The sequence below is a fragment of the Salmonella sp. SAL00653 genome (assembly GCF_046552515.1).
GTDB lineage: Bacteria > Pseudomonadota > Gammaproteobacteria > Enterobacterales > Enterobacteriaceae > Salmonella > Salmonella enterica.
In genome coordinates this window covers 56,699-114,369 of the sequence record NZ_JBGDTY010000018.1, presented here as the reverse complement: position 1 = coordinate 114,369, position 57,671 = coordinate 56,699, and the positions used below count along the sequence as shown (strand labels likewise).

51 protein-coding genes, 6 pseudogenes and 1 other annotated feature (2 of these 58 running past the window's edge) are annotated in these 57,671 nt (G+C 50.2%); of the genes and pseudogenes, 19 read left to right on the top strand and 38 right to left on the bottom strand.

The genetic code is table 11. From position 1 onward, the window contains the following. The 8 genes and pseudogenes from nhaR to ACLJRU_RS19535 all read right to left on the bottom strand — a co-directional run. Positions 1-418 carry the start of a transcriptional activator NhaR gene (gene nhaR / locus ACLJRU_RS19570; protein ID WP_000062872.1) on the bottom strand. It extends 482 nt beyond the left edge of the window, so only the first 418 of its 900 coding nucleotides appear in the window; its start codon is at positions 416-418; the stop codon falls past the left edge of the window. Between the two features lie 61 nt (positions 419-479). Next, the gene (nhaA, locus tag ACLJRU_RS19565) at positions 480-1,646 is read right to left on the bottom strand and encodes a Na+/H+ antiporter NhaA (RefSeq protein ID WP_000681340.1); all 1,167 of its coding nucleotides are present in this window, start codon (positions 1,644-1,646) and stop codon (positions 480-482) included. 162 nt (positions 1,647-1,808) lie between these two features. Further along, positions 1,809-2,036 (bottom strand): annotated as a pseudogene (locus ACLJRU_RS19560) (arylsulfatase); the annotation flags it as partial. Continuing rightward, positions 1,958-2,215: a hypothetical protein gene (locus ACLJRU_RS19555; RefSeq protein ID WP_023258307.1), complete on the bottom strand. Its 258-nt coding sequence runs from the start codon at positions 2,213-2,215 to the stop codon at positions 1,958-1,960. The gene ACLJRU_RS19555 and the pseudogene ACLJRU_RS19560, both read right to left, overlap by 79 nt. Before the next feature lie 118 nt (positions 2,216-2,333). Continuing rightward, positions 2,334-3,587, bottom strand: coding sequence for a hypothetical protein (locus tag ACLJRU_RS19550; RefSeq protein ID WP_001538900.1), 1,254 nt, complete (start codon positions 3,585-3,587; stop codon positions 2,334-2,336). A 17-nt stretch (positions 3,588-3,604) separates the two neighbouring features. Continuing rightward, positions 3,605-4,801: an anaerobic sulfatase maturase gene (locus ACLJRU_RS19545; protein ID WP_001189145.1), complete on the bottom strand. Its 1,197-nt coding sequence runs from the start codon at positions 4,799-4,801 to the stop codon at positions 3,605-3,607. Positions 4,802-4,904: 103 nt separating this feature from the next. Continuing rightward, positions 4,905-6,397, bottom strand: a pseudogene (locus ACLJRU_RS19540) (sulfatase). A gap of 20 nt (positions 6,398-6,417) precedes the next feature. Next, on the bottom strand, positions 6,418-7,182 hold the full coding sequence (locus ACLJRU_RS19535; protein WP_000052612.1) for an outer membrane protein OmpK: 765 nt from the start codon (positions 7,180-7,182) through the stop codon (positions 6,418-6,420). A gap of 440 nt (positions 7,183-7,622) precedes the next feature. Between ACLJRU_RS19535 and ACLJRU_RS19530 the strand changes: the two are divergent. Further along, positions 7,623-8,020, top strand: a pseudogene (locus ACLJRU_RS19530) (5'-nucleotidase C-terminal domain-containing protein); the annotation flags it as partial. Between the two features lie 117 nt (positions 8,021-8,137). Here the strand turns inward: ACLJRU_RS19530 and ACLJRU_RS19525 are convergent. Beyond that, positions 8,138-8,350 (bottom strand): hypothetical protein, encoded by a 213-nt coding sequence (locus tag ACLJRU_RS19525; protein ID WP_000289440.1) that lies wholly within the window; start codon positions 8,348-8,350, stop codon positions 8,138-8,140. A gap of 746 nt (positions 8,351-9,096) precedes the next feature. On the opposite strand from ACLJRU_RS19525, the gene ACLJRU_RS19520 reads away from it, so the two are divergent. Further along, entirely contained in the window at positions 9,097-9,546 is a 450-nt protein-coding gene (locus tag ACLJRU_RS19520) for a transcriptional regulator (RefSeq protein ID WP_001248821.1), read from the top strand. A gap of 99 nt (positions 9,547-9,645) precedes the next feature. On the opposite strand, the gene ACLJRU_RS19515 is transcribed toward ACLJRU_RS19520, so the two are convergent. The 12 genes and pseudogenes from ACLJRU_RS19515 to ACLJRU_RS19460 form a co-directional block, all read right to left on the bottom strand. Beyond that, positions 9,646-9,933, bottom strand: a complete 288-nt coding sequence (locus ACLJRU_RS19515; protein WP_000839833.1) for a hypothetical protein — start codon at positions 9,931-9,933, stop codon at positions 9,646-9,648. A 38-nt stretch (positions 9,934-9,971) separates the two neighbouring features. Continuing rightward, positions 9,972-10,817, bottom strand: coding sequence for a DsbA family protein (locus ACLJRU_RS19510; RefSeq protein WP_000291393.1), 846 nt, complete (start codon positions 10,815-10,817; stop codon positions 9,972-9,974). 63 nt (positions 10,818-10,880) lie between these two features. Next, positions 10,881-11,612: a fimbrial chaperone BcfG gene (gene bcfG / locus ACLJRU_RS19505; protein ID WP_001538897.1), complete on the bottom strand. Its 732-nt coding sequence runs from the start codon at positions 11,610-11,612 to the stop codon at positions 10,881-10,883. Next, positions 11,578-12,096 carry a fimbrial protein BcfF gene (locus ACLJRU_RS19500; protein ID WP_187790669.1) on the bottom strand — a complete coding sequence of 173 codons (519 nt, stop codon included), beginning with the start codon at positions 12,094-12,096 and terminating at the stop codon, positions 11,578-11,580. Before ACLJRU_RS19500 ends, bcfG begins: the two co-directional genes overlap by 35 nt. A gap of 15 nt (positions 12,097-12,111) precedes the next feature. Beyond that, positions 12,112-12,657, bottom strand: coding sequence for a fimbrial protein BcfE (locus ACLJRU_RS19495; RefSeq protein ID WP_001082038.1), 546 nt, complete (start codon positions 12,655-12,657; stop codon positions 12,112-12,114). Next, positions 12,658-13,665, bottom strand: coding sequence for a fimbrial protein BcfD (locus tag ACLJRU_RS19490; RefSeq protein WP_000701252.1), 1,008 nt, complete (start codon positions 13,663-13,665; stop codon positions 12,658-12,660). After that, positions 13,666-16,287: pseudogene (bcfC, locus tag ACLJRU_RS19485) on the bottom strand (fimbrial usher BcfC). 4 nt (positions 16,288-16,291) lie between these two features. Further along, positions 16,292-16,978: a fimbrial biogenesis chaperone BcfB gene (gene bcfB, locus ACLJRU_RS19480; RefSeq protein ID WP_000742551.1), complete on the bottom strand. Its 687-nt coding sequence runs from the start codon at positions 16,976-16,978 to the stop codon at positions 16,292-16,294. Positions 16,979-17,078: 100 nt separating this feature from the next. After that, complete coding sequence (locus tag ACLJRU_RS19475) at positions 17,079-17,621, bottom strand: fimbrial protein BcfA (protein WP_000743357.1); 543 nt, start codon at positions 17,619-17,621, stop codon at positions 17,079-17,081. A 429-nt stretch (positions 17,622-18,050) separates the two neighbouring features. Next, entirely contained in the window at positions 18,051-18,755 is a 705-nt protein-coding gene (locus ACLJRU_RS19470; RefSeq protein ID WP_000738617.1) for a winged helix-turn-helix transcriptional regulator, read from the bottom strand. A gap of 280 nt (positions 18,756-19,035) precedes the next feature. Beyond that, a complete protein-coding gene (locus tag ACLJRU_RS19465; RefSeq protein ID WP_023234705.1) occupies positions 19,036-22,032 on the bottom strand; it encodes a hypothetical protein in 2,997 nt (998 codons plus the stop codon). 91 nt (positions 22,033-22,123) lie between these two features. Next, a pseudogene (locus ACLJRU_RS19460) lies at positions 22,124-24,223 on the bottom strand (glycosyl hydrolase family 18 protein). A 380-nt stretch (positions 24,224-24,603) separates the two neighbouring features. On the opposite strand from ACLJRU_RS19460, the pseudogene ACLJRU_RS19455 reads away from it, so the two are divergent. Both ACLJRU_RS19455 and ACLJRU_RS19450 read left to right on the top strand, forming a co-directional pair. Further along, positions 24,604-25,048, top strand: a pseudogene (locus tag ACLJRU_RS19455) (winged helix-turn-helix domain-containing protein). A gap of 16 nt (positions 25,049-25,064) precedes the next feature. Further along, positions 25,065-25,598 (top strand): glycoside hydrolase family 108 protein, encoded by a 534-nt coding sequence (locus tag ACLJRU_RS19450; protein ID WP_001068132.1) that lies wholly within the window; start codon positions 25,065-25,067, stop codon positions 25,596-25,598. A gap of 60 nt (positions 25,599-25,658) precedes the next feature. Here the strand turns inward: ACLJRU_RS19450 and ACLJRU_RS19445 are convergent, their stop codons facing one another. The 4 genes from ACLJRU_RS19445 to dnaK form a co-directional block, all read right to left on the bottom strand. After that, positions 25,659-26,003, bottom strand: coding sequence for a phage holin family protein (locus tag ACLJRU_RS19445; RefSeq protein WP_001538892.1), 345 nt, complete (start codon positions 26,001-26,003; stop codon positions 25,659-25,661). A gap of 126 nt (positions 26,004-26,129) precedes the next feature. Beyond that, a complete protein-coding gene (locus tag ACLJRU_RS19440; RefSeq protein ID WP_001538891.1) occupies positions 26,130-27,077 on the bottom strand; it encodes a LysR family transcriptional regulator in 948 nt (315 codons plus the stop codon). Positions 27,078-27,356: 279 nt separating this feature from the next. Then, positions 27,357-28,496, bottom strand: a complete 1,140-nt coding sequence (gene dnaJ / locus ACLJRU_RS19435; RefSeq protein ID WP_001119009.1) for a molecular chaperone DnaJ — start codon at positions 28,494-28,496, stop codon at positions 27,357-27,359. 85 nt (positions 28,497-28,581) lie between these two features. After that, positions 28,582-30,498 carry a molecular chaperone DnaK gene (dnaK, locus tag ACLJRU_RS19430; protein WP_001538890.1) on the bottom strand — a complete coding sequence of 639 codons (1,917 nt, stop codon included), beginning with the start codon at positions 30,496-30,498 and terminating at the stop codon, positions 28,582-28,584. Positions 30,499-30,845: 347 nt separating this feature from the next. Here dnaK and ACLJRU_RS19425 point away from each other — a divergent pair, with 347 nt between their 5' ends. The 3 genes from ACLJRU_RS19425 (at position 30,846) to satP (ending at position 32,715) form a co-directional block, all read left to right on the top strand. After that, positions 30,846-31,250 carry a DUF2541 family protein gene (locus tag ACLJRU_RS19425; protein WP_001258090.1) on the top strand — a complete coding sequence of 135 codons (405 nt, stop codon included), beginning with the start codon at positions 30,846-30,848 and terminating at the stop codon, positions 31,248-31,250. Between the two features lie 35 nt (positions 31,251-31,285). Continuing rightward, a complete protein-coding gene (gene msyB, locus ACLJRU_RS19420) occupies positions 31,286-31,999 on the top strand; it encodes an acidic protein MsyB (protein ID WP_001538889.1) in 714 nt (237 codons plus the stop codon). 149 nt (positions 32,000-32,148) lie between these two features. Continuing rightward, a complete protein-coding gene (satP, locus tag ACLJRU_RS19415; protein WP_000528527.1) occupies positions 32,149-32,715 on the top strand; it encodes an acetate uptake transporter in 567 nt (188 codons plus the stop codon). Between the two features lie 56 nt (positions 32,716-32,771). Here the strand turns inward: satP and mog are convergent, their stop codons facing one another. Continuing rightward, on the bottom strand, positions 32,772-33,362 hold the full coding sequence (gene mog / locus ACLJRU_RS19410; RefSeq protein WP_000380373.1) for a molybdopterin adenylyltransferase: 591 nt from the start codon (positions 33,360-33,362) through the stop codon (positions 32,772-32,774). Between the two features lie 110 nt (positions 33,363-33,472). Continuing rightward, positions 33,473-34,426, bottom strand: coding sequence for a transaldolase (gene tal, locus ACLJRU_RS19405; protein WP_000130175.1), 954 nt, complete (start codon positions 34,424-34,426; stop codon positions 33,473-33,475). A gap of 268 nt (positions 34,427-34,694) precedes the next feature. Here tal and ACLJRU_RS19400 point away from each other — a divergent pair, with 268 nt between their 5' ends. Continuing rightward, a complete protein-coding gene (locus ACLJRU_RS19400; RefSeq protein WP_001113800.1) occupies positions 34,695-36,125 on the top strand; it encodes an alanine/glycine:cation symporter family protein in 1,431 nt (476 codons plus the stop codon). A gap of 78 nt (positions 36,126-36,203) precedes the next feature. Further along, positions 36,204-36,977, top strand: coding sequence for a peroxide stress protein YaaA (gene yaaA / locus ACLJRU_RS19395; RefSeq protein WP_000906175.1), 774 nt, complete (start codon positions 36,204-36,206; stop codon positions 36,975-36,977). Between the two features lie 93 nt (positions 36,978-37,070). Here the strand turns inward: yaaA and thrC are convergent, their stop codons facing one another. The 6 genes from thrC to yjjY form a co-directional block, all read right to left on the bottom strand. Beyond that, entirely contained in the window at positions 37,071-38,357 is a 1,287-nt protein-coding gene (thrC, locus tag ACLJRU_RS19390; protein WP_000781110.1) for a threonine synthase, read from the bottom strand. Between the two features lie 3 nt (positions 38,358-38,360). Beyond that, positions 38,361-39,290, bottom strand: a complete 930-nt coding sequence (thrB, locus tag ACLJRU_RS19385; protein WP_000241685.1) for a homoserine kinase — start codon at positions 39,288-39,290, stop codon at positions 38,361-38,363. Between the two features lies 1 nt (position 39,291). Then, positions 39,292-41,754: a bifunctional aspartate kinase/homoserine dehydrogenase I gene (thrA, locus tag ACLJRU_RS19380; RefSeq protein WP_001264678.1), complete on the bottom strand. Its 2,463-nt coding sequence runs from the start codon at positions 41,752-41,754 to the stop codon at positions 39,292-39,294. Between the two features lie 25 nt (positions 41,755-41,779). Further along, positions 41,780-41,900, bottom strand: a sequence feature (Thr leader region). After that, the gene (gene thrL / locus ACLJRU_RS19375; protein WP_001575544.1) at positions 41,836-41,901 is read right to left on the bottom strand and encodes a thr operon leader peptide; all 66 of its coding nucleotides are present in this window, start codon (positions 41,899-41,901) and stop codon (positions 41,836-41,838) included. Its footprint overlaps the feature before it by 65 nt. Before the next feature lie 213 nt (positions 41,902-42,114). Next, a complete protein-coding gene (locus ACLJRU_RS19370) occupies positions 42,115-42,801 on the bottom strand; it encodes a tRNA/rRNA methyltransferase (RefSeq protein ID WP_001266780.1) in 687 nt (228 codons plus the stop codon). 399 nt (positions 42,802-43,200) lie between these two features. Beyond that, positions 43,201-43,341, bottom strand: a complete 141-nt coding sequence (gene yjjY / locus ACLJRU_RS19365) for a protein YjjY (protein WP_001541509.1) — start codon at positions 43,339-43,341, stop codon at positions 43,201-43,203. Between the two features lie 95 nt (positions 43,342-43,436). Here yjjY and arcA point away from each other — a divergent pair, with 95 nt between their 5' ends. The 8 genes from arcA to sthE all read left to right on the top strand — a co-directional run bounded on the left by arcA (position 43,437) and on the right by sthE (position 51,712). Then, on the top strand, positions 43,437-44,153 hold the full coding sequence (gene arcA, locus ACLJRU_RS19360) for a two-component system response regulator ArcA (RefSeq protein ID WP_001194359.1): 717 nt from the start codon (positions 43,437-43,439) through the stop codon (positions 44,151-44,153). Positions 44,154-44,419: 266 nt separating this feature from the next. Next, positions 44,420-44,734: a hypothetical protein gene (locus tag ACLJRU_RS19355; RefSeq protein ID WP_000749515.1), complete on the top strand. Its 315-nt coding sequence runs from the start codon at positions 44,420-44,422 to the stop codon at positions 44,732-44,734. A 384-nt stretch (positions 44,735-45,118) separates the two neighbouring features. Further along, positions 45,119-45,790, top strand: a complete 672-nt coding sequence (locus tag ACLJRU_RS19350) for a winged helix-turn-helix transcriptional regulator (RefSeq protein ID WP_000811630.1) — start codon at positions 45,119-45,121, stop codon at positions 45,788-45,790. Positions 45,791-46,128: 338 nt separating this feature from the next. After that, positions 46,129-46,674: a fimbrial protein gene (locus ACLJRU_RS19345; RefSeq protein WP_000482239.1), complete on the top strand. Its 546-nt coding sequence runs from the start codon at positions 46,129-46,131 to the stop codon at positions 46,672-46,674. A gap of 70 nt (positions 46,675-46,744) precedes the next feature. Then, positions 46,745-47,428 carry a fimbrial biogenesis chaperone SthA gene (gene sthA / locus ACLJRU_RS19340; RefSeq protein ID WP_000680523.1) on the top strand — a complete coding sequence of 228 codons (684 nt, stop codon included), beginning with the start codon at positions 46,745-46,747 and terminating at the stop codon, positions 47,426-47,428. 45 nt (positions 47,429-47,473) lie between these two features. Next, positions 47,474-50,011, top strand: coding sequence for a fimbrial outer membrane usher protein (locus tag ACLJRU_RS19335; protein ID WP_023236242.1), 2,538 nt, complete (start codon positions 47,474-47,476; stop codon positions 50,009-50,011). Positions 50,012-50,028: 17 nt separating this feature from the next. Continuing rightward, positions 50,029-50,586, top strand: coding sequence for a fimbrial protein (locus ACLJRU_RS19330; protein WP_001056982.1), 558 nt, complete (start codon positions 50,029-50,031; stop codon positions 50,584-50,586). A 40-nt stretch (positions 50,587-50,626) separates the two neighbouring features. Continuing rightward, positions 50,627-51,712: a fimbrial major subunit SthE gene (gene sthE, locus ACLJRU_RS19325; protein ID WP_001253777.1), complete on the top strand. Its 1,086-nt coding sequence runs from the start codon at positions 50,627-50,629 to the stop codon at positions 51,710-51,712. A gap of 57 nt (positions 51,713-51,769) precedes the next feature. Here sthE and creD read toward each other — a convergent pair whose 3' ends face one another. From creD to creA, 4 genes are read right to left on the bottom strand one after another with little or no spacing between them, the layout of a single operon-like run. Next, complete coding sequence (gene creD / locus ACLJRU_RS19320; RefSeq protein WP_001541507.1) at positions 51,770-53,119, bottom strand: cell envelope integrity protein CreD; 1,350 nt, start codon at positions 53,117-53,119, stop codon at positions 51,770-51,772. Positions 53,120-53,176: 57 nt separating this feature from the next. Next, a complete protein-coding gene (creC, locus tag ACLJRU_RS19315) occupies positions 53,177-54,601 on the bottom strand; it encodes a two-component system sensor histidine kinase CreC (RefSeq protein WP_001541505.1) in 1,425 nt (474 codons plus the stop codon). Then, a complete protein-coding gene (gene creB, locus ACLJRU_RS19310; protein WP_001541504.1) occupies positions 54,601-55,290 on the bottom strand; it encodes a two-component system response regulator CreB in 690 nt (229 codons plus the stop codon). Before creB ends, creC begins: the two co-directional genes overlap by 1 nt. 12 nt (positions 55,291-55,302) lie before the next feature. Next, a complete protein-coding gene (gene creA / locus ACLJRU_RS19305) occupies positions 55,303-55,776 on the bottom strand; it encodes a protein CreA (protein WP_000875811.1) in 474 nt (157 codons plus the stop codon). Positions 55,777-55,987: 211 nt separating this feature from the next. Between creA and robA the strand changes: the two genes are divergently transcribed. Then, the gene (gene robA / locus ACLJRU_RS19300) at positions 55,988-56,857 is read left to right on the top strand and encodes an MDR efflux pump AcrAB transcriptional activator RobA (protein WP_000371685.1); all 870 of its coding nucleotides are present in this window, start codon (positions 55,988-55,990) and stop codon (positions 56,855-56,857) included. On the opposite strand, the gene gpmB is transcribed toward robA, so the two are convergent. Then, positions 56,854-57,501, bottom strand: a complete 648-nt coding sequence (gene gpmB, locus ACLJRU_RS19295; RefSeq protein ID WP_001541502.1) for a 2,3-diphosphoglycerate-dependent phosphoglycerate mutase GpmB — start codon at positions 57,499-57,501, stop codon at positions 56,854-56,856. The genes robA and gpmB overlap by 4 nt on opposite strands. A gap of 48 nt (positions 57,502-57,549) precedes the next feature. Here gpmB and yjjX point away from each other — a divergent pair, with 48 nt between their 5' ends. Then, a protein-coding gene (gene yjjX, locus ACLJRU_RS19290; RefSeq protein ID WP_000554305.1) for an inosine/xanthosine triphosphatase crosses the window boundary here: on the top strand, positions 57,550-57,671 show its beginning. It continues 394 nt past the right edge of the window; 122 of the gene's 516 nt are visible here — the first part of the coding sequence; its start codon is at positions 57,550-57,552; its stop codon lies off the right edge, out of view.

The following is a 57,671-nucleotide window of genomic DNA, read 5'->3' as shown; positions in this document are numbered from 1 at the left end:
GCTGTTCGAGCAACATTTCGTGCGTGGACTCGAAGCAACGCAGATGTATGGGTTCGTCTACCACCACCGCCGCATCCAGAACGCTGCTGACCAGACGCTTGGATAAAGCATCGGCGACGCCGACATCAAACAACAGGTTTGATTCTTTGCGGTAATTGACGATATCCAGCATCTCCTGGCTTAGCGTAAACATTTTGTCCGCATAGCGAAAAACCAGCTCGCCCAGTTCGCTGGGTTCAAGACCGCGTCCCTTACGTTTAAATAGCTTCCCCTGTAAACGCTCTTCCAGGGCTTTAATTTGACCAGTAATGGTTTGCGGCGTCAGAAAAAGCGCCTCTGCGGCACCCACGACAGAACCTTCTTTATAGACATGCCAGAAGTAATAAAGATGGTTGTAGTTAATATGAGACATGCTCATTCCTCTCCCTGTTCAATGTCGCAAGGGAGCGATACATCGCTCCCCCTTTCCTTCGTACTGGTTATGCCGGCGCGTTCAAACGCGCGCGCAACCAGCTATACCCCACCACTGCGGAGAGCAATGAACCAATCAAAATGCCCAATTTCGCCCAGTTAATAAGTTCCGGATCGACATTGCCAAATGCCAGGCTGGCGATAAAGATGGACATCGTAAAGCCAATGCCACACAAAATGCCGACCGCCATGATTTGCTGATAAGTGGTCCCTTGCGGCAGATGCGCCAGCTTGAAACGCAGCGCCAGCCAGCAAAACAGGCTAATCCCCAGCGGCTTACCAATCAGCAGACCGGCAATAATTCCCAACGGCAGCATGGAGGTCAGACCGTCAATCGTGACGCCCTGAAGAGAAACGCCGGCATTCGCAAAAGCGAAGAGCGGCAGGATCAGGTACGCAACCCACGGGTGCAGAACATGCTCCAGACGCTTGGCCGGCGAGCGTCCGTGTTTTTCTTTCAGCGGAATAAAGAAGCCGACAATGACGCCTGCCAGCGTCGCGTGAACGCCGGACTTCAGTACCGCCGTCCACAGCACTGCCCCGACCAGAATATATACCCCAGTCCGTCTGACGCCGCACAGGTTCAGCAGCGCCAGCACGGCAATCGCGAACGCCGCCACGCCCAGCGAGACGATAGAAAGATCGCTGGTATAAAACAGTGCGATAATAACGATGGCGCCGAGATCATCGATGATCGCCAGCGCCATCAGGAAAATTTTCAGCGCCAGCGGAACCCGGCTGCCCAACAGCGCCAGCACGCCCAGCGCAAAGGCGATATCCGTCGCGGCAGGAATAGCCCAGCCCTCGCGAGTGACTGGATCGGAGTAGTTAAAGGCCAGATAGAGCAATGCCGGTACAATCATCCCGCCGATGGCGGCAATCACCGGAAAAGCGGCCTGGCGCAGACTGGCTAACGAGCCTTGCATCAGTTCGCGCTTAACTTCCAGGCCAATCAACAGGAAAAACACGGCCATCAGCGCATCGTTGATCCACAACAGCATGTTTTTGTTGATCTCAAGCGCCCCAACCCGTAGCTGAACCGGCGTCTCCAGAAAATCATGATACCATCCACTGGTCGCGCCCATATTGGCCATCAGCATAGCCAGCGCAGCGGCGATGATGAGAATGATGCCCCCAGAGGCATCGCTGCTAAAAAATCGGTGCAGATGTTTCACTTTTTATTCTCTCAATCAGGTGAATTCTTCGGATCTACTATCTTACCTCGCCTGACTCATCGTTAAAATTAGATTATATATGATGAATAGCTCGTTTTTTACGAAATGAAGTCCGACTTACGCCGGACTTTTTTAGTGCAGTCAGTCATTGATGATAGACCGCTACGCGTACAGATCCATTTTATACACCCGGAAACTGGTAATATCGTAGCGATAGCCTTCCCCGTTCGTTTCCGCGTTTTTGTAGTAACCTGACGTCATGGTCGCTTCAAAAAGCACGGTTTTCTCCGTAGGCGCAATCTCCTGTAAAATTAGCAGCCCCATCGCCTCGCTGCCCGCCTGCGGATCGATAATATCGCTCTCGCCAGGCTGGCAAGAGATGGCGCGGCCATAAACGGATTAAGAATAATCAGCGCATTTTGTACTGTATTACTTTCTGTAATCTGGCTGAGGCTGTGCTCATAAATCGCCGTATGGTTGAGCACCATCGCATTTTGCTTATCAATCCTCTGATTGACGGCAAGACACGGGGTAGGAAGCGTATTCTTTTGATGTTTGAACGGCCCCATGATCTCTCCAGTATATCGTTGTCGTTCCTTGCTGGAACAACGAAATAGATACGCTGGAGAGGGTTGTACTGATAATCAAAAGCCATCGACTCAGCTCTATCACACGGCATGCGATGCGTTATCCGACCTTACGGGATTGATTATATTCATACTTCAGATAATCCAGCGTTGCCGTCACATTTGCCGGTGACAGACGATTAAGCTGCGCCAAAAAAGGATGCGCATACAGATAATTAATGAACGCCGTCGCGCCTTGTAACGTAGCATAGCGTTGCTGGGTAATTTTTTTATTACCGGTGAGATTACACACCGCCATAGCATAATCGCGGGTAGAAAAAGTACGCCAGACATTGTTACGGATACCGCCGCTTAAAAACAGGCGTGGCGGAATATCTTTTTGCAGCGGCGTCGTACCGCGTTCTTTGACAAATGAAATATGGCAACGGCCCTGATGGACATGCGGCATATTCGCCATCATGCATCCCCCCAGAATAAAGCATTCATGATCGAGGTAATGCTGAACGTTTAAGGAGCGTTCGTCCGTCAGCATCCGCACCAGTTCAAAATGGCGGTAGGCAGGCAACACCGGCTTTACGATCATTCCGGAGTCATTCTTATATAACGAGGCCGGACCGTAGTCGATATCAAATAAAGTTTCGCGGCGCGCTGTAATCGCTTCCTTACGTTGCACCATATGCGCCAGCGTACCCGGAGGTAGCCGTTCTTCATAATACGACTGATACTGCCAGGCTTTATCCAGCGGCTGTGCTGAATAATTTGACGAAATCGCCACCCCCCTTCCGCTTTGTTCTTCTGCCGTCACCAGAACATACAGGCTGCTGTCTCCACCGTTATAGTTCACCCTGAAAGCGCGGGTGCTGAGTGCGATATCGAAGGCCGGAAACTGCTGGCATCGCTCTGCAAGGTTTGCATTACGGGATAGTTTAAACAGCGCCCGGTTAAGACCTGTGCTGTCTAATTTCAGCTGTGAGCGGATCCCGGCAAGCGACGTCCCTTCCTCAATTAGGGTTGCCAGCTCGTCCTGTCGGCAATCGCTTTTTGCCTTTTCGGGGACGATGAACGTTTTCCGACACTGACTACACGCCATGCGGTGTTCGCCCTGAGTCGAGAAGCCGTATTTCTTTAATGAGGTGCTGCCGCAGGCAGGACACTGTTTGACCAGGCCTTTCCATCCCCGGTTTACCGTGTGGCGAAAAAGATTTAACGCCCCAGCGGAAATAACAGGAAACAGGAAACCACATTCCCGACAAAGAACATCTTTTCCCTGGCGGACATAATCCGGACTGTTCAACACGCCCAGATTTTTACATCCCGGCGTTTTACAGCAGTCCACATTAATATTGGCAAACATGCGTTCCTCCTTGAGCATTACTTAAAAAAAACAGACCGGATCTCCGCCGGTGACAGGTTATTTACGTAAAGGGTTTTCATCGCTTTCATCATTGGCGCGGTATGAGAGAAAAAGCACTGATAGCCGGCACAAAGATAGTTTTGCTTCATCGGTCCGCAAGCCGAAGGCAAAAAGCGGTGTTTAGGGCAACCGCCATAACAGGCGAATTGCCACGGGCAGGTATGGCATTCCTGCGCCATCGTGCGGCTTTTATCGAGACCAAACTGCTGGTTTTGCGCGCTATTATTCATCTGACGCAGCGGCGTGTCGTTAATATTGCCGAGCTTATATTGCGGGTAAACGAAATGATCGCAGTTATACACATCGCCATTCATTTCCATTGCAAAAGCGCTACCGCAAACGGGCGCAAAAACGCAAACCTGAGGGGGGAGTCCACACCATGCCGCCAGCGTTTGTTCAAAGAGTTGAATGCCGATATCACCAATATCTTCGCGGATCCAGATATCAAAAATGGCATTCAGGAACTTTCCAAACTGTAATCCGTCCACTGACCAGGGGGTTACTGCGGTTTGCTCGTCCTGCGGATGCGCCAGCATTCCGTCTTTATTTGCCGCTCTTTCCACTAGCGGAATAAACTGCATATAGCGGCTGCCGATAGATTTCAGATACGCATAAACCCGCTGCGGGTGCAGCATATTGCTCTGACTCACCACCGTGAGAGTATTAAATTCAACGCCATGACTCGCCAGGCATTTTATCGCCTGTTCAACTTTATGATGGGTAGGTTGCCCTGCGCGAGTTACTCGCCATTCGTCGTGCAGCGCCGCATCGCCATCAATCGAAATACCAACCAGAAAGTCATGCGCCCTGAAGAATCTCGCCCATTCATCATCAATCAGAATGCCATTGGTCTGAAAAGTATTAACGATGGCTTTTCCATTAGCATAACGTTGCTGGAGCGCTACAGCCTGGCGGTAAAATGGCAGCCCCATCAGCGTCGGTTCCCCACCCTGCCACGCAAAAATCACTTCATCCACGTCCTGCGCCGCAATATGCTGTTGCACAAACAACGCCAGCGTTTCTTCCGTCATCTTGTAATGGTTTTTTCTATCGGGATAGAGCATTTCCTTTTCCAGATAGAAGCAATATTTACAATCAAGATTACACACCGACCCGGTCGGTTTGATCATTACCTGACAGCTTTTCCGTTGCATATTTTCCGTATCCCTAAAATAAAAGAACCTGACTCAGCACGAGGGCGCTGAATCAGGCGGGCAGAGCCCTAAGTGACATACTTAATTTTTTATAATTATCCTTTTAGCCCCAGGTCACCGGCGTTGGTTTGTCGCCACGGGCTTTCATTAACGAGTCGTTATCGATGTCCTGTTTCATTTTCAGGAACTTGCCATACAGCTGTTTTTCAATTTCAGGCTGTTTGCCAATTTGGTTCAGCGTTTCGAACCGATCTTTTTTCAGGTTATAGAGGTATTTAGGTTTATTTTCACGATCGATGATCATTTTCCAGTCACCGTCGCGGATCGCCCATTCATCGGTCGGATCATCCTGGAACGGCATATCAATACCGAAGATCAGCGGCTTATTACGTTTTAACGTTTTCTGCTCCAACAGCGGAACCAGCGATTGCCCTTCGTATGTACGATCAGTAGGCAGTTTGAAATCCATCATGTTGCCAGCGTCGGCATCCAGTCCAGACCATACACCGGCGTATCGGTAACGACGCCCTGTGGAATGTGTTTACCGTATTTGATAATTGCCGGAACGCGAATACCGCCTTCCCACAGGTTATCTTTACGTCCGCGCAGACCGTCAGTCTCGCCTGCGAGGTTCAGCTCGTAGACTTTACGCGCTTCACGCGTCACCGGGCCGTTATCACTGGTGAAGATGACAATGGTATTATCTTCTTCCCCCATCGCTTTAATTTTATCCAGTACTTTGCCGACTTGCGCATCCATATAGCTGATATTGGCGTAATATTCACCGGTACCGCGCCACGGTTTATCCGCCCAGTCGCCGTAGAACAGATCGGGATGCTGCTTCTGGTATTCGCTCATGTATTGTGAATACATATCGAGGTATTTTTTCGGCGAGGCCAGCGGGCTGTGAACTTCCGTAAAGGCAACGTATAAGAAGAACGGTTTGTCGTCTTTCTTGTTATCTAGCCAGTTCACCACTTCAGAACTGACAAATTCGCCGCTGATGCTATCGGCACGATCAATATGTTTGCCGTTACGCATCCAGCCGGTTGGGTGGACGACGCCGTAACGCGGGCGCTCTTTGGCATTATCCAGCGTAGCATCGGTCACAAAGCCAGCCGGGTTCACCAGAGAGTAATCAAAACCTAACTCTTTCGGCTGCGGCTGATCGGTACGATCGCCCCCGGCGTTGAGATGCAGTTTACCCATCATCGCGGTATCGTAACCCTGCTGTTTCAGCAGATTGGCTATGGTCAATTCGTTACGTCCAATAGAAACATTAGTACCTTCAGGGATCCAGGAGCGTACACCGGTGCGGAAGGGCATACGGCCTGTTAACATCCCGGCGCGGGAAGGAGAACACAAAGGAGCCGGCGCATAGTATTCAGTGAATTTGACCCCTTCTTTCGCCAGGCGGTCAATATTCGGGGTTTTCACTATCTGGTGACCGTAAGTCGCCAAATCACCATAGCCAAGATCATCTGCCACAATAAAAACTAAGTTCGGGCGTTTTTCGGCAGCCGCGTGCACGACAGATAACGTACTTGTCGCACAAAGCTCCAGTCCAATCATGCTGGCAATGACTGTTTTTTTCATTTCAACTCCTTTGATTTTATTTAAAATGAATATCCGACCATATAAATCATCTGGTCTCCATATCCGTCATAACCTAGTTTGTTCGCGAAATAACGATATGTCACAGTAGCTTTCCAGCGGGGATAAAATTTCCATGCCAGTGTTAATCCACCATTTAATCCATTTCGACCGAATTGCTGCTCCGTATAAGCGTCATTTCTATCTAGTTCGATTTCATTCCAGTCAGATAAAACAAAATCTTCACCAAATAAATTAAAATTATAGGCTGCAGTCCAGCCAATAACATAGCCATTCCAGCCGCTTGTCTGCCCATATTTCTGCGAGACATAATCACCAGATTGATTATGCAGACCAATATAGGGTTTGAAGAACCCCCAACTCCCGCTCCAACCTAAATACCCCGCTCCATAAAACATATCGAGGTCATCGCCCCATGAGTTATCCCATTGACCATATATCTTACCGAAGAAAGTATAATCTGAATCAAAGAGTCGTACATGAGTCATGGCAGAAACAGTATGATTTCTTCCAGCAACAGCGTGATTTAACACGTTGCTTTCAATAAATGAATAGAATTCTGCCTCTTTGAAATTGACACCAAAGTCAGCAGTTACTTTCCACACCTCCCCACGATGTACATTGACGAATCCACTATTCCAGTCAGCATAACCGGCATTAATTGATCCAAATGAATTCTTATATTCCAGTGCATGTACAGAATGGCTAAAAACAGTAGATATTGTAAGTAAGAGACTAAATAATACTGTTCGCTTTATCAGAGACATTGAATATATTTCCCATAGTTATATTTTATTCATCAATGAATATGTTTTACTCCGGTGTCGAAGTTTAACCAAATCTAGTTATAGAATAGTGATATAAATCTCACATCACGCAGGATAAAAGTATTTAAAAATAATGTGTCGAGAAATGTTTTTTTATAAAAAATAACTCAATGTTTATTATTAAATCAACACTTCATCTTTTTAGGTCATACCGCAGATTTAGTGTTGTACTAAGCTTTACCTTTTGGATAACTGATAGCAAAGATTGATGTGATTTGCCCCGCTGTTCCGTAACTCAGGGGGTGATCCGAAACGGTCATTTCCCCCTCAGGAGTGCAACTCTATCGCTGTAAGCAATACCTGAAAACCTGCCAGCACAGCCATCACAACAACGGTGCCCTCCATCACACCATTATTGATATGACGATGATTACCTGCTCGGCGATGTTCTGAGTATGTATCCTTTTACTAACGACGTAATGAACGTGGAAATTAGCGGTAAAGATCTGAAGGCGATGATGTCTCATGCAGCCGATCCGAAGAACGGCATGCTGCATGTGTCGAAAACGGCCAAATTCAAACACTACAACACAAAACCGCTGGGACAGCGTATTGTCGAATTTGATATCAAAGGTAAACAGGTCGCAGACAAGACATTCAGTACCGTCGCGCTGACTCCTTTATCGGTAAAGGCCGTGGCGGATTTGACTTCACGAAAGGTAAAAATGTCAAAGACATTAAAGGGCTGTAAACCTCGCAGGCAATTGCTGATTATATGGAACATATCAATAACATCGTTCCGGATCACACCATGCGTGTTGACGACATCAGTAAATAAAACAACTCTCATGCGATCGTTACCTGGTGGCGGCAGATTGATATTATCTTCGCGGAAACGGTAATTACCGTTGTCAAAAACCAGAAACTCCACGATACCCGGTTCGCTGCTTTCAACTCAGACACCAGGATAAAGGCTTAACGGCGCGGTGCCATAAGGATTAAGGGTAATAACGGCATGTGTATATGTATTGTCCTCACGAATTTGGTCGAGGAGCTGTTGGTATATGGCGTTATGGTTTTGCACCATCGCGTTATCGGTATCAATTTTCTGATTCATCGGCGCTCTTGGTGCAGGCATGGCGAGTGAGGACTGTTGGTTTACGTACATAATGCTCTCCAGACTATACGTTATGAGACTTCTGCAATGCAGAGGCAATTTCTCTGTCCGTCCAACGTAATATTTCGAAGATGTTCAGCATAGTTATCATGTATAACGCAATAACAAAAAAATCATAAAAATATTTTATATCGCCATCTGCTCATAAAATTTCATCCTGAGAAAGCAAGTCATCATCGAATATTTATTTAGTTCTTTTTACCTATATCCTATAGCATCCATAAGACCGACCAATAGGCCGAAATAAAAGTTACACCAGATAACATAAATTATCATTCAAGCACATAAAAAATGCTTAACCTAAAATCATAGCACCACTTAATAAAATTAATCATAAACGGTGGCAAAATATTATTTTTATGTCCTTTTTTGTAACTAACCGCATTTTCAAATTAATGAATCACAACAGACAATTCTCATCAACTGAATAAAAAATAATGACATACATATTATTTACCGCTCAAAAACATGGTTTGAGAATCCTTAAACGACACGTTATATGCATACCTCATTAAATATTGATAAAACAGAATCAACATGCTTATAGAAAGAACACAAAAACAATAACACAATAACATTTATTTCACTTAAACAATTTAGCCAATTTAATGACAGTTGATTTTTCAGGCCTGTCGCCCCAACCTATCCTTGCTCATAGCATAGCGGACACGTTGCAACGATGCTGACTATACGGAACAAGTGGGATGTCATGGCCTGAAAGCACAAATGGAGTAATCATGAGACAGCATAAAATAAATAATGAGTTTATTTACAATGAATCATTAAGGGAAATCACGTCCTTGCGCAGCAATGCAGCGTTCAAAATGACATTTATGCGGGCCTGGTGCCTGAGCTATTTAATAGAAAACGCACATCAGGAATTGATTATCCGTGAAGGTGTCGCGTACGCAGTTTGGGGAGAGCGAAGTCAATTTGTTAGCGATGCTAATTTGACGCAACTTCTTTATCTGCTGCGACGAGATTTACAACAAATCGGGCTTTTCGAACTGTTCGTTACGCTCCCCAGGCAGGGGATAAAAATCGATGAAAGATTTATCATTGACGCTGCTGACATACCGCCACAAGCTATTCAATATCATACTCACCGATGTAATAAAATTATATCCATTGGTATTCCCACTCTTTTTTTATTGATCGTGCTTTTCTTTTTAGCGCCGTTTATCTGAAGATAAAGTCTGTAGACCGTGTCCCGGGAAGGTGAGAACATTTTTCATAATATCCTCACACGACACTGACGGGACACCACCTGCGGTCTGCTACGCGGTTCAGTCATAGACAATGCGTAGCACTGTTAATTGCTTATCTTCATCCAAATAATCTCGTTTTACCGTTGCATGAGGAGACGATATCGGCGTGATAATATTCTCGACAATAATATAACGTTCAACTCCCTCTTTATTATGGCATTGAATTTCTAAGGTTCCCACGTCATTCCAGCAGCCTGCCTCAACAACCGATCCCATAAAATGAATCTGAGCGGTCGGTTTCGCTGTCCCTTCATGAACGATAAAGGAAAGTAAAATCACCGGTATGACGCAACGCATAGACTTCATTTTACTTTCACTCCTGTGCGTTCTCCTCTGAGCGAATATCACCCCTTCGCTTTCTGAATCGCCATTTGCAACATATCCTGAGTCGTGCTTCCCGGGATCACGGTCACCCGTTTTACATCACCGTTTTGCGTCTGAGGCATGACGACAAAAGCAGGCGTGCCGCTAAAGTCCATATGCTGCGCCAGTGCCTGGTTAGTGAGGAGCGCATCATGTACTGCACCGCTGCTTTGCGCTTCTTTTACGGCGGCCAACTGCGTCGGCGTTAGATAATGTTGCGCCAGGGTGTAGACATCGTGTTCCGTTAACGCGCCTTCCACCTTCCCTGTGGCATAAAGCGCATTATGCCAGTCGAGATATTTCGCCCCGCCCTGTGTAAGCCATACCTGTTCGCCGACTCTGGCCGCCAGTCCGGATACCGGCCAGCGGGAGGAGAAAATAGGAAACTCTTTGAAAATAAACCGGGTATCCGGGTTCGCCTTAATCAGGTTTTCCACCACAGGCGCCATTTTGCTGCACCACGAGCACTGGTAATCAAAGAACATCACCACCGCCGCTTTTGCCTCGTTGGGCCCAACGGAAGGACTGCTGCTACTGAGCAACTCAGCACGATACTGTAATGCCAGTTGAACATACGCCTGTTGTTGCGCAATCTGCTGACGCTGATGCAACGTCTCGCTGGCGGCGACCAAAAATTCCGGATGTTCGGCCAAATACGTTGCCACCACCTCTCCCACTTTATCCGGATGACTGACGATGTAGGCTTCCGCCGTCGGGCCAATTTGCGACGTCGGGGCAGAATCGGCGGCGATTGCCGAGGCGGATACGGCAACGCCTGCCAACGTCAACATCGCCAGTCGGGAAAGTTTTAACGCGTGATAATACATAATAAAAGTCTCGTTCGATAAGTTCGGAAAGCCTCCCGCTATCGGGAGACGCCTGAAAAAAAGTTAATGAATACGCGTCAGATCCACGGTTTGCTCTGTCATTACCCGCCCATAGTCATTAATACTTTGCCAGCGCACAGTGCAGCGAACCGTGTGCCGGCACCAGTCCGTTTGACGGGTTGCAAAGGGAGCCACGACCCCGGCGTTGTCCTGGGCGCGCTCGTTAGCGCGTAATAAAAAGAGCGTAACGTAATAGGGTGTCGGATTGCGTACCGTCGCGCCATCGGGGGTAAGCGACCAGATCAGATGCCGGTAGGCCTGCTGCGGATTGCCGGCGAGTCCCTCAGGGCGATAGAGCAATTTTAAAGCCGAACGAAACGCCATTTGTACACGGTTCGCTTCCGGTTTACCGGAGGGAATAGCGGCGATACTCAAGGTAAACAGACTTTCCCTGTCGGCGGGTAGCGGTGCGCCGGTATAAACCACCCGCATTGAGTTTTCCTGGCGCGCTGAAAGCATAAATAATGGCGGCGTGACCACGAAGGGCATGATATTCCCTTCGTTTTTGGTTCCAGGCCAGCGGCCACCAGGTAAAATATGCGTATCGATTAACCAGGACGCTTCTGAATGGTTACTTACCGGTACGCTTAATGCCGGGGCGCCCGCATGATAGATAAAGCGAGTACCGCCAATTACCACGCCAGCCTGCGCCCATGATATGGGAAGCAAGCACCAATATATCGCGCAGCGTAAAAAGAGCTTATTCATAGGCAAGAATGAAGGTTGCGGAGGCATTGGCGTCCCCGGGCGTTACCGCGCCGCCATCGGCAGGATAACGCGCGTAAAATTGCAGATGCGCCGACGCCTGACCCGGACTGAGCGTCACCACATCACTCTCCTGCCCCAGTGGGATTAAGGTTTTATTTTGATCATAAAGCGCAATCCCAATGCCTGAAGCGTCGCTTTCCCCTGCGGTAAGCGCCAATAAATCCGTATTACGACTGTCCGCCGCACCGCTAAAACTGACCGTTACGCCGCTGGCAGTGCTGCCGCAGTTTTGTAAATCGATAGCAAAAGGTTGCCATGCGGAACCGTCGCCTGCGCGATAAAACTGCCGTTGAGAAACCGCGCCCATCGCCACGTTAATATTTTCCGAGCCAGGAGAGAGCGAACACGTATTGTCCGTGATGGTTCCGGAAACATAGACCCGGCCATCGTGCGCCTGGACGCCGGATGCCGCCAGCAGCATCCCGATGCCGTACAGGATATCGTTACGCATAATTACGATGGCTCCTCATTCATACTGCATATCGAAATACATGACCGCCGTCGCGTTCCCGGACGTGACCGTCGGCCGGGTCGATTTATAGCGAATATAAAAAGACAGCGTGTTGCGTCCGGCTTTCAACGGATAGACCACCGAGTCGGCATTATTGATACTGATGGTATCCTGATCATCATTCAGAATTTCCACCCCAACCCCGCTTGCTAACATGTTTCCGCTTCCCATTCCGGTATCGGTGATCGCCAGTAGCGCGGGATTGTCCGGATCGGGTTCGCCGGTAAACCAGATCTTCGCCCCGGCAATTCCTCGGGAACAATTTTTGAGGTTGATATTAAAGGGCTTAAATTTTGTCGTTGTTCCTGTCGAAGGAAAGTCGCCAACCGCAAACTGTCCTAAATCAATACTTTGACTGAGGCTGGAGATATCTATGTCGCAGGTTTGCGCCACAATAGTGCCGGTAAATTCGAGGTTATAAGCGAGGTCGTCAGCGCTGGCATTGATTTGTGGACACAGCATTAGTCCCATGGCAAAAAGAGCGCAGTGTGATCTGTTCATTTAGTCAAAGTCCACTCGCAGGCTGGCCAGTGCGGTAAACGCCCCTTCCGCTGGCGTTTCGCCTGTTGTACTCACCGGGTAGGCTTGCAATGTGATGTTAGCGCGTCCGGCGCTATCGGTGATAAAAGGCGCGACGCTCTGTACATCATTGGGGATAAGCGCGTTTCCTTCATCGGTTTCGACCACTACGCCGACATCGGCATTATCCGAAGCGATAGCCTGGGGAACGTGGCTATCCGGCGTAGCGATAAGACGCATTGTTAAATTGACCTGCGAATCCAGACCGCTGCACTTTACCGGTACGCTGAATTTTTTCTCTCGTACCCCCTCCGGCTTTTGGCCTGCATGGTTGAAATTGCCGCTGTATAATGCGCCGAAATTTACCAGAATCGTTTGTCCGGCGTTGATTTCACAGCTTTGCGGTACGGTCACCGTTCCACTATAAAGAATGCTGTACACGACATCTGTCAGCGGATCGCCTGCGGCGGTCATGACATAAACATTGAACATAGTCTTAGGACTAATATTCACCGTGCCGACGAACGGTTTAACAATTTTGAGCTGCAACTCCAGATTTGAGTCACGAACGTAAAACGGTTGACCCGCTTTCACATTTTCATCATATCCCATCAGAACGTTGTTCATTGGCGGATAGATATCGCCCGCCGAGGAATCCTCAATTCGCATTCCGCCTTCAAGGTAGTCCGGGTCCAGCTTTAAATATTTCCAGTTACCGCTCGTTTCTACGACCGGATATGGCGACACATAGGAGCGATAAGTCTGGCTATAGGTCGACGCGCCGGCGGGACACACCGCCTGTACATTAACTTCCTGGCTTTTTTCCAGTTGAACCGTCTTTCCCACCTGGTTTTGTTCTGCCGTCAGAGTGGTCGTTAAATCGTAATTAATACTGGAAGGTACACCGTTAACGTTTTTACACACGTCTGCGTGTGCGTACTGCGATACGACACTTCCCGCCAGCAGAGCAAATAAAAGAGGTATTTTCATTTAATGACACTCCGCATGTTGTCGACTCAGAATCTGACGGGAGGAAGAGAGATGATAGGACGCGACACACTGTTGATCCGGCAGGTTCCCCCAGCGAACGTGCAGAACGCCTTGCGCTGACAACCCGGAAAGATAGACTTCCCCGGCCTCGTCAACAATCGCCTCCGCATGGCGATCATTCACCGTCACCGTTGCGCCAAAGGGTACAGGCTTACCGTTATGATTCAGCGTTACCAGGGCACGCGCGCCGACCCGCGCTTTAAAGCGGGCCAGAACCAGCGCGCCTTCGGTCGGCACAACGCGAGTCACCGCGTCATCAATATCGACATCATCCGCCATGGCGTTAACGTCCAGCGCCATACGGTTTTGGCGATATGTTGTCGCATACGGCACCACCGCATAGCCACGCGCGTCCGTATGAATACCCGGCTGGTCGACAACGCCGACGTTGGCTGCGCCCGGCGCGGCAATCAAAATATTGGTATTGCCCAGCGGCTGGCTTAGCGTCACTCCATGCGCGTGCGCCACCAGGCCGCCGCTCAGGCCATAATTCACCTGCTGGTAATCGCCGTTATCGCTAACGTTATAGCCAATGTTGGCGTTGCCTTTCGCGCCATCGTATTCCAGGCTGGCGGCGCCGCTTTCGCCAATACCGTGATTCTGATAACCTTGCTGTATGTTGTAACTAAGATTGTTTTCGTCCAGCAGTGTGCCGCTAAGGCCCGCATTCTGCGTAACGTTATGCTGTTTGTCCGTACTGGTGCTAAAGGTAGCGTAAACATTGTGATGGCGCGTGACCTCATCATCGTGTTGCAGCCATTGACTTAGCGGCACCGAGATATTCAGGGCGAAAATTTGATCGCGCTCCGCATCGCCTGCGGATTTGTTATTGTTGTAAGAAACGCTCCATGCAATACCCGCCAGCGTATCGCTGTATCCCACCTGCAACAAAGAATCCTTTTCATCAGTGTGCCAGTAACTTTGCTAACTGCCGGTAATAAAAAGCGATCCCAACCCGCCTAGCTGTTGATTGATATCGAGTTGTACTTTCCCCCTCCTGGTATAATAAAGATTGTAATAATCCGCCCATTCCGGCCTGCTTTTATCGCTGTCAGTCCGATTGTCATCGTCATAGCCGCTCATCCGTTTCCACGTGGTATCATCCAGCGTATAAAAGCCCGAGGTTGAATAGCGATAGCCCATAAGCTGTAAATTGGTTCCTGACTGTGCAAGCGATTTGGCATACAGGAAACGCAGCGATTGCCCCTGGTAGGTGTTATTATCCGCCAGCGTACTGGTAGCCTGGGTGACATCCAGCGACACCGCGCCCCAGTCGCCCAGATTTGCGCCGCAGCCGATCGCCAGCGCGTGATAATGACTGGAAAGTTGTGTTCCGCCATACAGCGTAAAACCATGCGGTAACCCCCATATCAAGGTCGCCTGACTAAATTTCACCTTCTCTTTTTGACTACTATCGCTGCGATACTCCGCCACCGTCGCCGCATACTTCAGCCGCCCTTCTCGTTGTAGAATCGGCACGGCGGAATAGGGCACGTTATAGCAATTAATAGAACCGTCGGACTCTTTGACTTCCACAGTCAAATCGCCGCTGGCGGCGGTAGGATAGAGATCATTAATAGTAAATGCCCCGGGCGGCACATAGCGCTGATTAATGATGTAGCCGTTTTGCCGAATGGTCACTTGCGCGTTGCTTCTGGCAATGCCGTGAATGGTCGGCGCGAAGCCCTTCATGCTGTCTGGCAACATATTGTCGTCAGACGCCAGTTGTAGCCCGCGAAAAGGAAGGCTGTCGAATAATGCGGAGGGGGTATAACTATCGCCTGCCGTCAGTTCTCCCTGCAAAAAGACCACATCACGTTCCAGATAAGTACTGATGTGCTGCCAGTCGCTGTCGCTATTCTGATCGCCGCTATTCGCGTTCCATGTGGAGTAGTCGCGTAACCGCCAGGCCCCCAGATTAAGGCCGCTATTCAATCCAAGAAAATAGCTGTTCTCCGCACTGCCGCCTGGGCTCCGATCCTGACTATTCGCGCCGGTAAAGGTGTAATTCAATAGCAACGCGTTAATACCTTCATCCCAGTATTGCGGTGGGATATAGCCTCTGGCGCTGGCAACCATCGCCGCCTGCGGGATGCTAATGTCGAGACGTTGCTGCGCAAAATCAAAGCGGGTCCGGGCGGCCGGTATCGCACTGGCGAGATCCGGGCAACTTCCCGCCGCCGCCTTCGCCAACAGTGGAAACGCCCCGGTGTTTACCCCCATATTTTTAAGCATTTCAGGCGTCAGGCAGGCGCGTAATCCGCTGTCATCGGTGGGCGCGCTTTTTCCCGTCGTTTTCACCGCCTGGAAGGCAATGTCTCTGGTCGCGAGAAACGTATTGTTCAGGTAAACGTCAACGCGATACATCCCCGCCGCCTGGGCATTACGGGAAAAGGTCGATAGGTCGGCCACCGCAGACGGGTCGTCAGACAGAAATGCCGGGTTGAAATAGTTTTCCGCCCACCCCGGCGCAGGCGCCAGTGCGATAGCCAACGCCAGCGGGGTTAATACGGGTTTAGTTACGCTGGAGTAATATCGCGTCATGAAAAGCTGATTACGCATAACATCATGAAGCTGGACAAACGCGTGCTGGCGTCGTTGCGCCAAAATCGTTTACCGTGCGCAAAGATACCTGGCCGGGCGTCGCCGGGAGAGTGATCGCGCCTTTCGGCGGTACCATAGTATTCGGCAGTTTTTTCCCCGCGCTATACAGTTCAACCATCGAAACGTAGTACGGCGAAGGGTTAGTAATCGTTAGCTGGCCGCGCTCGTTACGGCAGCGAAGCGTCGACGGGGCATGAGCTGGCGCCTCCGCCAGATTTTTCGGGCGGATAAATAGCTTAATCACGCTTTGCGTCGCAATTTGCAGGGAGTTGCCGGTCAATTTATTTTTATCGACAGAGGGTATCGCTTTACTGTTTAAATAAAATACGCTTTCGCGATCGGTCGGTAATGACGGCCCGACATACATAATACGTAATATATTTTCTTTTTTAGGCTGGATCACAAAGAGAGGCGGCGTAATGATAAAATCCGTCGAGCGTGAACCATCGGCATTGGCGACCCATGACTGAATTAAAAAAACATTGCTGGCAGAAGAATTAATAATCGGCAAGGAGGTTTGCTTACTTCCCTGCGGATAAATCACCCTGGTCGCGCCCAGCGCAATGCCTCCCGCCTGCGCGGCAAACGACAGGCCGGCCGCCGACAGCAGTAGCAATAATCGAAGGAAAATCGGTACGTTTTTTTTCATCTGCGTAATATCCTGATGCCGTCGGTTTGTTACGCGCAGTGACGCGCGTAACGCCCCTTTCTCGCCTCCCAACAGACGAGAAAAAAATCCCGATAAGGAATCAGGAATAAACCATGCTAAATGTCGCCGTCGCGGTAACATTACCGGCAGTCGCCGTACCGGTAGCGATATAATCCACGCTAAGCGGAATAACGTTTTCGCCATCGTTCAAGGTAACAGTACTGGACGATTCACCGATATTCAGCGCCTGGCCATCTGGTCCATAAAGTTGTAATGCCACATTCGTCGCCGAACCTGCCCCAGCGGTATTCGCCAGCGACCCCGGCTGGTTTGCGTCCTGTTGGCCATTAAAAATCACCGCCGCATTCTGGCTGGTCTGAGTATCGCAGTCTTCCAGTTTGATGGTGAAATCTTCTTTTTGATTCGCCACCATACCGGCCTCGGTTAATTTACTGGCGCGAACCTGGCCTAATGTCACGGTCTGATCGACAGAGTCAGCGGAAACAGAACAGGCGGCGTCAACGACCTGTCCGACAAAATTTACCGTACCGCCAGTGACGGTTGTAGTATCCGCTTGCGCGGTGGACAACATTCCGCCAAAGGCAATGGCAGAGACCATTAATGCTAGTACAGGCTTTTTCATTCAAGCTCCTTTTAAATATAAAAATGAGGGTAATCAGATTTTTTAACGAAACGGCTGCTGATATTTCTTCACAGCAATATCACGACTTTTTCTTATGCGAAAAAAAGTGTCTTCTTGTTCTGATATAAATGTCAGAGGCAATAAAACAGCCACTCAACGTCGTGAGTTAATCTTTACGTTATAATGAGATAACGATGTTATTAATTATTAGCAAGCCAACGGCAAGTTGCAATCATCGACATTTGGTTTTATAGGACTAGGCATAACCTGTTGTTTTATATTAACTTTACACCAGTCGTTCGGCCTATCTCCTTTAGCCATATTGACTTTTTAAAAATAGCTTTCATAACAACCTTCAGTAAAACATTCTATTAACGATACCAGGCAAATTCAGTCGAGATATGTAAATATATCGTTGCGTATAGTACATTAATACGCCACTGGTAGTTTTCCGAGCGCCGTCAGCCGCCCATTATCAATATGGATATACCCGCCTTTTTTTAGTTCAGACAGAATCTTCATAGTCCGACTGCGCGATATCCCGGTACGCCGTTGAATAAAATTCAACACGATAATGCTTTCCCGGTAGGCCTGTGGATAAGCCCAGATTTCAGTCAGCAACGCCCGAACTTTCAGATAAGAATCGACGCCGACTAATTCACGATCGCGCGCGCTCATCACCATCAGACGGTAAGCCAGACAACGGGCCACGTCGTGCCACAAATCGCATTCATCGGCGATTTTTATAAAATCCGGCAGGCGAACAAATCTACCGGTACAAACCGTTTCTGCGAGCAAAAAGTGTTCCGGTCGCGCGGGGACGTTATAGGTAGCGCCATAGCTGTCAACCATACCCACGACCGATGGCGCAAACGATGAAGATATATGGAGTCGTTTATCATCATGACAGAAAGAAACAACGCCTGACTCCAGTAATACAATGTAGTGTTCATCATTTGCCTGTAAATAAAACTCATCGCCGATCCCCAGCGTAAACGGTTGACCAAATGGCAACAAGGCCGAAAATAAGGCATCAATTGCCGCGTGAGGTTTAGCCTGCTGAGAAAAAAGAAAAGAGTGTAATGAATTCTCATTATTATCTTTAGCAAAAGCGTCGTTCATCATTTTTTTCATTAACGGTTGTCTACTCAATGTAGCGTCACAGTATAACCTCTCAAAAAGTACTTAAATTAATAATAAATAACATCGCTATGCAGTATTTCTGTATTCACAACGCACTAATACGCAATATTTTTAAGATTAAGACAATTCTTAATACAAAATGATTACAGAAAATTAATAACAAATTACGCATAAAGAATGAGAGGTCAGGGGGCGCAGGAAAAGAGATTCGAAAGAACGTGCCTTCGAATCTCAAACTAATAGTCCAGATTAATGCAAATAAGCAGTGATATTATCTGAAATAGCGAGGGGCAGCATAATACTCTACCATTTTATCCGCCAGCCAGCCGCCGTCTTCACCGTTAGAATGGATTGTCGTAATACTGATAGTAGAACCACCGCCCCATAAGATCGAAAAGACGTTAAAGTCCGGTAGGTTCAGCGCCTGCATTTGGCCCCAGTCATACCCTTTATCTTTACGTAAAAAGTCGCCGACGGTCGGGACGCCGTAAGTCGCGCTATTTAAGGCCGTATTGAGTAGCTGCAAAGAGAGCGTGTCAGGATCGCTGCCAATGCGGGCGTCACCCATAAAAAAGGTTCCGCCGGATGCAAAGTGCGCAGCGCTGATTTTACTGACGCCCTCTTCTACTGTAGGCATATGGCCGCCAGGGATTTGCCACAGCATGGCGGGCGTCAGCAGCGCTTTCGTCACCTGTTTGACCATCGCCAGGTAATTAAGCCAGCATGTCGCATTCCAGCCATAGTGGGCAAGCGCATCAGGACTGAAACAGTCACGCTCAAATTTATCAAACGCAATAAAGTCCGGCGCATATTCTCCGCTATAAACGCCCAGTTCATGAATAAATTCGGCGATCGCCTGCCCTTCAGCTACCGGATCAGCGGTATCGCGCAGCACCCAGTCCGCCGTTCCTGTCGCCCAGACATTCGTCTGCCAGCCAAAAGCCACATCCGGGGCAAACTGACGAACAAGATAGTTCACCGCCTGAATATAGCCGTAGAGATCGTCGCTAAACGTCGGCAACGAAGGCACGATAAAGCCAGCCATCGCCGGTAATGCTTGTATCGCCGCCGCCAGTTGGGCATTCACCGGCACACTGTTTTTTTGCCGTACTACGGTATAGCCATACGGTCCTTGCTGTAGCGCCCCGAGAAAATCCGGGTTAAGCACAAAGGTGGCCGGGACAGGATGCGTCTCATCTTTGTATGACTGCGCCGCCAGACACTGGGTAATAAAGTTACCAAAATGGTTACGTAGCTTTTGCGCATCCTGTAAATCCGCCAGCGCGCTACCGCCGCTGGCATTCGCGGTATAAATGACCATTACCGGCATGACGCTACGCCCGGCTTCTTTTTCTATCTGGCGCACCAGCGCAACGGTTTTATGGATCGGTAACGTCGCGTAATCCAGAAAACCATCCCCGTTCACGTCAACCTCCGCGGCCGGAACCGGATCGCCGCCGCCGTCAAAACCATCGTATTTAAACAACGCGCTAAACGGTATATCGCGATAAAGAGAAACCGTCTCTGGCGCGTTAACCGTCACGCCGCCATGAGCAAGGTAATCAGGCCAACCTTTTACCTGTAGCGTCACGCCGGGCAGAAACTCCAGCGCCACATGGTTGACCTTTTGCAACAACCGTAGCGGCCCGGCCTGTTCACAACGCCACGGCACGCTGTCGATGAAAATATCGTCCGTCTGAACATCATACAGCCCGGGCGCAAAGCGTAATGCCAACGTCTGCCGCTCGCTGCCGCTCTCCAGCATTAATGAGTATTGATATTTACCGCTGCTGAACAGATAACGCTGCGGCGCGACGCCATCGGGCAGACCCAGTATAGTGGCATCCACCGTCACGAAACTCGCCGTGTCGAGCGCTGACTGTTGGTAAGCGACAGCAACCTCGGCAACCTGCGCCGCAGCAGGGATAAAACCCGTAAGCTGTATGGGTGCCGCTATAAAGCGGTTATTAATCATCGCAGGCTGTAGATTGACCGTATAATGATGCCCCGCCAGTAGCCGGGTGATTAACTGCGGTTGGTTGGCGATCAGCGTGACGGTACGCTCATCCGCTTGCGTAGCATCGGCGATCTCAACGGTCAATTTCGCATTACCAAGCGCAGGGGCGTCAATCATCAGACGCGCGCTGGCATAACGGACAATCGGCAGACAGGATACCTGGACCTGCGCGGCGGCATCGCCGGATTGCAGCGTAACGGTAAAAGAGGACTCGACTGGCGCGATTTGCATCTCATCATTCACCAGTACCGGTACGGTAAGCCGATACGTTCCTGCGCTAAGATCGCCTATTGTCAGAACCTCGCCCCACTCACCGACAAAGCGCCGGGTTTCGCCGGCAGGAAACAGCAGCTCAATCACCGGTTTGAGCGCCACGGTCTGCGTCATGGCAGGAAAATGAACGCAAACTTTTCCCTGACGGGCAGGATCATGGGCCAACGTCGCGTTCAAATCGCTGATGGCAACTGGCATCTGCGTGGCGGCCAGATAGCACTGTAATTCGGCGGTATCCCCCGCCGCCAGCATCAGCGCGCCGTCATGATTAATGGTGATGGTATTCTTCTCGATGGGCCATCCCCCATCGCTGGCCAGCGTCACGGCCTGATTCCCCAACATTGTTCCCTGAAACGGACTGTAGGGATCGGGGTGCGCGCTGGCCGTAAAATTCAGTTGAAGCTGATTGAGATCTACCGCCTGGGCGTAGAGGTTGGTCAGCGTAAAGGTGACGCGTTGATACCAACTTGCGGTATTCAACTCGCTAACGTTAAGCGTAAGGCCGTGTTCCTGAAGGTCATTGTCCTTTTCCGGCACATCGGGTTCGGCGGGTTGTTCGTCTGCGGCGGGTATCGCTGGCGTCTCCTGATCGGATGGGGTTTCAGACTCTGCGTCTTCGGATGACGATGACGCCAGCGTCAAGGTGATGGCGGACATTTTTACCGGCACCTGCGTCGCCGCGAGGCTGAAAGAGAGCGTCCCGCGTTCGCCCGGCTGAAGAAGTAATGCATCGCTGTTATTAATGATGATGTTGTTAGTTTCCAGCGTGCCATACGAACTCTCATTCAGCGTAAGCGGCAGGTTCCCTTTGAGCGTACCGCCGCTATTTCCCCATGGATCGATGTGCCCGGAAGCCGTGAATGATATTGCGGCATGGTTCATATCGACCGCATTACCGCTCTCATTGATGAAAGTTAAGGTGATTTTTTGATACCAGCTGTTGACGTCAAATGCGCTGGCGTGAATGGAAATGGTCATGGTCTACTCTTCCTCTGTCCCTGGTGGAGAAAAGCCCCGGTAAACCGGGGCTTGAATCATGAAGCCCAATACATCGGCTTAATACCGTGTATTAGTAAGCGCCAAGATCGGTCCATGCACCGCCGACACCGCAGTTCAGGTCAGGCTGGTTGCCCATAGACCACCATTTCACCTGATAGTTATGGCCTTTCCAGCTAACGATTTCGAAAGAACCCCAGTTTGCGCCATAAACGGTAGAAGCATCCCACTGCGCGTAAGGTGACGTTTTGTCATCTGCTGGCGTATCATGCTCAGCCGGCGTGGTATCTTCTTCCTCGTCCGGTACAGGAACGATAATCTCTTCTTCCTCTTCCGGTTCCGGTTGAACCTGAGATAGCGCAGGCACAGCCGTCAGAACAAAGCGCTGTTGAGAAGACGGTTCGTTGTAGCAGTCGCGTACAAACAGGGTGAACTGAAAGGCTGTTTTTTCGCTAACTTCCGGTACCACAACCTCAATGATTTCTGCCGTTTTGTCTGCCACATCGATTTGAGAAGGCACGCCCCAGCTAAAGGACAACTCATCGTTATCTTCATCAGAAGAACCTGCGCCAGACAGCTGTACCGTAGATCCGCCTACAACCATCAGTTCAATCGCCGCTTTCGGCGCGTGGTTGACCTTCTGCGCGTCGTCGCTGTCGCTCTGCTCTTCATCTTTTTCTACATTGATACCTTCAAAGTAGAACGGTTCCATATCGATAACTTCAGATTCGATTTCATAACCCAGACCTTCACGCACGGCGTTAACCAGCACGCCGTTGTCCTGATCGATAGTCCAGGTAAACACGCCGCCCAGGCCCAGTTTCGCTGCATATTCGCCTTTTGCTTTGACAGTACGCGGCGTATCCAGGGATAAAAACAGTTTGGATTCCGGGCTATACAGGTAGTCAGCATCAGCGACCTGGTCGGTGTAAACGTTGAAACCGTTACGGCCTTTCTGGTTTTCCAGATCCAGGTAGCTATAAATGACGTCATACCATTCGCTGGTGCCGGATTCGAAGGAACCGGTAGTAGGGCCTGAACCTGGGTTGTAAGAACCTTTCAGCGGCGACAGGGATTCAATTTCTACCTGACGAGCGTTACGGGTATAGCCGGCATAACCGATGTTGATACGGTCAGCGGAGAAACCTTCCGCCAGCAGGTGATCAACGATAGTTTCGACAGCCCAGCCGCCCTCTTCCAGCGCTTTGCGGTTGGTGTGGTGGCCCAGCGTTTCCGCCCACGGCGTACCGAAGAAGTCATAGGTCATCAGGTTGATGCCATACAGGCCGGCAGCCATCAGATCTTTTACTTTCGCATAGTCAAAAATAGTAGTGACAGCAGAAGCGGCAATAGAGATCTTCACATTGCTCAGACCAGCGGAATCCAGCTGTTTACGCAGTTCGGCAATCAGCAGCGCGTAGTTAGCGCCATCTTCCGGACCAAACGGGTTGCCCGCCCCTTCATTGTTCGGGTATTCCCAGTCAATATCCACTTCGCTGAACATCGGGAACTGTTTGAACAGTTTCACCACGCCTTTGGCGAAGATTTTACGAGAAGAGTCAGAAGCGGCGGTTTCGTGGAACCCGTTACTCATGCTCCAGCCGCCGATACTCATGGAGAGCGCCAGCGTGTGACCTGCGGCTTTCGCTTTTGCCTGCATATCACGCAGCGCGCCCAGCAGACCCTTGGCGTTAGACTGAGTTACAGTCTTCGGATCCACATCCCAGCCGCTGACATCAAAGCCGAGGTTGATATAAGACTGGAAGTCGCCTCATGGGTCGAGGAAGGTCGGCTCATATTTCACTTTGCCGCACAGCGCTGCCGCTTCTGCTACGACATCGCGGTCTTCTGTATCAATTTTTCTGAAACCGGTGATGCCAACAAAGCCAAAAATCAGTTTGTCATAAGCCGTCGGTGAAACTTTGGTTAAATCATAACCACGGCCCGGTTGGGACATATTGCCTTGCAGACGGCTGTCATACTGTGACCAGTCGGTGTAATAACCGAATACCTTCGGTTTAGTCGTGGAATTTTTATATTTATTGTATACCGGTTTCGCAACACGAGCGGAAGTATAGCTTATTTTATCATCGCTTGTTGCAGGGTCAAAACCATTCGCTGCATGAGTAGTTTCAGTAATTGTATCGCCTTGAATCAGTTTGCTTGTAGCCATTTTCAAATTTCCTTTTACGTTTCAAAATTGTCGCAGCTCGTTCTGCGGGGTCCATAATCGTTACAGGCATAAAAAATAGCTAATCACAAAACATCATCTTTTTAGATGATATAAAAATCATAAAAATGAGGTTAACAACACCGTCTAACGAAGAGAAAACAACACCTCTCAGCGCCCGCTTACTCCGTTCTGGTGAGAACATAGTAAATATCATTTATCATGTAATTAAATATCATTTAATTACAATGAAATAATGTGATTACACTCGCTATAGACAATGACAATACAATAAAACCAGTGACATTTATTGGATTAAGACATTTCTCATACAATATAGTCACCACAGACAACCAGGATGTACATTTCTAAAGGAAGACGTTATGAAAACTTATATCATTAATAGCAATTGCATTTACAATGAAGGTAAATATGAACTGAGGACGGTCTCAAATTCACAGGTTATTAAAATGACTGCGATGAGAGCCAAATGTCTCAGTTTCATCATCGATGAATGCTCATCTGGAGATTATCGAGCGACAAAAAATAACCACTGCGTTATGGGGAAGTCGAAGCCATTATGTTAATGATGCAAATCTAACGCAGATTCTCTATTTAATCAGACGTGACCTTAAAGCGCTTGGTATTAACGATCTTTTTATTACCACTCCAAGACAAGGTCTCAAAGTGAATAGTGATATCGCCATTATCGCGACGGATAGCGAAACAAAGGGAAGAAAAAAACAGATTGTACGGCAAACCATCGCCGCCCTGACGACCGTATTTTCAGTAACGTTAGGTTCTCTCATGTATCTGCATATTCACTAAGCGAAGGAAAGGGAAGATGAATCCAATTATAGATGGAATTATTGCGCTTGAAGGCGGTTACGTATTTAACCCTAAAGATAAAGGCGGCGCCACCCATTGGGGCATTACCGAAGCCACGGCGCGAGCGCATGGCTATGCTGGCGATATGCGGGATCTGACCCACGCTGAAGCCTACGCGATTCTCGAAGAGGATTACTGGATAAAACCAGGTTTTGACGTCATCTCGACGCTATCGTGGCCAGTCTCCTTCGAGCTGTGCGATGCGGCAGTCAACATAGGCGCTTACCACCCCAGCGCGTGGCTGCAACGCTGGTTGAACGTCTTTAATCACGAAGGTAAACGCTACCCGGATATTCATGTGGATGGCAATATTGGCCCGCGGACGCTTGCCGCTCTCGAACATTATTTGGCCTGGCGAGGCCAGGAAGGGGAAGCCGTTTTGGTGAAAGCCCTCAATTGCAGTCAGGGCACGTACTACTTAAACGTTGCTGAGAAAAACCACAATAACGAACAATTTATTTATGGCTGGATCAAGAATAGAGTGACCTAGACCAGGCTGAAAAAAGACGCGTAAAAGGCTCACGGATGAGCCTGATACTGCAAATGATAATTAATCTGAATTATTACTTTCGATAATTTTTTTAATCCGCCGCCCAAGAATCTTTAAGATCGGACTCGCGAAAATACCGCCTAAGCCTGCCGCCAACAGAACAATGTTGAAACTGCATTCTTTTTCGATCGCAATCGCGCTTAACAAGAAACTGGTGAAGCAGGAAATCACGATCTGCGTTAAGCAATATTTAATACTTTCATGAGAACTATTATATTCTGTCTTATCTTTGCGTAAAAGATAGCTGACAAAGCCTCCCCACGCGCCAATCGAAATAATAGTGAGTAAGATCTCTAGCTCCAATAGCACAACTTCCGTTGTCGACACATGGTTGGGAATAGACATTTTAACACTCCGAAATCATTATAAATGAATAATTAACACAAGGAGTGTAAGCGCCCTGTCAGGAGGGTAAAAATCAAAGCACATCATTTAAAACCATATTAAATCAAAGCGTAAAAATGAGGTGTATTAGCGACGGAAGGAGGAAAGTGTTTGTAACATACTTACCATCTCATTAATCGTCGATATATTTCTACTATTTTTATTCCAGGATGCATAAACCTGAACTGACTTCAAAGCCAGTTCGGGCGGAGGCTGAATAAATTTAATGTCATATTTACGATGATTTTTATAAAAAAGCGCTAATTTCAAAGGCATCAATGCAATCAATGAGGTTCGTTCGATCATGCTCATCAAACCGTTAAGCGAATCACTGCGATAGCCGACAATACGCCTGCCAGTATAGTAAAGCTCATCCTTAAATAATTCACTATCATGATATATCACTGAAGCCCCCATCCCCGGCTGATATAACGCATGACGCGAAGAATAAAAATGATGTAGCGACAGTTGTGAGAGGATACTCAGCATGTGTTTACTGCTGCAGATACAAACAAATGATTTAAAACTATCAATGATTTGATTCTCTATGCCGGACTCCAGCAAAGGTTCGGCACTAATCAACAGATCGCCTTGCGCAGTAAACAGAAGTTCGCTGATATGCTCCCGACTCATATTTCTGACAGTGAAATGATTTATCAAAATACGGTCAAATATATCGCTGTTATAGAGCTGAGAAAGATAATAGCTTTCAACAATATCACTGCCTAATAACGTTATCTGGAACGCTTCATCTTTTTTGCTATTACAGAGAAATGTGTCATCCACCAGTTTCATCACCTGACTGAAATTTTGGTGAATGTCGACAGCCTTAGCTGTGGGGATGAGCCCGCCTTTCCCTCTGCTAAACAGTTCTTCCGGGTAATAACTCTGCAGGCGCTTTAACGCCAGAGAAACGGCAGCCGGTGTAATGCCTAACTTTTTTGCCGCCATAGCCGCATTTCCTGACAAAATAACAGCGTCAAGAATTTTGATTAAATTATAATCAAAGCTCTTGTTGGCACCTTTCGATCCCATTCGCTGTCTGCCTCCGGAAACTAAAAAAAGCAATATAGATAATACTCAAGATAAATCAATTCACAGCATCTAAAAAAGCAATCATTAATGTCATCACATCACGTTTTTTTAAAGAATAAGCGTATACAAAACTGCTGATTAACATCAATTTGTTTATCAGTAAAAACAAAATATCAACAAATGAGAGGATACGATGCGTTTAACAGAAGCCTGGGCGCGTACAGGCAGAAAAAAGCCCGGATATACACCCGGGCTGAAGAAAAATACAACGGGAAAAGATTAGCGAGTCAAATCGTCAAAGAATTTTTTCACGCCGTCAAAGAAGCTTTTTGAACGCGGGCTGTTTTTCTCTCCCGTCGGGCCGCCAAAACTTTCCTGAAGATCTTTTAGCAATTGCTTCTGTTTTTCGCTCAGACCGACCGGCGTTTCAACTACCACACGGCACAGCAAATCGCCCTGCGCGCCACCGCGTACGGACTTCACGCCTTTGCCGCGCATACGGAACAGCTTGCCCGTTTGTGTTTCGCTCGGTACTTTCAGCATCACGCGACCATCTAACGTCGGCACTTCAATTTCACCGCCGAGCGCCGCCATCGCAAAGTTGATCGGCACTTCGCAATAAAGATTATTGCCTTCACGCTCGAAAATAGGGTGTTGTTTCACCTGGACCTGAACGTACAAGTCGCCTGCCGGTGCGCCATGCTCGCCCGCTTCGCCCTCGCCTGCCAGACGAATACGATCGCCGGTATCCACGCCCGCCGGGATTTTAACGGACAGAGTTTTACTCTTTTCAACACGCCCATGACCGTGACATTTATGGCACGGATCTTTGATCAGCGTACCGCGGCCCTGACAGTGTGGGCAGGTCTGCTGTACAGCAAAGAATCCCTGGCGCATCTGTACCTGACCAGAACCATGACAGGTCGGACAGGTTTGCGGTTGCGTACCAGCTTTCGCGCCGCTGCCGTGGCAAACGTCGCACTCCTCCAGCGTCGGAATACGGATCTCTTTGGTCACGCCACGCACCGCTTCTTCCAAGGTGAGATCCATGTTATAACGCAAATCAGCCCCACGCGCCGCACGTTGGCGACCACGCCCGCCGCCAAAGATATCGCCAAAAACGTCACCAAAGATATCACTGAAATCAGCGCCGCCATTAAAGCCGCCGCCAAATCCGCCGCCCATACCGCCTTGTTCAAACGCGGCGTGACCATACTGATCGTAGGCTGCGCGTTTTTGCGCATCGGTCAGCACTTCGTAGGCTTCTTTAATCTCTTTAAACTTAGCTTCGGCCTCTTTATCACCCTGATTGCGGTCCGGATGATATTTCATGGCCAGGCGCTTATACGCCTTTTTGATTTCACGCTCTTCCGCTGTTTTGGAAACGCCTAAAATCTCGTAGTAATCTCTTTTCGCCATCTCTTTTTATCTGCCCTTAACATGCATACACGGGCGGAGAGGAAACCTCTTCGCCCGTGCCAGTAATTACCCGTTCAAAGGGCGATTATTTTTTATCTTTTACTTCTTCAAACTCAGCGTCGACAACGTCGTCATCTTTCGCGTTGTTTGCAGAAGCCTCAGCGGAGCCAGCCTGCTGCTGCGCATGTTGCTGCTGAGCGATTTCCATCAGTTTCTGGGAAACCTGCGCCAGTTCCTGCATTTTCGCTTCGATAGCGGCTTTATCTTCGCCTTTCAGGGCAGTTTCCAGCGCGTTCAGGGCAGACTCGATAGCGGTTTTGTCATCAGCCGGCAGTTTATCGCCTGCTTCTTCAACCTGCTTACGGGTGCTGTGCAGCAGATGGTCGCCCTGGTTACGGGTCTGGACCAGCTCTTCGAACTTACGGTCGGATTCAGCGTTCGCTTCTGCATCGCGAACCATTTTCTGAATTTCTTCCTCGTTCAGACCAGAAGACGCCTTGATAGTGATCTTCTGCTCTTTACCGCTATTTTTATCTTTCGCGGAGACGTGCAGGATACCGTCAGCATCGATATCGAAGGTGACTTCGATCTGCGGCATACCGCGCGGCGCCGGGTTGATGCCATCCAGGTTGAACTGACCCAGAGATTTGTTATCAGACGCACGCTTACGCTCACCCTGCAGCACATGGATGGTTACCGCAGACTGGTTGTCTTCCGCAGTAGAGAACACCTGGCTGTGCTTGGTCGGGATGGTGGTGTTTTTGGTGATAAGCGGAGTCATCACGCCACCCATCGTTTCGATACCCAGAGACAGCGGGGTAACGTCCAGCAGCAGTACGTCTTTCACATCACCGGTCAACACGCCGCCCTGTACCGCTGCGCCGATAGCCACAGCTTCGTCCGGGTTAACGTCTTTACGCGGCTCTTTACCAAAGAACTCAGCCACTTTTTTCTGCACCATTGGCATACGGGTCTGACCGCCAACGAGGATCACGTCGTTGATATCAGACACGGATAGGCCAGCGTCCTGCAGTGCGACTTTCAGCGGCTCGATAGAACGGTTCACCAGATCTTCAACCAGGCTTTCCAGTTTCGCACGAGTCACTTTGATGTTCATGTGTTTCGGACCGGTGGCATCTGCGGTAATGTACGGCAGGTTCACGTCGGTCTGCTGCGCAGAAGACAGCTCGATTTTGGCTTTTTCTGCGGCTTCTTTCAGGCGCTGCATGGCCAGCGGATCGTTACGCAGGTCAATGCCCTGATCTTTCTTAAACTCGTCAACGAGGTAGTTGATCAGGCGGGTATCGAAGTCTTCACCACCCAGGTGGGTATCACCGTTGGTTGCCAGAACTTCAAAGGTTTTTTCGCCATCAACTTCGTCGATTTCGATAATAGAGATATCGAAAGTACCACCACCGAGGTCGTAAACCGCGATAGTACGGTTGCCGACTTCTTTATCCAGACCGTAAGCCAGCGCTGCGGCAGTCGGTTCGTTGATTATACGTTTAACTTCCAGCCCCGCGATACGACCAGCATCTTTGGTAGCCTGACGCTGCGCATCGTTAAAGTAAGCCGGTACGGTGATAACCGCTTCAGTTACCGGTTCGCCCAGATAATCTTCAGCCGTTTTCTTCATTTTCTTCAGCACTTCGGCAGAAATCTGCGGCGGCGCCATTTTCTGACCTTTCACATCAAGCCATGCGTCGCCGTTGTCGGCGCCGATGATTTTGTACGGCATGATAGAAACGTCACGTTGAACTTCTTCGTCCTGGAAGCGGCGGCCAATCAGGCGTTTAATCGCAAACAGGGTGTTTTGCGGGTTTGTCACTGCCTGACGTTTAGCCGGCTGACCAACCAGAGTTTCACCATCCTGGGTATAAGCAATGATAGAAGGCGTAGTGCGATCGCCCTCGGCGTTCTCCAGCACGCGTGCCTGCGTTCCATCCATAATCGCTACACAAGAGTTGGTAGTACCCAGGTCGATACCAATAATTTTACCCATCTAAACGTCTCCACTAAAAATTCGGTCATCATGTGGTTGTGAATCTGTAATAAGGGCGAAACGTGCGGTTTCAACTACCCTGAATCGTTTTTTTTCAGACTCACCACTGCGGTTGACTACAAGATGGGGTCGTAACCCACGTCATCAAGGGGGAGATGAAAAAATTTTTTAGTGACGAGAGGGCGCGATGGAAAACCAGACAGATAAATATTCATGAAATAAATTAAAAAACGAATACTATTCACAGAAAAATTGTAATAAAAAGAAAATATTACAAAACTGAATCGTTGCCATGAGCAGAGTATGATAGACGGTATTGCTTATTGAACCCGTCAAAGAGAAATTCCATGCGATCTGTGTTAACGATTTCCGCCAGCCTGCTTTTCGGCCTGGCGTTAAGTAGCGTCGCGCACGCGAACGACCATAAAATACTGGGTGTTATTGCCATGCCCAGAAATGAAACGAACGATCTCACGCTGAAAATTCCCGTCTGCCGCATCGTGAAGCGCATTCAACTCACGGCGGATCACGGCGACATCGAACTTAGCGGCGCATCCGTCTATTTTAAAACTGCGCGTAGCGCCAGCCAAAGCCTGAACGTCCCTTCCTCAATCAAAGAGGGCCAGACAACAGGCTGGATCAATATTAATAGCGATAACGACAACAAACGCTGCGTATCAAAGATTACCTTCTCAGGCCATACGGTAAATTCTTCCGATATGGCGAGACTTAAAGTCATTGGCGACGATTAATCGCTGTTATTTCTATTCCAAAAGCCAGACTGAAAATGAACGTCACCTATTTACACGACGAGGATTTAGACTTTCTTCAGCATTGTAGCGAAGAACAACTCGCCGATTTCGCCCGTTTGCTGACGCATAACGAAAAGGGCAAGGCTCGCTTGTCGAGCGTCCTTAGTCATAACGAACTGTTCAAAGCGATGGAAGGTCACCCGGAGCAACACCGCCGTAACTGGCAGCTCATTGCCGGCGAGTTTCAGCATTACGGCGGCGACAGTATCGCCAACAAATTGCGCGGACACGGAAAACAGTACCGCGCGATTCTGCTGGATGTCGCAAAACGGCTAAAACTCAAAGCAGATAAAAGCATGTCGACGTTTGAAATAGAACAGCAACTGCTGGAGCATTTTTTACGTCATACCTGGCAGAAGATGGACGCGGCGCATAAGCAGGAATTTCTGCAAGCCGTAGACGCCAAAGTTTCTGAACTGGAAGAACTGCTGTCGCTGCTCATGAAAGATCGCAGTCTGGCAAAAGGGGTCTCCCACCTGCTTTCCACCCAGCTTACCCGCATTTTGCGTACCCATGCCGCAATGAGCATCCTGGGCCACGGATTGCTGCGCGGCGCAGGTCTTGGCGGCCCGGTCGGCGCGGCATTAAACGGCGTCAAAGCGATGAGCGGCAGCGCGTATCGCGTGACTATTCCGGCGGTCTTGCAAATAGCCTGCCTGCGACGAATGATGGCAGCCGTTCAGGCGTGAATGCCCTCACTGGGGGAAATATTTTCTTTTCCCCCTTATTAGATCATAGACAGTCCTCTTCCCCCTGATTATTATGCCGCGCCCCGAATACGGAACTCGTTATTCTGGGAAACTATTTCACCATTCAATTATGATGATTTTGAGGAATTATGGGCAACACTAAGTTGGCTAATCCGGCACCGCTGGGCCTGATGGGCTTCGGCATGACCACCATTCTGCTTAACCTGCACAATGCCGGTTTTTTCGCCCTGGACGGTATTATTCTGGCGATGGGGATTTTCTACGGCGGTATCGCGCAAATTTTTGCCGGTCTGCTGGAGTACAAAAAAGGCAATACCTTTGGTTTAACGGCCTTTACCTCTTACGGTTCGTTCTGGCTGACGCTGGTCGCTATCCTGCTGATGCCGAAAATGGGTCTGACGGATGCGCCTGACGCTCAGCTACTCGGCGCTTATTTAGGTCTGTGGGGCGTGTTCACGCTGTTTATGTTCTTCGGTACGCTGAAAGCCGCCCGCGCGCTGCAATTTGTTTTCCTGAGCCTGACCGTACTGTTCGCTCTGCTGGCGGTCGGCAATATCACCGGTAACGAAGCAACTATCCATATCGCAGGCTGGGTTGGTCTGGTTTGCGGCGCCAGCGCTATTTATCTGGCGATGGGTGAAGTGCTAAACGAGCAATTTGGCCGCACTATTCTGCCAATCGGCGAGGCGCACTAAATCTCTTTTATTCCTCCCGCACCGGGAGGAATAACCCTACTATCAGTATTTTCCGGTCAGGACGACATATTCTCACGTCTGGCGCTCTTCGGACGGAAAGCGGCAACCACTTCCGGCGCGGTTTCGACATACGGCCCGTCAAGCAGCTGTATGCAATACGGCACGCTCGCAAAAATGCCCGGCACGCTAACGCTGCCATCGTCCGCTTTTACGCCTTCCAGCGTTTCTTTGATCGATTTTGGCTGTCCAGGCAGATTAAGAATTAACGCCTGTTTACGGATAACGCCCACCTGGCGGGAAAGAATGGCGGTCGGCACAAAGCGCAGGCTGATCTGGCGCATCTGTTCGCCAAAACCAGGCATTTCACGGTCGGCGATGGCAAGGGTCGCGTCCGGCGTGACGTCGCGACGCGCCGGACCGGTACCGCCAGTGGTCAGCACCAGATGACAGCTCATCTCATCGACCAGTTCACACAACGTTTGCTCGATAATTTCCTGTTCATCAGGAATTAAGCGCCGTTGGACCTCGAAAGGCGTGGTCAGCGCAGAAGCGAGCCACTCCTCAAGCGCAGGAATGCCTTTATCCTGGTAAACGCCGCTGGAAGCGCGGTCGGAGATAGAAACTAAGCCAATACGTAAGGTATCCATAATTATTCCGTTTAAACAGTCTCGTTAAACAGAATGATACACTGCGAAAGGAAGGACAGACAGGTTTCAGAAGAGGTAGCGTGACCCATATCAGGGCCACGCGTTAATGATTACAGCAGATCGCCGATCATTTTTTCCAGTTTTTCCTGGTCTACCGCAAACTTACGGATACCATCCGCCAGTTTGTCAACCGCCATAGGGTCCTGGTGATGCTGCCACAGGAACTCGGCTTCGGTAATGCGTTCCGGACGCGCTTTGACTTCGCCGGAGAAAGAGAGCTTACGCTCAATCGCCCCTTCGCTTTCCGCCAGTTCTTTCAGCAATGCCGGCGCGATAGTCAGACGGTCGCAGCCCGCCAGCTCCAGAATTTCGCCTACGTTACGGAAGCTTGCGCCCATAACGACGGTTTCGTAACCATGCTGTTTGTAGTACTCGTAGATTTCCGTTACGGAAACCACGCCCGGATCTTCAGCTGGCGCATAGTCTTTCTTGTCGGTATTGGCTTTATACCAGTCAAGAATACGACCTACGAACGGCGAGATCAGGTAGACGCCAGCTTCGGCGCACGCACGCGCCTGCGCGAAGGAGAACAGCAGCGTCAGGTTACAGTTGATGCCTTCTTTTTCCAGCTGTTCGGCTGCGCGAATGCCCTGCCAGGTGGACGCCAGCTTGATCAGGATACGATCGTTGCTGATACCCGCATCATTGTAGAGTTTAATGATACGTTTTGCTTTGGCGATAGACGCTTCAGTGTCATAAGACAGACGCGCGTCAACTTCGGTAGAAATACGCCCCGGCACCAGCTTCAGGATTTCCAGGCCAATATTCACCGCCAGCTTATCGGTCGCGTCAACAACCTGCTGCGCGCGGTCGCTGCTCTGCTGTTTCGCCCAGGCGACAGCATCGTCAATCAGCTTACGATATTCCGGGATTTGCGCTGCGTTAAGAATGAGAGAAGGGTTAGTTGTAGCATCCTGCGGCTGGTACAGCTTCATTGCCGCGATATCTCCGGTATCAGCCACTACGGTGGTGAACTGACGAAGGGAGGTCAATTTGTCCGTCATGATAGAGTTTCTCTTTAAACAGCTTGTTAGGGGATGTAACCGGTCTACCCTGATGATAACACGACGCACTCACAGCGCAACCGCCTACATGCACCTGGCTGCCCTTGTGCACTGTTTGCGTATCTGCCGACGGTTGATGCGCAATTAAAGGATACCGCCGTATTTATGGTAAACTGCCGTTAATATTAGTCTGACAAGGTCATCTACATCATGGGTCACGCTTATACAGGATCATCAAAGCGTGACGGCATCAACAAGAGGGACGTTAATGCCTGAGTTTTTCAGTTTTATTAACGAAATACTCTGGGGCTCGGTAATGATTTACCTGCTGCTCGGCGCAGGATGTTGGTTTACCTGGCGTACCGGATTCATTCAATTTCGTTATATTCGCCAATTTGGCCGCAGCCTGAAAGGCAGCCTTAGCCCGCAGCCAGGCGGCCTGACGTCATTTCAGGCGCTGTGTACCAGCCTCGCGGCGCGGATTGGCAGCGGTAATCTGGCCGGCGTGGCGCTGGCTATCGCCGCAGGCGGTCCCGGCGCGGTATTCTGGATGTGGGTCTCGGCCATCATTGGCATGGCGACCTCCTTCGCCGAGTGTTCGCTTGCCCAGCTTTATAAAGAACGCGACCCGACAGGCCAGTTCCGCGGCGGCCCGGCGTGGTATATGGCGCGTGGGCTGGGAATGCGCTGGATGGGCGTGGTTTTCGCCCTCTTTCTGCTCGTCGCCTACGGGTTGATTTTTAATAGCGTGCAGGCGAATGCCGTCTCACGCGCGCTCCATTTCGCCTTCAACATTCCGCCGCTTATCTCCGGCATTGCTCTGGCGTTCTGTGCCCTGTTAATTATCATCCGCGGCATCAAAGGCGTCGCCCGCCTGATGCAATGGCTGATTCCCATCATCGCGTTATTGTGGGTCGCCGGCAGCGTATTCATTTGCCTCTGGCATATTGAGCAAATGCCTGGTGTTATCGCCTCGATAGTCAAAAGCGCATTTGGCTGGCAGGAAGCCGCGGCAGGCGCAGCCGGATATACGCTCACCCAGGCTATTACCAGCGGTTTTCAGCGTGGGATGTTCTCTAATGAAGCGGGAATGGGGTCAACGCCTAATGCGGCCGCAGCGGCAACGTCGTATCCCCCTCACCCTGTCGCGCAGGGGATTGTGCAAATGATTGGCGTATTCAGCGACACCATTATCATCTGTACCGCCAGCGCGATGATTATCCTGCTGGCGGGGAATCACGCGTCCCATTCGTCAACAGAAGGCATTCAGCTTCTCCAACATGCAATGGTTTCGTTGACCGGTGAATGGGGCGCCAGTTTTGTCGCGCTTATCGTCATTCTGTTCGCGTTCAGTTCTATCGTCGCCAACTATATTTACGCCGAGAACAATCTGTTTTTTCTGCGGTTACATAACGCAAAGGCCATCTGGCTATTACGCCTTGCGACGCTTGGCATGGTCATCGCCGGTACGCTCATCAGTTTTCCGCTGATATGGCAGCTTGCTGACATGATCATGGCCTGTATGGCTATTACCAATCTGACGGCGATTTTGTTGCTCTCACCGGTGGTGTATACCCTCGCCGGCGATTATCTGCGACAACGGAAACTGGGCGTAAGACCGCAGTTCGATCCGCGGCGCTTCCCGGATATCGAACCACAACTGGCGCCAGATACCTGGGAGGCGGCATCGCGCGATTAAGCCGACAATCGCAACCATCGGTCAACTCTGCGGCGTTTTTTTGCTAAAGTCGCAGAAAATTCCCTGCAAGGACTGGATATGCTGATTCTGATTTCACCTGCAAAAACGCTTGATTATCAAAGCCCGCTGGCCACGACCCGCTATACCCAGCCGGAGCTGTTGGATCACAGCCAGCAGCTTATTCAACAGGCCCGCCAGCTTTCGGCGCCGCAAATTTCCAGGCTGATGGGAATTAGCGACAAACTGGCGGATCTCAACGCCACGCGTTTTCATGACTGGCAGCCTCATTTTACGCCGGATAATGCACGCCAGGCGATTCTGGCGTTCAAAGGCGATGTTTATACTGGCCTACAGGCGGAAACGTTCAACGACGCGGATTTTGATTTTGCTCAACAACATCTGCGTATGCTCTCTGGCTTGTATGGCGTATTGCGCCCGCTGGATTTAATGCAGCCTTATCGTCTGGAGATGGGGATTCGCCTGGAGAATCCGCGCGGCAAAGATCTTTATCAATTCTGGGGCGATATCATTACCGATAAGCTCAACGAAGCGCTTGAGGCGCAGGGCGATCGGGTGGTAGTGAATCTGGCCTCCGAGGAATATTTTAAATCGGTGAAGCCGAAGAAACTGAATGCCGAACTGATTAAGCCCGTGTTCCTTGATGAGAAAAACGGCAAGTTTAAGGTGGTAAGCTTCTACGCCAAAAAAGCGCGCGGACTGATGAGCCGTTTTATTATTGAAAACCGCTTAACGAAGCCGGAACAGCTTACCGCGTTTGACCGTGAAGGGTATTTCTTTGATGAAGAAACCTCCACACAAGACGAGCTGGTCTTTAAACGCTACGAGCAGTAACGGCATCGCCGGATGGCGGTTACGCCTTATCCGGCCTACAAATCGACACCACCCCATAGGCCCGGTAAGCGACAGCGCCACCGGGCGCAATGGTTACTGGCGGGTCATCATCAGCTTACGCAGGGCGGCAAAATCCGCAGGCAGATGATGTGAAAGCAGCGGCAGATCGGCGCGTTCGGCGAGCGCTTCAGGCAAGGCCAGCGTTTCTCCCAGAATGGACTCCACGCTTTCTTTAAACTTCGCCGGATGCGCCGTTCCGAGAAACAAGCCATACTCGCCAGGGTTTAACTGGTCGCGTAATGCCCGATACGCTACCGCCGCATGAGGTTCCGAGATATAACCTTTCGCTTTCAGCTCGCGCATCGTCTGTTGTGTCGTAGTGTCATCCACCGCCGCATAGCCCAGCTCAGTCAGACGCCAGATTTTACGGCGGAATAGCTCCTCCACGCGCGGCCAGTTATTCGGCTGGCTGACATCCATCGCATTCGACAGGGTCGCCTGCGTCGCTTTCGGCGCCCACTTTCCGTCATGCAGAAAACGCGGCACCGTGTCGTTGACGTTGGTGGCGGCGATAAAACGTTTCACCGGTAGGCCTAACGACTTCGCCAGCAGCCCTGCCGTCAAATCGCCAAAGTTGCCGCTGGGGACGGAGATCACCAGTTGGTTACGCGCCCCCTGCGGCAGTTGCGCCACGGCTTCAAAGTAGTAGCAAATTTGCGCCAACAGGCGGCTGATATTAATCGAATTAGCCGAATTCAGCCCCAGCGCCGTTTTCAGTTCTTCGTCATCAAATGCCTGTTTCACCAGCGCCTGGCAAGCGTCGAAATCGCCGTCGATCGCCACGGTTTCAATGTTGCCGCCCAGCGTACAGAACAGTTTTTCCTGCAACGGACTGATTTTACCGCGCGGGTAGAGAATGACGACCCGCACATTTTCCAGGCCATAGAACGCGTGAGCCACCGCCGCGCCGGTATCGCCTGACGTTGCGGTCAGAATCGTCACCGGTTTGTCGCCGCTGATATGCGTCAGCATTTGCGCCATAAAACGCCCGCCGAAGTCTTTAAAGGCCAGCGTCGGACCATGGAACAGCTCCAGGCAGCCGACATCGCTTTCTACCTGCGCTACCGGCGCCGGGAACGCAAACGCCGCGCGGACGCGCTCTTCCAGAATTTGCTGCGGTATTTCATCGCCAATAAATGCCGAGAGAATCTTTGCGCTACGGCTGACAAAGTCCTGGTTGAGCATCTCATCAATTTCCGTCAGGCTAAACTCCGGCAGTTCGTGCGGAAAAAAAAGTCCCTGCTGTTTGCCCAGTCCTTGCGTGACGGCCTGCGCAAAGCTGACCTGCTCATTATGGTCTTTCAGATTATAGAGTTTCATTGATTATCCCACTACTCGTGCGCCCGCCGTATCCAGCCGGCAAATATGAACGAAGCCTTCCTGATTTTGCAGATAATGTTTGCTCAGCCAGTCCGCGACGCGCTGCGCCGTCTCCGGTTTATCGCATAGCGCAAACAGCGTCGGCCCCGACCCGGAAATCCCGCTCGCCAGCGCGCCGATCTCCGACACCGCCTGTCGCGCCTGGCTAAAGCCCGGCAGTAAACGCGCGCGGTATGGTTCGGCAATAACATCTTTCATCAGCGCGGCGGCAAGCTGCGGCTGCCGCGAGTAACAGGCGTGAATAAAACCGGCCAGATGCCGTCCATGCGCAATGCAATCCTGACGGCGATACTGCGCAGGTAAAATGGCCCGTGCTTCTGCGGTAGAAACTTTAATGCCCGGATAAGCCAGTACCCATAGCCACTCATCAAAGCCCGGCACCTGCTGACTAATAATGCCGTTTTCTTCAATCATCAGCTGCATACCGCCAAGAAAGCACGGCGCGACGTTATCGTAATGGATGCTGCCGGAGATACGGCCTTCCAGCTCGCCCATCAGCGCCAACAGACGCGTGTCGTTTAACGGTTTGCCGCAGTGCTCATTCATCGCGACCAGCGCGGCGACGACGGAACAGGCGCTGGACCCTAACCCGGAACCAATCGGCATATTTTTTTCCAGCGTCATCGCCACCGGGATGGTTTTCCCCAATGCCTGGCAAAAACGTTCCCAGCACTGATAAACAATATTTTCACGCGGCTCCGGCGGCAGTTTATCGGCAAATCGCCCCAGGTTATGCAGACGGAAATGGTCCGCTGCTTCAACGGATACCACATCGCCCAGCAACGTGCCGTCAACGGGTGTGACGGCCGCGCCCAACACGTCGAAACCGACGCTCATGTTCGCGCTGGAAGCCGGGGCATACACTTTCACCATGTTAAACTCCTAACTTCCATGAGAGGGTTCGTAACAGATCGGCAAACACGCCCGCCGCCGTCACATCATTGCCTGCGCCGTAGCCGCGCAGCACCAACGGCAAGGGCTGATAATAGTGGCTGTAGAACGCCAGCGCGTTTTCACCGTTTTTCACTTTGAAGAGCGGATCGTTACCATCAACTTCGGCAATCTTCACGCGGCACACGCCATCCTCTTCGATATTGCCCACATAGCGCAATACCTTACCTTCATCACGAGCTTTCGCCACACGGGCGGCAAACGCGTCGTCAAGCTGCGGCAGATGCGCCATAAAGGTGGTCACATCGCCGGAGGCGTCAAACTCGTCCGGCAACACCGGTTCAATCACAATATCGGAAAGCTCCAGCTCGCGGCCCGTCTCGCGGGCGAGGATCAACAGTTTCCGCGCCACATCCATACCGGAAAGATCGTCGCGCGGATCGGGTTCGGTATAGCCCATCTCGCGCGCCAGGGCGGTCGCCTGTGAGAGACTCATCCCCTCTTCCAGTTTACCGAAAATAAAAGAGAGCGACCCGGAAAGAATGCCGGAAAATTTTTGCAGTTCATCACCCGCATTCAGCAGGTTTTGCAGGTTTTCGATTACCGGCAAACCGGCGCCGACGTTGGTGTCATACAAGAATTTGCGCCGTGATTGCGCGGCGGCGAAACGTAGCTGATGGTAGTAGTCCATCGACGAGGTGTTCGCTTTCTTGTTTGGCGTCACCACATGGAACCCTTCACGCAGGAAGTCGGCATACTGGTCGGCCACCGCCTGACTGGAGGTACAATCAACAATCACCGGATTGAGTAGATGATATTCTTTCACCAGGCGAATTAAGCGTCCCAGATTGAACGGCGCGTTCGCTTGCGCCAGTTCCGCCTGCCAGTTGTCCAGATTCAGGCCATGCACATTGGTTAGCAACGCCTTTGAGTTCGCCACACCGCACACGCGTAGATCGATGTGCTTGTTCTTCAGCCAGGTTTGCTGACGTTTAAGCTGTTCCAGTAGCGCGCCGCCGACGCCGCCGACGCCAATGACAAACACTTCAATCACCTGATCGGTATTGAACAGCATCTGGTGCGTTACCCGCACGCCGGTGGTGGCATCGTCGTTATTCACCACCACAGAAATGGAACGCTCAGAAGATCCCTGAGCGATCGCCACGATATTGATATTAGCCCGCGCCAGCGCGGCGAAGAATTTCGCTGAAATGCCGCGTAGCGTGCGCATACCGTCGCCGACAACAGAGATAATCGCCAACCGCTCCGTAACCGCCAGCGGCTCCAGCAGCCCCTCTTTCAGCTCCAGATAGAACTCATCCTGCATCGCACGGCGGGCACGCGCGCAGTCACTCTGCGGCACACAGAAGCTGATGCTGTACTCAGAGGAGGACTGGGTAATGAGCACCACCGAGATCCCGGCGCGAGACATGGCGGCGAAAACACGCGCCGCCATCCCAATCATCCCTTTCATTCCCGGGCCGGAGACGCTAAACATCGCCATGTTGTTAAGGTTAGAGATCCCTTTAACCGGCAGATTATCATCGTCGCTGGACGCGCCGATCAGCGTTCCTGGCGCCTGCGGATTGCCGGTATTTTTAATCAGACAGGGGATCTGGAACTGGGCGATAGGCGTTATGGTGCGAGGGTGAAGGACTTTGGCGCCGAAGTAAGAGAGCTCCATCGCTTCCTGGTAGGACATCGATTTCAACAGCCTGGCGTCCGGCACCTGGCGCGGGTCACAGGTATACACGCCATCGACGTCAGTCCAGATTTCACAGCAGTCAGCGCGTAAACAGGCGGCCAGCACGGCGGCGGAATAGTCGGAACCATTACGGCCCAGCACCACCAGTTCACCCTTTTCATTACCGGCGGTAAAGCCCGCCATCAGGATCATGTGATCGGCCGGGATCTGGCTGGCGGCGATACGGCGAGTCGATTCCGCGATATCGACGGTAGATTCAAGGTAATGGCCCACCGCCAGCAATTTTTCTACCGGATCGATCACCGTGACGCGATGTCCACGCGCCTCCAGGAGTCCCGCCATAATCGCGATCGACATTTTTTCGCCACGGCAAATCAGCGCGGCGTTGATGCTGTCCGGGCACTGACCCAGCAGGCTGATACCATGCAGAACATGTTTGATCTGAGCGAATTCTTGTTCGACAACCATTTTCAACCGTGCAAGCGGGAATCCCGGCTGCGCGCTGGCAAGTCCTGCGAGCAGGTCAGAAAAAATACGTTCGGCATCGCTGATATTCGGCAAAGCATCCTGACCGCCGATAGTTTTTTCAATCATCGCCACCAGATGGTTGGTAATTTTCGCGGGGGCGGAAAGTACGGTCGCTACCTGCCCTTGCCTGGCATTGCTTTCCAGAATATCGGCAACACGCAGAAAACGTTCTGCATTTGCCACTGATGTACCGCCGAACTTCAACACTCGCATGGTTGTTACCTCGTGATCTCTGGTCGAAAAAAAAGCCCGCACTGTTCAGGTGCGGGCTTTTTTCTGTGTTTCCTGTACGCGTCAGCCCGCACCGTTACCTGTGGTAATGGTGATGGTGGTAATGGTGGTGGTGCTGATGCGGTTCATGGATGTTGTGTACTCTGTCATTTTTATTTGTCTGTCTTGTATTCCTATATTGGTTAAAGTATCTGCCCGCCTAAGTCAATAAATTTTTAAATTGATCACATTCCGAAACTTGTTCATGTGCTGCTGGCGATATATTTATTTTCGACCAATTCCCCCTGTCACGGTCTCTTGCAACCAGACGTAATCTCTTATTATTTTAAAAATTACAGCACGTTATTTTGTTAGTTTTTTTTCAATATCATGGACCAAACGGTGCAACATTACCGTATCTCGCTGTCCCAGCAGGCCGATTCGCTGTTGTAGCCAGTCGGTTAATTTGTGGTCATCGGCCGCCTCCAGAGTCGTTAGCAGGCGTAAAAGGCGCGCGCGTAACGCCTGTAACTGCGATTCATCAGCAATATCAACGGATTCTGTGGTCTGTTGCATTAAACCTGCTAATTGATAGCAATACACCATGACCGCCTGACCCAGATTGAGCGAAGGGTAATCCGCCGCCATCGGCACGCCGGTCAATACATCCGCCAGCGCCAGCTCGTCATTGGTCAAACCGGAATCCTCACGGCCAAAAACCAGCGCGGCATGACGCATCCAGCGTGATTTTTCCTGTAATAAGGGAACCAGTTCAGCGGGCGAAGCGTAGTAATGAAATTTTGCCCGGCTGCGGGCTGTCGTCGCGACGGTAAAATCCACATCGTGGAGCGCGTCGGCAAGGGTGCGAAAAACCTCAATATTATCAATAATATCTCCAGATCCATGTGCGACCCAACGGGTGGCGGGCTCCAGGTGCGCCTGGCTGTCGACAATACGCAGGTCAGTAAATCCCATGGTCTTCATAGCCCGGGCGGCTGCGCCAATATTTTCCGCTCTGGCGGGAGCGACAAGAACAATTGTGACACGCATTTCATTACTCTTTTTGACTAATTTACAGGAAATTAGCTGGCGTTTGTAAGCATATTACGCTTCGCAAATTTACAAAATTTTAACGGATATCACTGAAAAAGCATTTTTGATTTCGTAAAAGACGCTACACTATTGCGTATCTGTACTATTGCTGTTTATGTTAACAGAACATCGTTATCCTGCTGTTTATTTAGGATAATTTAATTTAAAATAGATCCTGTTCTTTGGATTCATCACATTTATTAGTTGGCTTACGTAACTAGTTGGAATATTGCAAATTTGTGATGAAAGCTAGCATTTAGCTACGATGATTTCATCAAACTGTTAACGTGCTACAATTGAACTTGATATATGTCAACGAAGCGTAGTTTTATTAGGTGTCCGGTACGTCTTAGCCTGTTATGTTGCTGTTAAAATGGTTAGGATGACAGCCGTTTTTGACACTGTCGGGTCCAGAGGGAAAGTACCCACGACCAAGCTAATGATGTTGTTGACGTTGATGGAAAGTGCATCAAGAACGCAATTACGTACTTTAGTCATGTTACGCCGATCATGTTAATTTGCGACATGCATCAGGCAGGTCAGGGACTTTTGTACTTCCTGTTTCGATTTAGTTGGCAATTTAGGTAGCAAACATGCAGACCCCGCACATTCTTATCGTTGAAGACGAGTTGGTAACACGCAACACGTTGAAAAGTATTTTCGAAGCGGAAGGCTATGATGTATTCGAAGCGACAGATGGCGCGGAAATGCATCAGATCCTCTCTGAATATGACATCAACCTGGTGATCATGGATATCAATCTGCCAGGGAAAAACGGTCTCCTGTTAGCGCGTGAACTGCGTGAACAGGCTAACGTTGCGCTGATGTTCCTGACGGGCCGCGATAACGAAGTCGACAAAATTCTCGGCCTCGAAATCGGCGCGGATGATTACATCACCAAACCATTTAACCCACGCGAATTGACCATCCGTGCCCGCAACCTGCTGTCCCGTACCATGAACCTGGGTACCGTCAGCGAAGAGCGTCGTAGCGTTGAAAGCTACAAGTTCAACGGTTGGGAACTGGATATCAACAGTCGTTCACTGATCGGCCCGGACGGCGAGCAGTATAAACTACCGCGCAGCGAGTTCCGCGCGATGCTTCACTTCTGCGAAAACCCTGGCAAAATTCAGTCGCGCGCAGAGCTGTTGAAGAAAATGACCGGGCGCGAGCTGAAGCCGCATGACCGTACTGTTGACGTTACCATTCGTCGTATTCGTAAGCATTTCGAATCCACGCCGGATACGCCGGAAATCATCGCCACCATTCACGGCGAAGGTTATCGCTTCTGCGGCGACCTGCAGGATTAATTCGGCCCAGGCGCCAAACCGTAAAAACAGCCGGTAAGTTATTCTTACTGGCTGTTTCTTATGTCCCCCTTCCGCTAAGCGGCCTCGCTTTCCCTCCTGACCTGCCGTTATGACGTACTCTTTTACATAAAAATTGTCGTATAGCGCTGTTTATCTCAGCTTGCGAAAGTTAAGGTAGTTTGTGTATTTACATTAAAGAGTAATACACGGGATTTGTTAGTCCCCAAAAAATAAGGGGATGCTCACAGGACGTGAGGTTTCACAGGATGAAAAAATCACCATTATGCTGCTACCTGTTTTGTGCAGCGATGTCAGCTTCATCAGCCGCGCTGGCTGCTACCGCGCCGGTCTCCGCAGGCGTTATTCATTTCAAAGGCCAGATTGTCGAATATGGTTGTAATCTTGCGCCTCACGATCGCAATATCGAGGTATCATGTTTGCGGAATAATATCCCCCATTTGCAGACAGTCGCCACACCGTCTGGAAACGCTATTTCGTTGATGAATGGAATCGCCACGGTACGGCACGTGTCGTTAAAAGATCATCCGGAGATTCAAAGCCTGATCGTCCAGTACCGCTAACCGCTTATGGCTCCCGCCGGGAGGAGCTCCGGCAGGCGGCGATTTCGCTCAGTAAAACGCCGCCCGCCTGCATTTTGTACTTTTCTCTCATTCGTATCCTCCAATAGCGATGTTCATCGCTTCGCTATCCTGTACGCTCTACGCGCTCGTTAAGCACGGTGCCTATGATAGCTGTCATAAAATGATTGCAAATAAAATCATCACATTTACTATGGTTAACCTTACAAACAGCGTTGTCGCTCATGCATTGATAAGGTGAATACATTGACTTAAATATTCTTGTTGGCTATTTTTATTTACTTAATTATAATTTCAAGTGAATATTAAATTTATCTTTACCTTTTAATAGTCAACCACTTTATCAGCCATAATAATGGGGAAGATATGAAGCAGTTAAACGGCGGGAATGTGTATCGTCCCACAGGGAAAGAAAAAAACCTGCAAGCCATTTTAAATATTCATCGGCACTTTATTCAAAACATCTCCCCTGTCACTATTACGGCCGGTAAAACACTGGATATCAAGATTGATAATCAATCCCACATCCTGTTAATCACTAAAGGCGCTATTAAAGTATGTCGGCGTATCGACAGCATTGTAATGGGCTGCGGTGTCTCACCAATGATTTTAGGCCTTGTAGATGCCTATGCTGACTTATACCAGTTAGAAGAGAATTCAGACGTCTTTTTTATCGCCGAAACCACCTGTGAATATTATCCTGTCCCAGTAAAAGATTTTGTGGAAATAGCCGATGAAAAGCATCTCTGGCGTGACATTTCGAACATCCTGATGTACCGCATTGCTTTCATGACTAACCGTGACAGAAATCTTATCGGGCAGGACGCCTATAGCCAGATAAAAGCGCTGTTACTTGAACTGTGGTCGTATCCTGAAAGCTCACGATTTGAGATCAACGCACAGAACTTCATACAGCAGAGAACCGGGCTTTCACGCAGCCGTATCATGCAGGTACTTTCAGAACTAAAAGCGGGGGACTATATAAAAATACTGCATGGAAGACTGTTAGAGCTTCGAAACCTGCCGGTTTCATTTTAAACGGACAAGCGTCGTATATTATTAAAAATAAAGCAATATAGAGTTAAATAAATCCTCCAGGAAATAATAACTATTATCAAAAAAGAGATCTTGCTCTATAAATCCAGTCATCAACCATACTTCTTTAGTGGTATTTTATTAAACTTTGTTACCGGGTCCGAAACTGGACTGCCGTTCAATATTGCATCAGAATTTTTATTGAGTTCATAGTTGATATACGTAGAATAGCCGCCTGCTTATCTACAGAACAGAAAGAAGCGCATACAGAGTAAAATATAATATTTTATTTTATATGGCTATCTTTATTTTTCAGCGAATAGAATCAGGCAACAATTAATATGTTTAATAAGAAAATTATCATCCTGGCAATGTTAACTGCCGTAGCATCCACACCGGTATTTGCCCAGAACACGATTACGTTCAATGGCAAAATTTACGATCAGGCGTGTACGGTTCAGGTGAATGGCTCCACGGATACCACCATTGATTTGGGTAATTACAGCAAAGAACGCATCGCGGAAAAAGGCGCCACAACCGATTACGTGCCGTTTACCGTAAGCCTGGTTAGCTGCCCAGAAGCAGGGACTGGCGTACCAACCCAGGCCATGTTCCGCTTCCACGGCGCAACAGATGATTCCAACCCAACGTACTTCAAAAACGCGGACGAAGGATCGGAAACGGGCGCCGCGGGTGTCGGTATTTCTATTCAGAACGCTTCACATAGCGATGTAACAGATAACACGGATGATGCCGCAGTAAACCTGCCAACCGACGGCTCGACAGCAGACTTTACCTATTACGCCGCCATGGCAAACGATGGTTCCGCAACCGTAACCGGTGGAGATGTTAGCACTCAGGTTACGTATACCGTTTCGTATCAGTAAGGCATTCTCATCCTGATGTGGACAGGCAGGATGCCAGTCCATAGCGTAAAACATCTTTACAGAGTAAAAAATGAAACACATAAAGAAATCCGTGTTGGTCGTATTACTGACAAGCCATGTTGCCCATGCCAGCATTGTTGTTGGCGGAACCCGACTGGTTTTCGACGGCAATAATGATGAGTCGTCAATCAATGTAGAGAATAAAGACAGCAAAGCGAATCTTGTTCAGTCATGGTTATCGGTTGCCGATCCCCAGGTCACAAATAAGCAGGCGTTTATTATCACCCCGCCTCTTTTTCGCCTTGATGCCGGGCAAAAGAACAGCATTCGGGTTATTCGCTCTGGCGCCCCTCTACCTGCAGATCGGGAGTCTATGTACTGGCTCAATATTAAGGGTATTCCTTCTATTGATGATAATGCCTCCGCGAACCGCGTGGAAATCTCCATTAATACCCAAATAAAGCTTATTTATCGACCGCCAGCATTAACAAAATCAACGCCTGATAGCCAGAGCCAACAATTAAAATGGCAGACGGCAGGTGATGTTATTACCGTAAATAACCCCACTCCCTATTATATGAACTTTGCCAGTGTGACGCTTAACAGCCATGAAGTGAAATCAGCGACTTTCGTTCCGCCAAAATCATCAGCGTCATTTAAATTGAGTTCTACTGCCGCCCCTCATGGCACGGTAACGTGGCGATTAATCAGCGATTATGGGATGAGTTTAGAGCCGCATTCCGGTTCATTCTAGCCATTAACGACTTCATTTTACTTTTACCCTTTCAGGACTTTTACTGTGCAATTCTCCAGAGTAGAGCCCCGTTCTCAATTAGCGTTATCGTTTCTCTTTATATGCTGTTCCATAAAACCAGCGTTAGCGCATGATCATTTTAATCCATTATCGTTGGAAAATGATGAACCGGGCGTGGAGAATGTCGATCTATCGGTTTTCGAAAAGGGGGGGCAGGCAGAAGGCACCTATAATGTTGATATTTATATTAATAACACCAGTGTTGAAACAAAAAATATTGCCTTTAAAAATAAAAAATCAGCAAATAATAAGCTCTCCCTACAGCCGTGTCTTAGCGTTGAACAACTCAAGCAGTGGGGCGTAAAAACAGAAAACTTCCCCGAGCTTAAAAATGACCCAAACGGGTGTACCGATCTTAGTCTGCTGGCTGGCGCTGTTGCAAAGTTTAATGTCATCGGTAACCGGCTGGATTTAGCGATCCCTCAAATCGCGTTGATCGCCGACCCGCGAGAATTCGTCCCTACCAGCGAATGGGATGAAGGCATTAATGCTTTTTTGCTGAACTACAGTTTTACCGGATCGCAGGATCACGATATTGATGAAAACCGGACGGAAAATAGCGAATACGCCAACCTGCGCCCTGGTATTAACATTGGCGCATGGCGTTTTCGTAACTACTCAACCTGGAATCATGATAGCGATGGGCAAAATAGCTGGGATTCTGCCTACACCTATGTTTCTCGCGATATCGAATTTTTAAAAGGACAGCTGATCGCCGGGGAAAATAACACGCCCGCGGACGTCTTTGACAGTATTTCATTTAAAGGCGTACAGATCTCTTCTGATGACGATATGTTGCCGGACAGTATGAAAGGGTTCGCCCCGGTCATTCGCGGGGTGGCCAAAAGCAGCGCGCAGGTAACCGTTGAACAAAACGGTTATACCATCTACAAAACTAACGTTCCGGCGGGTCCATTCGCCATTAATGATCTTTATCCAACCGGCGGTTCGGGCGGCCTGTACGTCACCATCAAAGAATCCGATGGTTCTGAACAGCATTTCATTGTGCCCTACGCCAGCGTTCCGGTCTTACAGCGTGAAAGCCACCTGAAATACGACCTGACGGTAGGCCGCACGCGTTCATCAGATACGCATTCCGCACAACAAAATTTCGCAGAACTGACGGCCTTATACGGATTAGCAGGCGGCATAACCGCCTATGGCGGAATAGAGAGTACGCTGAGCAATGATATTTATCATGCGGCGCTCATCGGGACAGGTTTAAACCTTGGCGATCTGGGCGCATTGTCTTTAGACGTCACCAACTCATGGTCAAAAATTAAAGCAGGCGATGTGGTTAGCGATACGCTTACCGGACAGTCCTGGCGTATTCGTTACAGCAAAGATATTCAGTCAACAGGCACCAATTTCACTGTCGCTGGCTACCGTTATTCGACCAAAGATTACTACGCTCTTGAGGATGTGCTGGATACCTATAGCGATAATAGTCACTATGATCATGTACGTAATCGCACCGACCTGTCGTTATCGCAAGACATTATCTACGGTTCCATTTCACTCACTTTATATAATGAAGATTACTGGAATGACACTCATACCACATCATTAGGTATTGGCTATAACAACACATGGCATAACGTAAGCTATGGCATTAACTATTCTTATACGCTGAACGCCGATAATTCTCAGGATGAAGACGACGATACGGAAGACAGTAATGACCAGCAAATTTCAATCAATATTAGTATTCCGTTAGATGCCTTTATGCCGTCAACGTATGCCACCTACAATATGAACTCCGCGAAAGACGGCGATACCACGCATACTGTCGGTTTAAACGGAACAGCGCTGGCACAGAAAAATCTCTCATGGAGCGTTCAGGAAGGTTATTCCTCTCAAGAGAAAGCCACCAGCGGTAATGTGAGCGCAACCTATAACGGGACGTATGCGGATATTAACGGCGGGTATAGCTACGATAATCATATGCGTCGCCTGAATTATGGCGTTCAGGGCGGCGTACTACTACATCGAAATGGCCTGACACTATCCCAGCCAATGGACGACACCATCATATTGGTTAAAGCCCCTGGCGCAGCGGGTGTCCCCGTGAATAACGAAACGGGCGTGGACACCGATTTTCGGGGCTATGCCGTCGTACCTTATGCTTCGCCTTACCATCGTAATGAAGTGTCTTTAGATACGACGGGCATTAGAAAAAATATTGAGCTCATTGATACCAGTAAAACGCTGGTGCCTACCCGTGGCGCGGTGGTCAGGGCTGAATATAAAACCAATATTGGTTACAAGGCATTGATGGTATTAACCCGCATAAACAATCTGCCTGTTCCTTTTGGCGCGACCGTCTCGTCTTTAACAAAACCAGACAATCACAGCAGTTTTGTTGGTGATGCGGGGCAAGCCTGGTTAACCGGACTGGAAAAACAAGGGCGGTTATTAGTGAAGTGGGGACCAACAGCAGCAGACCGGTGTCAGGTCTCTTATCGTATACCGAGCTCCCCCTCCGCTTCTGGCGTAGAAATCTTACACGAGCAATGCCAGTGATTCTGGTGGGATAAAAGATGAATATGAACAGATTTGCTGCATTAGCCGCCCTGTTAACGTTCACGGGTCTGGCATTATGGTCGCCCTCGATCAGCGCGGCATACAATACCGCAGATGCCGTAGACATTAACGTTACGGGATTAATTTATGCCGATCCGTGTACCGTGACGGTCCCCGACACGCTCTCTCTTGGACAATATGCCCGGGCGGATATCGCCGTGGCCGGTGGCAATACCGCCACCATTCCTTTCACCATAAAAATGACGAATTGCCCGGCAACTACCACAAAAGCCGCGATTTCATTTAACGGCGTACCTTATCCCGATCCGCATTATGCTTCTGCGATTTATGCAAACAGCGCGGCCAATCCGGCGCAGGATTTAGGATTACAGCTTTTTAACCTGGACGGTAAAAGTCTGGTCAATCTGGCCAACAACGTCACTTACACGGTAGATATCAACAGTAATACCCATGAAGCCAATTTGCCTGTCGCCGCAAGGATGTATACCCCGTATGGAAAAGTCACGGCAGGGGATTTCACGTCCGTTGTGACGATCACTATCGCATGGCAATAACATCTTTCTATTTCACCTGGTATAAAAGCAGGAATTTTTCATGAGAAGGTTATATCTGGCGCTTATTCTGCTGTTCGCGTACTCCAGTCATGGTTACGCTTCCTGTAAACGTTCCGGTAATGAAGGCGCGATCACTATCACCCCGCCGTCGCAGCTTGTGGTGGATAGCCACGCCTATACCGCAGGCGAGGTGTTGTGGCAATCGGGCTGGGTTTCCACCTCCGAAGTCACAATGGATGGCTGTAGTCGCGATTATAAGGTCGGTTTTTTATATGAACCCGGTAGCGCGCAGTCAAATACATCAGCGACAATCAATGCGAATGACGGGAACAACACGCCGGTATTTAGCACCGGGATTTCCGGCGTGGGCGTTGCGATTAAAACCCAAACGAATGCTGGCCCTTACGATAATGTCATGCCAATCGATAATACCTACCATAATGGCGATGGCAATAAAACACACCATGCGATGGCTCCCGCCTACAATGTTGAACTGGTCGCCTTAGGCGGTCCGATCACCTCCGGTACCGCGACATTCCAAAGCCCACTGGCGCGCGTATCTTTTCGCGATAGCGCAACGGAAGACTCCGGCGGCGATATCCTGACCCATCTGTATTTGGGGAATACGCAATTGATTATGAAAGCGATGGGATGTCGGGTAGAAACACCTGCCATCACCGTGGATTTAGGCAGCGTCAATTTAGGCAGTTTCGCTAACAGTCAAACCGCGGGCACAGGCGAGCAGGATATCTTATTGACCTGCGAACAAGGCACTGCTATTTCCGCATCATTAAGCGCCCAACCTGCCAGCGGAAATAACCCTGATAATTCAGTCATCCAGTTGAGCAATGCAAGCGCGCCAACCAGCGCAACCGGCGTTGGCGTACAGTTGGGTATTCAGGCGCCGGACGCCGGTTTCTTTACCGACAGTTTGCCAATCAATCAAAAAATTGATCTCTTTACTCACACGATTACCACCAATGCCGATGGCAGCCAGACGGTTAACGGCGGAACCATGAATATGTCGACCACCCTGAAAATTAGCGCGCGCTACTATAAAACCGCCGCCACGGTAACGGCCGGGCAAGCGAATGCCACGGCAACATTAAACCTGACCTATAACTAACGGCATCACATTTTCTGGCGCTGCGCGGGAAAACGTTAACGCGCGCGCCCGTTAGATTTATTTCCACAAACGTAATTCGTCATCTTGTACTGGCGGTAATGACTTACGTTGCTGACAAGAGAGCGAATACCAGTCCAGATGGCGCGTCAGGAACATCACGCCGCCAAGCGCCAGTAGCAGAACGCCGGTACCCAGAAGCAACGAGCTATCTTCCGAACGCAGCAATCCCCACATCACGCCATCCAGCGCCAATAACGCTAGCGTAAACAGTACGCTATTGCGCCATCCTTTCAGCACTGCCTGCAAATAAACGCTATTCATCAACGCGCCCACCAGGCTGGCGGCGATCCAGGCTGGCGTGAAACCGATATGTTCCGACAGTGCCAGCAACAGCAGGTAGAACATCACCAGCGATAACCCCACCAGCAGATACTGCATCGGGTGTAACCGCTGCCCCGTCAGGGTTTCGAAGACAAAGAAAGCCATAAACGTTAGCGTAATCAACAAAATGGCATATTTCGTCGCTCTGTCCGTCAGTTGATACTGGTCGGCTGGCGTCGATACAGCGACGCTAAACGCCGGTAAGTTGTCCCAATCCACCTTTTGCGCATCAGCAAACTGTTCGCCGAGATTCGTGGCAAACCGACTGGTTTGCCACTGGGCCTGAAATCCTGAACCGCTGATTTCGCGTTTACCGGGAAGAAAATCCCCCACAAAATTTGGGTGCGGCCAGTTACTGGTCAGGGTCATTTCACTGCTACGCCCGACGGGAACCAGTGAAAAGCTGCCGGTTCCGCTTAAATTTAGCGACATCGCCAACGTCAGGTTGCGCGTCGCCCACTGACTGTCCGGCAGCGGGATATGAATGCCCTCTCTACTTTCCGGTAAGCCGGTCCCCGGTTCTACAGTGAGCGTTTCACCATTCACCTGCGGCGCTTTTACTGCGCTGATACCGCGCGCATCGCCGACGCCCACGACGATAAAGGGCTTTCCAAGGGTAATGTTCGGTCTGTTCAGCTCATGCAGACGGGCCACATCAAACTCCGCCTTTATCGCCATATCGGTATGCCACACCTGCCCCTGATAAATACCTATTTTTCGCGCTTCAACGTTTTGATTGCCTTCGACCAATAGCGACTCCGGCAGCCAAAAATAGAGATAACTGCGCTTATACTGGACCTCTTTCTCCTCTTCCAGCACGGTATAGAGCTCTGTCACCGGAACCGCCACCAGCGGGCCGACAACCTTTTGTGGGCCGCTGGTACTCTGACAAATAGCGGCTTCTACATGGCTTCGATAATCAGCACGCTCCACGATGGTGTGCCGTACCATCATCAGGGGAATTAACAGCAGGATCATGGCGCCGCCTAACGTAATCATTTTCCACAACAGGGGGGATTTCAACATAGCGTTCTCCTTTGCAATGCCAGCAGTGTAAGAACGCGATGTGGGGAGAATTTGAAGTTATGTGAAGTGACGGTGAAGTGTCAACGAGGCCAGCACGCCGCCTTCGGGACGGTTGCACAACGTCACCTCACCGTTGAGGAGTCGCGCCGCCTCGCTGACAAACGCCAGCCCAAGCCCGCTGCTTTTACGTCCGTTTTCACGGGGCAACGAATAGAATCGGTCGAAAATGCGCGGCAGCGCAAAATCAGGAATACCACAACCGGAATCCGTCACCTGCAGGATCGCTTTCTCTCCCATCGGCTGAGCGCTTAATGTGATAACGCCATTTTCAGGCGTAAAGTCGATGGCATTGTCCAACACATTGCCCAGCGCCTGCGCCAGAAGCTCCGCGTCGGCGACGACAACCAGCGAGGAAGGCCGTAAAGTAAGGGTGATCTTTTTTGCCGCCAACTGAATACTGCGTGCCTCGCTAAGCTGCGTAAATAGCTCATCAACAGCAACCGGCGCGAGAGGGATATCCTGTCGGTTTTCCAGCCGCGCCTGGCGCAGCAGGGTTTCTACCAGCGCCTGCATTCGCGTATTTTGCGCCAGTATATTCTCTGTAAAGCGGGTAACCACATCCGCGGGCGGTCCTTCACGCAGAATCTCCGCCGCGCCGCGTATCGCCGCCAGTGGACTTTTCAGCTCATGAGTCAACGCATACACGTACTGCTCAATCTCATTCTTGCCTTCCAGCTTAATGCGCATACTCTCCAGCGCCTGCGCCAGTTTACGCAGCTCGCTGCTGCCTAATGCAGGTAACGCAAGCGGGCGGTTTTCGGTGACGGAATCCGCATAGCGCGTCAACCGGGCGATGGAGCGGTTAATCCACCAGACCATCCCCGCGCCAATCGCCAGCGCAATCCCCAGTAAAACGGCGCTGGCCCACAGAATGCGCCGTTCGCTGCGCTTAATCACCGGCGCCATTGCCGCATTCGGTTTACCGACAGACAGGACGCCGATAATCCGTCCATCGCTGATTATCGGCGCGGCTACGTACATCAAGGTGCTATTGGGATCGGCAGCATCTTTTGCCGTGCTGCGGGCGCCATACTGTCCGCGCAGCGTAAGCCAGACGTCATTCCAGCGAGAATAATCCTGCTCCACCGCTTTGTTTTCCGAATCAAACAACACCTTCCCCTGCGCATCCGTCATGTAGACATGGTATTCATTGCGCACTTTGACGATCCCGCTGATATTGGCGCGAAACGGGCGATGTTGCAGCTGGGCGAATGCCTTCGCCAACTGGCCGTCAGTCGGGTTGCCGGAAAGGAGATCGTCGCGGGCCAGCGCCGCCAGCAGCGTTGCGGTGTCAATCAGCGTCCCTTCCGTCGCGCGGCGGACGCCCGGCTTTATCTCCTGAACGAAGATAGACAGCACAAACACGGCGGCGACGGCGACAATAAGAAAGTAGCCCAGCAGCAAACGCATTCCGATGCGCATCAGACGCTCCTCAGGCTGTATCCCATTCCACGATGCGTGTTAATTGGCGAGAGATCCGGGTTGATCGCGCGTAGCTTAGCGCGCAGGGTTTTGATGTGTGTATCGACCGTCCGTTCGAAGGTCTCCTGGGCATCAGACCAGACAATATCCATCAATTGCTGGCGCGAGTACACGCGCTCCGGCGACAGCAGCAGGGTTTTAAGGAGCAGAAACTCATAACGCGTCAGCGAGAGCGGCGTACCAAACCAGGCGATCTGCGCCGCCGGTTCATTGAGTTCAAAATGTCCGGTACGCACCACCGGCGACGGCGCAGCAAACTTTTTCACCCGGCGCAGCAGCGTGCGCACGCGGGCGCTCACTTCGCGCGGCGAGAACGGCTTGGCGACATAATCATCTGCGCCAATCTCCAGACCAAGCAATCGATCCACTTCATCGCTACGGGCAGTCAGGAAAAGAATCGGCAGCGCAGGATGGCGTTCCAGCAACTGCCGACACAGCTCAAAGCCGCTGATATCCGGTAGTCCCACATCGAGAATCACCGCATCCGGCCGTTGCTGACGCGCTTTTTCCAGCGCGGGCAGCCCACGAGCGAATAGCTCAACGGTAAACCCTTCCAGTTGCAGGGTGTAGATGAGCGTATCGGCGATTCCCTGTTCATCCTCGACTAACCAGACCTGCGGTTGCTGCATACTCTTTCCCTGTTATTGTCGCCACGGCATGACCGGCACCGCGCTGATGGCGTTCTTCGGCGACCCGTCGACCACTTTGTCGGAATAGGCCAGATACGCCAGCGTGTTGCGTTTCTCATCATAGAAACGCACGACCTGCAATGACTTAAATATCAATGAGGTGCGTTTTTTGAAAACCACCTCTCCCTGCGCCTTGCCGTTCTTAATTTTGTCGCTCAGTTCAATAGGCCCGACCTGCTGACAAGAGATGGCGGCGTCAGACGTATCTTCCGCCAGCCCCAATCCGCCTTTTATGCCGCCCGTTTTCGCCCGGCTAACATAGCACGTCACGTTTTTGACATCAGGATCGTCAAAAGCTTCCACCACGATTTTATGGTCAGGACCGAACATTTTAAATACCGTATCGACTGAACCAATTTGTTCCGCGCGGGCGCTCTGCCCCAGCAGCAACAAAATTGAGAAAAGTACTAAGCTCTTGTATTTCATATTGTTACCATTCATAAAAGTTACATTGCGTAATTATTAGACATTCTAAAATAAAATGGTTATAGATCACAGGATTAGAATAATTACCTGTCACGTTGCCTAAAAAAAGCATTTAAGCTCAAAAAAAACACTGAATGCTAAAAGAACAAAAAATGCTATTATCCTCTTACCTGATATCGGGTGCTCGTTGTTGAAAGGATGGGGATATTTTATGGATCAGGCTGGCATAATTCGCGACCTGTTAATCTGGCTGGAAGGTCATCTGGATCAGCCGCTGTCACTTGACAATGTGGCGGCAAAAGCAGGCTATTCCAAGTGGCACCTGCAGAGAATGTTTAAGGACGTGACGGGCCACGCCATTGGCGCTTACATCCGCGCCCGTCGTTTATCGAAATCAGCAGTGGCGCTGCGTTTGACCGCGCGTCCAATTCTGGATATTGCTCTTCAGTACCGCTTCGATTCTCAGCAAACCTTTACGCGCGCCTTTAAGAAACAGTTTTCCCAGACGCCAGCGCTGTATCGTCGCTCCTCGGAATGGAGCGCCTTTGGCATTCGCCCGCCATTACGGCTGGGCGAGTTTACCGTGCCGGAACATCAGTTCGTTACGCTGGAAGATACGCCGCTCCTTGGCGTCACGCAGAGCTATTCCTGCTCGCTGGAACAGATTTCCGACTTCCGCCACGAAATGCGCGTGCAATTCTGGCATGATTTCCTCGGTCACTCGCCAACTATTCCGCCTGTGCTTTATGGGCTTAATGAAACGCGCCCCAGCATGGAGAAAGACGATGAGCAGGAAGTATTCTATACCACCGCACTGCCGCAAGAGCAGGCCGATGGCTATGTTCAGTCGGCGCATCCTGTGCTGTTGCAGGGCGGTGAATACGTCATGTTCACCTATGAAGGGTTAGGAACCGGCGTGCAGGATTTTATCCTGACCGTTTACGGCACCTGTATGCCAATGCTGAATCTGACCCGTCGTAAAGGGCAGGATATAGAGCGATACTACCCGTCAGAAGATACCAAAACCGGCGATCGCCCTATCAACCTGCGCTGCGAATTTCTGATCCCGATTCGTCGTTAACGCTGTAGCTCATCCAATGCAGGGGCGTCCAGATGCGAAACGTCCCCTGCGGTTTCTACCACCCACCCAGACGCCAGCCACTGACTTTCCTGGTAATCGATGCGGGAAATAGAGCAGTTGCGCAAACGTAACCGGCGTTCCGCCCAGGCGGGTAGTCCCAGGATAGTACTGACCAGACAGCCCAACGCGATACCGTGACTGACCAATAAAGGTCGGCTGCCCTGCGGTAGCTCCAGACAGGACGCCAGCGCGGCATGAACGCGATCGCTCAACTCCTGCATCGATTCCCCACCGGGAATACGACCATCCTGCGTGCCGTTGACTAACTGACGACGCCAGCCCTCTTCTTCTTCCGTCAGCGAATCGATCTGGCGCTTTTCCAGCACGCCCATATCCAGCTCGCGCAGGCGGGAGTCAAAGGTAATATCACACCCGCACGCCTGGGCGATAATCTCCGCCGTGCGTTTTGTGCGGCCTAAATCGCTGCTGATGATATGGGTGATGCTGAGGCTGCGGGCGCGTTCTCCTACCTGCATGGCCTGCTGCTCGCCTTTTGCTGTCAGGGGACTGTCCGATTGGCCCTGAATACGTCGCTCGGCGTTCCACTGCGTTTCACCGTGGCGAACAAGGTATACCTGTAACATGTTTTTTTTCCGTTATACTGCGATAAATTTTTAAAACTGAGCTTAATTATGCACCAGGTTATCTCTGCGACCACCAATCCTGCCAAAATTCAGGCAATTCTACAGGCATTTGAAGAGATTTTCGGCGAAGGATCGTGCCATATTACGCCCGTCGCCGTCGAGAGCGGCGT

What these genes read in the sequence shown, in the direction of transcription:
- ACLJRU_RS19555 (WP_023258307.1), bottom strand. Translation starts at nt 2,215, where the DNA reads ATGGGGCCGTTCAAACATCAAAAGAATACGCTTCCTACCCCGTGTCTT.
- ACLJRU_RS19550 (WP_001538900.1), bottom strand. Translation starts at nt 3,587, where the DNA reads ATGTTTGCCAATATTAATGTGGACTGCTGTAAAACGCCGGGATGTAAA.
- ACLJRU_RS19545 (WP_001189145.1), bottom strand. Translation starts at nt 4,801, where the DNA reads ATGCAACGGAAAAGCTGTCAGGTAATGATCAAACCGACCGGGTCGGTG.
- ACLJRU_RS19535 (WP_000052612.1), bottom strand. Translation starts at nt 7,182, where the DNA reads ATGTCTCTGATAAAGCGAACAGTATTATTTAGTCTCTTACTTACAATA.
- ACLJRU_RS19525 (WP_000289440.1), bottom strand. Translation starts at nt 8,350, where the DNA reads ATGTACGTAAACCAACAGTCCTCACTCGCCATGCCTGCACCAAGAGCG.
- ACLJRU_RS19520 (WP_001248821.1), top strand. Translation starts at nt 9,097, where the DNA reads ATGAGACAGCATAAAATAAATAATGAGTTTATTTACAATGAATCATTA.
- ACLJRU_RS19515 (WP_000839833.1), bottom strand. Translation starts at nt 9,933, where the DNA reads ATGAAGTCTATGCGTTGCGTCATACCGGTGATTTTACTTTCCTTTATC.
- ACLJRU_RS19510 (WP_000291393.1), bottom strand. Translation starts at nt 10,817, where the DNA reads ATGTATTATCACGCGTTAAAACTTTCCCGACTGGCGATGTTGACGTTG.
- bcfG (WP_001538897.1), bottom strand. Translation starts at nt 11,612, where the DNA reads ATGCCTCCGCAACCTTCATTCTTGCCTATGAATAAGCTCTTTTTACGC.
- ACLJRU_RS19500 (WP_187790669.1), bottom strand. Translation starts at nt 12,096, where the DNA reads ATGCGTAACGATATCCTGTACGGCATCGGGATGCTGCTGGCGGCATCC.
- ACLJRU_RS19495 (WP_001082038.1), bottom strand. Translation starts at nt 12,657, where the DNA reads ATGAACAGATCACACTGCGCTCTTTTTGCCATGGGACTAATGCTGTGT.
- ACLJRU_RS19490 (WP_000701252.1), bottom strand. Translation starts at nt 13,665, where the DNA reads ATGAAAATACCTCTTTTATTTGCTCTGCTGGCGGGAAGTGTCGTATCG.
- bcfB (WP_000742551.1), bottom strand. Translation starts at nt 16,978, where the DNA reads ATGAAAAAAAACGTACCGATTTTCCTTCGATTATTGCTACTGCTGTCG.
- ACLJRU_RS19475 (WP_000743357.1), bottom strand. Translation starts at nt 17,621, where the DNA reads ATGAAAAAGCCTGTACTAGCATTAATGGTCTCTGCCATTGCCTTTGGC.
- ACLJRU_RS19470 (WP_000738617.1), bottom strand. Translation starts at nt 18,755, where the DNA reads ATGAAAAAAATGATGAACGACGCTTTTGCTAAAGATAATAATGAGAAT.
- ACLJRU_RS19465 (WP_023234705.1), bottom strand. Translation starts at nt 22,032, where the DNA reads ATGACCATTTCCATTCACGCCAGCGCATTTGACGTCAACAGCTGGTAT.
- ACLJRU_RS19450 (WP_001068132.1), top strand. Translation starts at nt 25,065, where the DNA reads ATGAATCCAATTATAGATGGAATTATTGCGCTTGAAGGCGGTTACGTA.
- ACLJRU_RS19445 (WP_001538892.1), bottom strand. Translation starts at nt 26,003, where the DNA reads ATGTCTATTCCCAACCATGTGTCGACAACGGAAGTTGTGCTATTGGAG.
- ACLJRU_RS19440 (WP_001538891.1), bottom strand. Translation starts at nt 27,077, where the DNA reads ATGGGATCGAAAGGTGCCAACAAGAGCTTTGATTATAATTTAATCAAA.
- dnaJ (WP_001119009.1), bottom strand. Translation starts at nt 28,496, where the DNA reads ATGGCGAAAAGAGATTACTACGAGATTTTAGGCGTTTCCAAAACAGCG.
- dnaK (WP_001538890.1), bottom strand. Translation starts at nt 30,498, where the DNA reads ATGGGTAAAATTATTGGTATCGACCTGGGTACTACCAACTCTTGTGTA.
- ACLJRU_RS19425 (WP_001258090.1), top strand. Translation starts at nt 30,846, where the DNA reads ATGCGATCTGTGTTAACGATTTCCGCCAGCCTGCTTTTCGGCCTGGCG.
- msyB (WP_001538889.1), top strand. Translation starts at nt 31,286, where the DNA reads ATGAACGTCACCTATTTACACGACGAGGATTTAGACTTTCTTCAGCAT.
- satP (WP_000528527.1), top strand. Translation starts at nt 32,149, where the DNA reads ATGGGCAACACTAAGTTGGCTAATCCGGCACCGCTGGGCCTGATGGGC.
- mog (WP_000380373.1), bottom strand. Translation starts at nt 33,362, where the DNA reads ATGGATACCTTACGTATTGGCTTAGTTTCTATCTCCGACCGCGCTTCC.
- tal (WP_000130175.1), bottom strand. Translation starts at nt 34,426, where the DNA reads ATGACGGACAAATTGACCTCCCTTCGTCAGTTCACCACCGTAGTGGCT.
- ACLJRU_RS19400 (WP_001113800.1), top strand. Translation starts at nt 34,695, where the DNA reads ATGCCTGAGTTTTTCAGTTTTATTAACGAAATACTCTGGGGCTCGGTA.
- yaaA (WP_000906175.1), top strand. Translation starts at nt 36,204, where the DNA reads ATGCTGATTCTGATTTCACCTGCAAAAACGCTTGATTATCAAAGCCCG.
- thrC (WP_000781110.1), bottom strand. Translation starts at nt 38,357, where the DNA reads ATGAAACTCTATAATCTGAAAGACCATAATGAGCAGGTCAGCTTTGCG.
- thrB (WP_000241685.1), bottom strand. Translation starts at nt 39,290, where the DNA reads ATGGTGAAAGTGTATGCCCCGGCTTCCAGCGCGAACATGAGCGTCGGT.
- thrA (WP_001264678.1), bottom strand. Translation starts at nt 41,754, where the DNA reads ATGCGAGTGTTGAAGTTCGGCGGTACATCAGTGGCAAATGCAGAACGT.
- ACLJRU_RS19370 (WP_001266780.1), bottom strand. Translation starts at nt 42,801, where the DNA reads ATGCGTGTCACAATTGTTCTTGTCGCTCCCGCCAGAGCGGAAAATATT.
- yjjY (WP_001541509.1), bottom strand. Translation starts at nt 43,341, where the DNA reads ATGACTAAAGTACGTAATTGCGTTCTTGATGCACTTTCCATCAACGTC.
- arcA (WP_001194359.1), top strand. Translation starts at nt 43,437, where the DNA reads ATGCAGACCCCGCACATTCTTATCGTTGAAGACGAGTTGGTAACACGC.
- ACLJRU_RS19355 (WP_000749515.1), top strand. Translation starts at nt 44,420, where the DNA reads ATGAAAAAATCACCATTATGCTGCTACCTGTTTTGTGCAGCGATGTCA.
- ACLJRU_RS19350 (WP_000811630.1), top strand. Translation starts at nt 45,119, where the DNA reads ATGAAGCAGTTAAACGGCGGGAATGTGTATCGTCCCACAGGGAAAGAA.
- ACLJRU_RS19345 (WP_000482239.1), top strand. Translation starts at nt 46,129, where the DNA reads ATGTTTAATAAGAAAATTATCATCCTGGCAATGTTAACTGCCGTAGCA.
- sthA (WP_000680523.1), top strand. Translation starts at nt 46,745, where the DNA reads ATGAAACACATAAAGAAATCCGTGTTGGTCGTATTACTGACAAGCCAT.
- ACLJRU_RS19330 (WP_001056982.1), top strand. Translation starts at nt 50,029, where the DNA reads ATGAATATGAACAGATTTGCTGCATTAGCCGCCCTGTTAACGTTCACG.
- sthE (WP_001253777.1), top strand. Translation starts at nt 50,627, where the DNA reads ATGAGAAGGTTATATCTGGCGCTTATTCTGCTGTTCGCGTACTCCAGT.
- creD (WP_001541507.1), bottom strand. Translation starts at nt 53,119, where the DNA reads ATGTTGAAATCCCCCCTGTTGTGGAAAATGATTACGTTAGGCGGCGCC.
- creC (WP_001541505.1), bottom strand. Translation starts at nt 54,601, where the DNA reads ATGCGCATCGGAATGCGTTTGCTGCTGGGCTACTTTCTTATTGTCGCC.
- creB (WP_001541504.1), bottom strand. Translation starts at nt 55,290, where the DNA reads ATGCAGCAACCGCAGGTCTGGTTAGTCGAGGATGAACAGGGAATCGCC.
- creA (WP_000875811.1), bottom strand. Translation starts at nt 55,776, where the DNA reads ATGAAATACAAGAGCTTAGTACTTTTCTCAATTTTGTTGCTGCTGGGG.
- robA (WP_000371685.1), top strand. Translation starts at nt 55,988, where the DNA reads ATGGATCAGGCTGGCATAATTCGCGACCTGTTAATCTGGCTGGAAGGT.
- gpmB (WP_001541502.1), bottom strand. Translation starts at nt 57,501, where the DNA reads ATGTTACAGGTATACCTTGTTCGCCACGGTGAAACGCAGTGGAACGCC.